At 64.8% G+C, this 55,925-nt stretch carries 57 protein-coding genes and 1 tRNA gene (1 of these 58 running past the window's edge); 26 read left to right on the top strand and 32 right to left on the bottom strand.

Features of this window, described 5'->3' with window-relative positions:
• The 23 genes from B0E49_RS06555 to B0E49_RS06445 all read right to left on the bottom strand — a co-directional run.
• Positions 1 to 458: the 5' portion of an NUDIX domain-containing protein gene (locus tag B0E49_RS06555; RefSeq protein WP_077561387.1), read on the bottom strand. The gene continues 148 nt to the left of window position 1, outside the view; only the first 458 of its 606 coding nucleotides appear in the window; its start codon is at positions 456 to 458; its stop codon lies off the left edge, out of view.
• 20 nt (positions 459 to 478) lie between these two features.
• Positions 479 to 781, bottom strand: coding sequence for a DUF2818 family protein (locus tag B0E49_RS06550; RefSeq protein WP_077561386.1), 303 nt, complete (start codon positions 779 to 781; stop codon positions 479 to 481).
• Between the two features lie 26 nt (positions 782 to 807).
• Complete coding sequence (gene nuoN, locus B0E49_RS06545) at positions 808 to 2,295, bottom strand: NADH-quinone oxidoreductase subunit NuoN (protein WP_077561385.1); 1,488 nt, start codon at positions 2,293 to 2,295, stop codon at positions 808 to 810.
• Positions 2,296 to 2,319: 24 nt separating this feature from the next.
• Positions 2,320 to 3,795, bottom strand: a complete 1,476-nt coding sequence (locus B0E49_RS06540) for an NADH-quinone oxidoreductase subunit M (protein WP_077561384.1) — start codon at positions 3,793 to 3,795, stop codon at positions 2,320 to 2,322.
• A 13-nt stretch (positions 3,796 to 3,808) separates the two neighbouring features.
• Complete coding sequence (nuoL, locus tag B0E49_RS06535; RefSeq protein WP_077561383.1) at positions 3,809 to 5,824, bottom strand: NADH-quinone oxidoreductase subunit L; 2,016 nt, start codon at positions 5,822 to 5,824, stop codon at positions 3,809 to 3,811.
• Between the two features lie 28 nt (positions 5,825 to 5,852).
• Entirely contained in the window at positions 5,853 to 6,161 is a 309-nt protein-coding gene (gene nuoK / locus B0E49_RS06530) for an NADH-quinone oxidoreductase subunit NuoK (RefSeq protein ID WP_077561382.1), read from the bottom strand.
• Entirely contained in the window at positions 6,158 to 6,829 is a 672-nt protein-coding gene (locus tag B0E49_RS06525) for an NADH-quinone oxidoreductase subunit J (RefSeq protein WP_077561381.1), read from the bottom strand. The genes nuoK and B0E49_RS06525 overlap by 4 nt, the downstream gene beginning before the upstream one ends.
• A 25-nt stretch (positions 6,830 to 6,854) precedes the next feature.
• Positions 6,855 to 7,376, bottom strand: coding sequence for an NADH-quinone oxidoreductase subunit NuoI (gene nuoI / locus B0E49_RS06520; RefSeq protein ID WP_077561380.1), 522 nt, complete (start codon positions 7,374 to 7,376; stop codon positions 6,855 to 6,857).
• Between the two features lie 12 nt (positions 7,377 to 7,388).
• Positions 7,389 to 8,471 carry an NADH-quinone oxidoreductase subunit NuoH gene (nuoH, locus tag B0E49_RS06515; RefSeq protein WP_077561379.1) on the bottom strand — a complete coding sequence of 361 codons (1,083 nt, stop codon included), beginning with the start codon at positions 8,469 to 8,471 and terminating at the stop codon, positions 7,389 to 7,391.
• Positions 8,468 to 10,633, bottom strand: coding sequence for an NADH-quinone oxidoreductase subunit NuoG (nuoG, locus tag B0E49_RS06510; protein WP_077561378.1), 2,166 nt, complete (start codon positions 10,631 to 10,633; stop codon positions 8,468 to 8,470). Before nuoG ends, nuoH begins: the two co-directional genes overlap by 4 nt.
• A gap of 13 nt (positions 10,634 to 10,646) precedes the next feature.
• A complete protein-coding gene (gene nuoF / locus B0E49_RS06505; protein WP_077561377.1) occupies positions 10,647 to 12,011 on the bottom strand; it encodes an NADH-quinone oxidoreductase subunit NuoF in 1,365 nt (454 codons plus the stop codon).
• Positions 12,011 to 12,523 (bottom strand): NADH-quinone oxidoreductase subunit NuoE family protein, encoded by a 513-nt coding sequence (locus B0E49_RS06500; RefSeq protein WP_077561376.1) that lies wholly within the window; start codon positions 12,521 to 12,523, stop codon positions 12,011 to 12,013. The genes nuoF and B0E49_RS06500 overlap by 1 nt, the downstream gene beginning before the upstream one ends.
• A complete protein-coding gene (locus B0E49_RS06495; RefSeq protein WP_077561375.1) occupies positions 12,520 to 13,773 on the bottom strand; it encodes an NADH-quinone oxidoreductase subunit D in 1,254 nt (417 codons plus the stop codon). Before B0E49_RS06495 ends, B0E49_RS06500 begins: the two co-directional genes overlap by 4 nt.
• A complete protein-coding gene (locus tag B0E49_RS06490; protein WP_077561374.1) occupies positions 13,760 to 14,377 on the bottom strand; it encodes an NADH-quinone oxidoreductase subunit C in 618 nt (205 codons plus the stop codon). The genes B0E49_RS06495 and B0E49_RS06490 overlap by 14 nt, the downstream gene beginning before the upstream one ends.
• Before the next feature lie 10 nt (positions 14,378 to 14,387).
• On the bottom strand, positions 14,388 to 14,867 hold the full coding sequence (locus B0E49_RS06485; protein ID WP_077561373.1) for a NuoB/complex I 20 kDa subunit family protein: 480 nt from the start codon (positions 14,865 to 14,867) through the stop codon (positions 14,388 to 14,390).
• A 21-nt stretch (positions 14,868 to 14,888) separates the two neighbouring features.
• Positions 14,889 to 15,248 carry an NADH-quinone oxidoreductase subunit A gene (locus B0E49_RS06480; RefSeq protein ID WP_077561372.1) on the bottom strand — a complete coding sequence of 120 codons (360 nt, stop codon included), beginning with the start codon at positions 15,246 to 15,248 and terminating at the stop codon, positions 14,889 to 14,891.
• 57 nt (positions 15,249 to 15,305) lie between these two features.
• Positions 15,306 to 15,390: transfer RNA gene (locus B0E49_RS06475), tRNA-Leu, on the bottom strand.
• A gap of 119 nt (positions 15,391 to 15,509) precedes the next feature.
• Positions 15,510 to 15,944, bottom strand: coding sequence for a preprotein translocase subunit SecG (secG, locus tag B0E49_RS06470; protein WP_077561371.1), 435 nt, complete (start codon positions 15,942 to 15,944; stop codon positions 15,510 to 15,512).
• A 32-nt stretch (positions 15,945 to 15,976) separates the two neighbouring features.
• On the bottom strand, positions 15,977 to 16,726 hold the full coding sequence (gene tpiA, locus B0E49_RS06465; protein ID WP_077561370.1) for a triose-phosphate isomerase: 750 nt from the start codon (positions 16,724 to 16,726) through the stop codon (positions 15,977 to 15,979).
• Positions 16,727 to 16,730: 4 nt separating this feature from the next.
• Positions 16,731 to 17,717, bottom strand: coding sequence for an NAD(P)H-quinone oxidoreductase (locus B0E49_RS06460; protein WP_077561369.1), 987 nt, complete (start codon positions 17,715 to 17,717; stop codon positions 16,731 to 16,733).
• A 61-nt stretch (positions 17,718 to 17,778) separates the two neighbouring features.
• A complete protein-coding gene (gene pnp, locus B0E49_RS06455) occupies positions 17,779 to 19,923 on the bottom strand; it encodes a polyribonucleotide nucleotidyltransferase (RefSeq protein ID WP_077561368.1) in 2,145 nt (714 codons plus the stop codon).
• A 207-nt stretch (positions 19,924 to 20,130) separates the two neighbouring features.
• On the bottom strand, positions 20,131 to 20,397 hold the full coding sequence (gene rpsO / locus B0E49_RS06450) for a 30S ribosomal protein S15 (RefSeq protein ID WP_077561367.1): 267 nt from the start codon (positions 20,395 to 20,397) through the stop codon (positions 20,131 to 20,133).
• An 84-nt stretch (positions 20,398 to 20,481) separates the two neighbouring features.
• On the bottom strand, positions 20,482 to 21,654 hold the full coding sequence (locus B0E49_RS06445; protein WP_077561366.1) for a pyridoxal phosphate-dependent aminotransferase: 1,173 nt from the start codon (positions 21,652 to 21,654) through the stop codon (positions 20,482 to 20,484).
• Between the two features lie 128 nt (positions 21,655 to 21,782).
• Here B0E49_RS06445 and B0E49_RS06440 point away from each other — a divergent pair, with 128 nt between their 5' ends.
• Entirely contained in the window at positions 21,783 to 22,052 is a 270-nt protein-coding gene (locus tag B0E49_RS06440) for a hypothetical protein (protein ID WP_077561365.1), read from the top strand.
• Here the strand turns inward: B0E49_RS06440 and B0E49_RS06435 are convergent, their stop codons facing one another.
• Positions 22,053 to 23,336, bottom strand: a complete 1,284-nt coding sequence (locus B0E49_RS06435) for a branched-chain amino acid ABC transporter substrate-binding protein (protein WP_077561364.1) — start codon at positions 23,334 to 23,336, stop codon at positions 22,053 to 22,055. It lies immediately after the preceding gene.
• 95 nt (positions 23,337 to 23,431) lie between these two features.
• On the opposite strand from B0E49_RS06435, the gene B0E49_RS06430 reads away from it, so the two are divergent.
• Complete coding sequence (locus tag B0E49_RS06430) at positions 23,432 to 23,803, top strand: Hsp20/alpha crystallin family protein (protein ID WP_077561362.1); 372 nt, start codon at positions 23,432 to 23,434, stop codon at positions 23,801 to 23,803.
• 124 nt (positions 23,804 to 23,927) lie between these two features.
• Here B0E49_RS06430 and tsaD read toward each other — a convergent pair whose 3' ends face one another.
• Positions 23,928 to 24,980: a tRNA (adenosine(37)-N6)-threonylcarbamoyltransferase complex transferase subunit TsaD gene (tsaD, locus tag B0E49_RS06425; RefSeq protein WP_077561360.1), complete on the bottom strand. Its 1,053-nt coding sequence runs from the start codon at positions 24,978 to 24,980 to the stop codon at positions 23,928 to 23,930.
• A 158-nt stretch (positions 24,981 to 25,138) separates the two neighbouring features.
• Between tsaD and B0E49_RS06420 the strand changes: the two genes are divergently transcribed.
• On the top strand, positions 25,139 to 25,684 hold the full coding sequence (locus B0E49_RS06420; protein ID WP_077561358.1) for a Dps family protein: 546 nt from the start codon (positions 25,139 to 25,141) through the stop codon (positions 25,682 to 25,684).
• A gap of 35 nt (positions 25,685 to 25,719) precedes the next feature.
• On the opposite strand, the gene B0E49_RS06415 is transcribed toward B0E49_RS06420, so the two are convergent.
• The gene (locus B0E49_RS06415) at positions 25,720 to 27,111 is read right to left on the bottom strand and encodes an MFS transporter (RefSeq protein ID WP_077561356.1); all 1,392 of its coding nucleotides are present in this window, start codon (positions 27,109 to 27,111) and stop codon (positions 25,720 to 25,722) included.
• A 390-nt stretch (positions 27,112 to 27,501) separates the two neighbouring features.
• On the opposite strand from B0E49_RS06415, the gene nirB reads away from it, so the two are divergent.
• The 9 genes from nirB (at position 27,502) to B0E49_RS06370 (ending at position 37,825) form a co-directional block, all read left to right on the top strand.
• A complete protein-coding gene (nirB, locus tag B0E49_RS06410; RefSeq protein ID WP_077561355.1) occupies positions 27,502 to 29,958 on the top strand; it encodes a nitrite reductase large subunit NirB in 2,457 nt (818 codons plus the stop codon).
• Positions 29,959 to 30,031: 73 nt separating this feature from the next.
• Positions 30,032 to 30,418, top strand: coding sequence for a nitrite reductase small subunit NirD (nirD, locus tag B0E49_RS06405; protein WP_077561353.1), 387 nt, complete (start codon positions 30,032 to 30,034; stop codon positions 30,416 to 30,418).
• Positions 30,415 to 33,219 (top strand): nitrate reductase, encoded by a 2,805-nt coding sequence (locus B0E49_RS06400; RefSeq protein WP_077561351.1) that lies wholly within the window; start codon positions 30,415 to 30,417, stop codon positions 33,217 to 33,219. Before nirD ends, B0E49_RS06400 begins: the two co-directional genes overlap by 4 nt.
• 73 nt (positions 33,220 to 33,292) lie before the next feature.
• Entirely contained in the window at positions 33,293 to 34,198 is a 906-nt protein-coding gene (gene ybiB, locus B0E49_RS06395) for a DNA-binding protein YbiB (protein ID WP_077561349.1), read from the top strand.
• Positions 34,195 to 35,019, top strand: coding sequence for a uroporphyrinogen-III C-methyltransferase (gene cobA, locus B0E49_RS06390; RefSeq protein ID WP_077561348.1), 825 nt, complete (start codon positions 34,195 to 34,197; stop codon positions 35,017 to 35,019). Before ybiB ends, cobA begins: the two co-directional genes overlap by 4 nt.
• Before the next feature lie 278 nt (positions 35,020 to 35,297).
• The gene (locus tag B0E49_RS06385; RefSeq protein WP_144264468.1) at positions 35,298 to 35,630 is read left to right on the top strand and encodes a hypothetical protein; all 333 of its coding nucleotides are present in this window, start codon (positions 35,298 to 35,300) and stop codon (positions 35,628 to 35,630) included.
• A gap of 84 nt (positions 35,631 to 35,714) precedes the next feature.
• Positions 35,715 to 36,914 (top strand): BaiN/RdsA family NAD(P)/FAD-dependent oxidoreductase, encoded by a 1,200-nt coding sequence (locus B0E49_RS06380; RefSeq protein WP_077561344.1) that lies wholly within the window; start codon positions 35,715 to 35,717, stop codon positions 36,912 to 36,914.
• A 130-nt stretch (positions 36,915 to 37,044) separates the two neighbouring features.
• On the top strand, positions 37,045 to 37,257 hold the full coding sequence (rpsU, locus tag B0E49_RS06375; RefSeq protein ID WP_077561342.1) for a 30S ribosomal protein S21: 213 nt from the start codon (positions 37,045 to 37,047) through the stop codon (positions 37,255 to 37,257).
• A 121-nt stretch (positions 37,258 to 37,378) separates the two neighbouring features.
• The gene (locus B0E49_RS06370; protein ID WP_077561341.1) at positions 37,379 to 37,825 is read left to right on the top strand and encodes a GatB/YqeY domain-containing protein; all 447 of its coding nucleotides are present in this window, start codon (positions 37,379 to 37,381) and stop codon (positions 37,823 to 37,825) included.
• Positions 37,826 to 37,831: 6 nt separating this feature from the next.
• On the opposite strand, the gene pmbA is transcribed toward B0E49_RS06370, so the two are convergent.
• Positions 37,832 to 39,232, bottom strand: a complete 1,401-nt coding sequence (gene pmbA, locus B0E49_RS06365; RefSeq protein WP_077561340.1) for a metalloprotease PmbA — start codon at positions 39,230 to 39,232, stop codon at positions 37,832 to 37,834.
• Between the two features lie 64 nt (positions 39,233 to 39,296).
• Between pmbA and yjgA the strand changes: the two genes are divergently transcribed.
• A complete protein-coding gene (yjgA, locus tag B0E49_RS06360; RefSeq protein ID WP_077561338.1) occupies positions 39,297 to 39,932 on the top strand; it encodes a ribosome biogenesis factor YjgA in 636 nt (211 codons plus the stop codon).
• Entirely contained in the window at positions 39,929 to 40,537 is a 609-nt protein-coding gene (mog, locus tag B0E49_RS06355; protein ID WP_077561336.1) for a molybdopterin adenylyltransferase, read from the top strand. Before yjgA ends, mog begins: the two co-directional genes overlap by 4 nt.
• Before the next feature lie 38 nt (positions 40,538 to 40,575).
• On the opposite strand, the gene cysE is transcribed toward mog, so the two are convergent.
• Together cysE and B0E49_RS06345 are read right to left on the bottom strand one after the other, a co-directional pair.
• Positions 40,576 to 41,349, bottom strand: coding sequence for a serine O-acetyltransferase (gene cysE / locus B0E49_RS06350; RefSeq protein ID WP_077561334.1), 774 nt, complete (start codon positions 41,347 to 41,349; stop codon positions 40,576 to 40,578).
• Positions 41,350 to 41,358: 9 nt separating this feature from the next.
• Positions 41,359 to 42,192 carry an RNA methyltransferase gene (locus B0E49_RS06345; protein WP_077561332.1) on the bottom strand — a complete coding sequence of 278 codons (834 nt, stop codon included), beginning with the start codon at positions 42,190 to 42,192 and terminating at the stop codon, positions 41,359 to 41,361.
• A gap of 139 nt (positions 42,193 to 42,331) precedes the next feature.
• Between B0E49_RS06345 and B0E49_RS06340 the strand changes: the two genes are divergently transcribed.
• The 3 genes from B0E49_RS06340 (at position 42,332) to B0E49_RS06330 (ending at position 46,216) form a co-directional block, all read left to right on the top strand.
• Complete coding sequence (locus B0E49_RS06340; RefSeq protein ID WP_144264467.1) at positions 42,332 to 42,895, top strand: acyloxyacyl hydrolase; 564 nt, start codon at positions 42,332 to 42,334, stop codon at positions 42,893 to 42,895.
• A 123-nt stretch (positions 42,896 to 43,018) separates the two neighbouring features.
• Entirely contained in the window at positions 43,019 to 43,942 is a 924-nt protein-coding gene (locus tag B0E49_RS06335; RefSeq protein WP_077561330.1) for an inositol monophosphatase family protein, read from the top strand.
• 30 nt (positions 43,943 to 43,972) lie between these two features.
• Positions 43,973 to 46,216, top strand: a complete 2,244-nt coding sequence (locus tag B0E49_RS06330) for an FUSC family protein (protein WP_353647345.1) — start codon at positions 43,973 to 43,975, stop codon at positions 46,214 to 46,216.
• A 7-nt stretch (positions 46,217 to 46,223) separates the two neighbouring features.
• On the opposite strand, the gene B0E49_RS06325 is transcribed toward B0E49_RS06330, so the two are convergent.
• Both B0E49_RS06325 and B0E49_RS06320 read right to left on the bottom strand, forming a co-directional pair.
• Positions 46,224 to 47,387, bottom strand: a complete 1,164-nt coding sequence (locus B0E49_RS06325; RefSeq protein ID WP_144264466.1) for a YncE family protein — start codon at positions 47,385 to 47,387, stop codon at positions 46,224 to 46,226.
• A 58-nt stretch (positions 47,388 to 47,445) separates the two neighbouring features.
• Positions 47,446 to 48,261 (bottom strand): creatininase family protein, encoded by an 816-nt coding sequence (locus B0E49_RS06320; protein WP_077561326.1) that lies wholly within the window; start codon positions 48,259 to 48,261, stop codon positions 47,446 to 47,448.
• Between the two features lie 150 nt (positions 48,262 to 48,411).
• On the opposite strand from B0E49_RS06320, the gene B0E49_RS06315 reads away from it, so the two are divergent.
• Positions 48,412 to 48,765 (top strand): hypothetical protein, encoded by a 354-nt coding sequence (locus B0E49_RS06315; RefSeq protein WP_077561324.1) that lies wholly within the window; start codon positions 48,412 to 48,414, stop codon positions 48,763 to 48,765.
• A gap of 5 nt (positions 48,766 to 48,770) precedes the next feature.
• Positions 48,771 to 49,178 carry a hypothetical protein gene (locus tag B0E49_RS06310; RefSeq protein ID WP_077561322.1) on the top strand — a complete coding sequence of 136 codons (408 nt, stop codon included), beginning with the start codon at positions 48,771 to 48,773 and terminating at the stop codon, positions 49,176 to 49,178.
• Between the two features lie 29 nt (positions 49,179 to 49,207).
• Here the strand turns inward: B0E49_RS06310 and B0E49_RS06305 are convergent, their stop codons facing one another.
• Positions 49,208 to 49,774, bottom strand: a complete 567-nt coding sequence (locus B0E49_RS06305; protein ID WP_077561320.1) for an aspartate carbamoyltransferase — start codon at positions 49,772 to 49,774, stop codon at positions 49,208 to 49,210.
• Between the two features lie 144 nt (positions 49,775 to 49,918).
• On the opposite strand from B0E49_RS06305, the gene B0E49_RS06300 reads away from it, so the two are divergent.
• The 7 genes from B0E49_RS06300 to B0E49_RS06270 form a co-directional block, all read left to right on the top strand.
• Positions 49,919 to 50,248 (top strand): ArsR/SmtB family transcription factor, encoded by a 330-nt coding sequence (locus tag B0E49_RS06300; protein ID WP_077561532.1) that lies wholly within the window; start codon positions 49,919 to 49,921, stop codon positions 50,246 to 50,248.
• 14 nt (positions 50,249 to 50,262) lie between these two features.
• Positions 50,263 to 50,748, top strand: a complete 486-nt coding sequence (locus B0E49_RS06295; RefSeq protein WP_174571073.1) for an arsenate reductase ArsC — start codon at positions 50,263 to 50,265, stop codon at positions 50,746 to 50,748.
• Position 50,749: 1 nt separating this feature from the next.
• On the top strand, positions 50,750 to 51,832 hold the full coding sequence (gene arsB, locus B0E49_RS06290) for an ACR3 family arsenite efflux transporter (protein ID WP_174571078.1): 1,083 nt from the start codon (positions 50,750 to 50,752) through the stop codon (positions 51,830 to 51,832).
• A 178-nt stretch (positions 51,833 to 52,010) separates the two neighbouring features.
• Positions 52,011 to 54,656: a DNA mismatch repair protein MutS gene (gene mutS, locus B0E49_RS06285; RefSeq protein ID WP_286137845.1), complete on the top strand. Its 2,646-nt coding sequence runs from the start codon at positions 52,011 to 52,013 to the stop codon at positions 54,654 to 54,656.
• Positions 54,657 to 54,729: 73 nt separating this feature from the next.
• Positions 54,730 to 55,029, top strand: coding sequence for a hypothetical protein (locus B0E49_RS06280; RefSeq protein WP_077561317.1), 300 nt, complete (start codon positions 54,730 to 54,732; stop codon positions 55,027 to 55,029).
• A gap of 3 nt (positions 55,030 to 55,032) precedes the next feature.
• Positions 55,033 to 55,347 (top strand): CcdB family protein, encoded by a 315-nt coding sequence (locus tag B0E49_RS06275; protein WP_077561315.1) that lies wholly within the window; start codon positions 55,033 to 55,035, stop codon positions 55,345 to 55,347.
• Between the two features lie 13 nt (positions 55,348 to 55,360).
• Positions 55,361 to 55,925 (top strand): type IIL restriction-modification enzyme MmeI (locus B0E49_RS06270; RefSeq protein WP_353647344.1); only part of this gene is annotated, 565 nt, incomplete at its 3' end.

Here is a 55,925-nt window from a genome sequence, read left to right as displayed (position 1 = left end):
GCCGTGAAAACGTCCAGAAACTCCCCCGCATCGAGCCGGCGCTGGCCCAGGCTCAGATCCCTGGCAAACCAGATGTCGATGAACTCGGTCGAGTATGAAATGACCGGGTGCAGCACGCCGGCGCGCGCCCATTGCCGGGCCGAATAGCCGGTTTCCTCCAGCAGTTCGCGCTTCGCGCACGCCAGCACGTCTTCTCCCGGGTCGAGTTTGCCCGCGGGGAATTCAATCATGACCCGCTGCACCGGGTAACGGTACTGGCGCTCCAGTACCACCCTCAAAGAGCCGGTCTCGTCTTCCAGCAGCGGAATAATCATGACGGCGCCGGGATGCACCACATACTCGCGCGACGTCGTGCTGCCGTCTGGCAGGTGTACCGTGTCGCGAAAGGCATGGAGAAACCGGCCCTTGAACAACTCCATGCTGGCCATCTTTTCTTCGACCAGATGGCGGTCATCCATGGTGGCGACACCTCATCGGATCAGGCCCGATGCTTGAGCAGGTAGCGGTAGATGAAACCCGGAAACGCAAAGGTCACGAACAGCGCACCGGTAATCGCATAAAACTCCCAGCCCTGGGGCGCAATCTGGCCGGCGCGATTTTCCAGGGCCAGCCCGATGCCGCCCGCAATGAAGTAAAAAACCACCAGTTCGGCCAGCCGCACGGCAAGAATCTTCGGGCTGGACAGCGGAATGACCGCCAGCAGGCGCTGGTTGACAAAAGGCAGGTTGGCGGCGCAAAACGCCACCAGAATCACGAGCCAGACGGAAAGGGATTGGGACACTTGGAAGAATCTCTCCTGGCGGGTGATCAGGTTCCCAGGGTCGCCACGATGGCCTGCGCGCACAGCGTCATCAAGCCACCCGGAAATACCCCGAGAATCAGCACCAGCGCACCGTTGAGTGACAGCACAATGCGCACATCGACCGGCGCCGAGATCGTGGCGGCCGTGATGGGGGGATCAAAATACATGACCTTGATCACGCGCAGGTAAAAGAACGCGCCAATCAGCGACATGATCACGGCAAACACCGCCAGCGCGATATACGACGGCAGCCCTGACGAGATCAGCGCCTGCAAGACCGACAGTTTGGCGTAAAACCCCATGAGCGGCGGGATGCCGGCGAACGAGAACATCGACACCGCCATAACCCCTGCATACAGCGGGCTCACCTGGTTCAGGCCGGCCAGGTCGGAGATCTCTTCGCTCTCGAACCCCTCACGCGCGAGCAGCAGGATGATGCCGAAAGCCGACAGCGTGGTCAGCACATAGGTCAGTGCGTAAAACATCGCCGAGCTGTACGCATTGGCGGCGGACAGCGTGTTGCCGTTGACCACTCCCGACATCAGGCCGAGCAGCACAAAACCCATTTGCGAGATGGTGGAGTAGCCGAGCATGCGCTTGAAATTGGTTTGCGAGATCGCCACCACATTGCCGATCAGCAACGAGCCGATCGCCAGGATCGCCAGCATCTGCTGCCAGTCGATCGCCAGCGGCAGCAGGCCTTCCACCAGCAGGCGGATGCAGATGGCAAACGCCGACAGCTTGGGCGCGCCGGCAATGATCAGGCTCACCACGGTGGGTGCGCCTTCGTAGATGTCCGGCACCCACATGTGGAACGGCACGGCGCCGAGCTTGAAGCCGAGGCCGGTCACGATGAAAACCACGCCAAACACCAGGACCTGGTGCTTGAGATGGCCCGAATTGACCGCCTTGAACACTTCGCTGATGTCCAGCGAGCCAGTGGCGCCATAAATCATCGACAGGCCGTACAGCAAAAAGCCGCTGGCCAGCGCGCCGAGGACGAAATACTTGATCGCCGCTTCGGTGGCCACCACGTGGTCGCGCCGCAACGCCACCAGCGCATAGCTGGTCAGCGTGAGCAGCTCCAGGCCCAGATAGATCACCAGGAAGTTGTTGCCCGAGATCATGATCGACATGCCGAGCACCGAGAACATGCTCAGCGTGAACAACTCGCCGCCGCGCATCATGCCGCGATCGGCGCCATAGGGGCGGCCGTACACCAGCGTGGCCATCATCGCGACACTGACGAAACAGGCGAGCCAGTTCCCCATCGGGTCGCTGACCACCATGTTGCCAAAGCCATAAAGGGTGTTACCGCCGCTGGCATACAGGCCCTCCAGCAAGGCCACCACGCCCAGCGCCAGCAGGGTCAGCACGTAGGTGGCGGTGCGGCGCGCGCTGGTCACGGCCAGATCCACCAGCGCAATCACGCAGGCCATGATCAGGAGCACGATTTCGGGGTAAACCGAGATCCAACTGAGTTTGTCAATCATCTTCTAGTTCTCAATTCAACGGGATCAATTCAGCTTGGACGTCGCCAGGTGCTTGAGCAAGTCCACCACGGAGGCATTCATGACATCGGTCATGGGTTTCGGATAAATACCCACGTAGAGCACGGCGATGGCCAGCAGCGCCAGCATCAAGAACTCGCGGTTGTTGATGTCCAGCATGGCCTTGACGTGGTCATTGGCGACAGGCCCCAGGTAGACCCGCTTGTACATCCACAAGGTGTAGGCCGCGCCCCAGATCAGCGCCGACGCCGCCGCCAGGCCGACCCAGAAGTTGAATTTGACGCCGCCCAGAATCACCATCCATTCACCCACAAAACCCGAGGTGCCCGGCAGACCGCAGTTGGCCATGGCAAAGAACAGGGCAAAGGCGGCAAATTTGGGCATTACATTGACGACCCCGCCATAGCTGGCGATCTGGCGCGAATGCACCCGGTCGTACAGCACGCCAATGCACAGGAACATGGCCGCCGACACAAGGCCGTGGGAAAGCATCTGCACGATGCCGCCCGCGGCACCGAGCTCGTTGAAGATGAAGAAGCCCAGTGTGACGAACCCCATGTGGGCCACGGACGAATAGGCCACCAGCCTTTTCATGTCGGGCTGTACCAGCGCCACGACACCCACATAGATGACGGCAACCAGCGACAGCGTGATCATCAGCCAGGCCCACTCATGCGCGGCATCGGGCGCAATCGGCATGGCGAAGCGCACGAAACCGTAAGCCCCGAGCTTGAGCATGATGGCCGCCAGGATGGCGGAGCCTCCCGTCGGCGCTTCGACGTGCACATCGGGCAGCCAGGTGTGCACCGGCCACATCGGAATCTTGACGGCGAAGGCCGCGAAGAAGGCGAAAAACAGGAACGTCTGCGCGGTACTGCCCAGCGGCATGGTGTACCAGACTGCCAGGTCGAAGCTGCCCCCCGACTTGGTGTACAGGTAGATCATGGCGATCAGCATCAACAGCGAGCCGAGCAGCGTGTAGAGAAAGAACTTGAAGGCCGCGTAGATCTTGTTGGGCCCGCCCCAGACACCGATGATCAGGTACATCGGGATCAGCGTGGCCTCGAAGAACACGTAGAACAGCATGCCGTCGAGTGCGCAGAACACACCGATCATCAAGCCGCTGAGAACCAGGAAGGCGGCCATGTACTGGTTCACCCGCTCGGTGATGGACTCCCAGCTGGCGATGATCACCACCAGCGTGATGAAGGCGGTAAGCAGGACGAACCACAGCGAGATGCCGTCCACCCCCAGGTGGTAATTGATATTGAAGCGCGGCATCCAGTTGCTCTTCTCGACAAACTGCATGGCCGAGGTGCCCAGCTTGAAGCCGCTGTACAACGGCAACGTGACCAGGAAACTGATGGTGGCGCCGATCAGCGCCACCCAGCGCACCACCCGGGCGTGCTCATCCCGCCCAAACGCCAGCAAAACGACGCCGAAAAAAATCGGTATCCAGATGGCAAGGCTCAACAATCCCATTTTTATTATTTCCTTATTTGAGCCAGACGAAATAGGTCATCAGCACGAACACGCCCACGATCATGGCCAGCGCGTAGTGGTAGAGGTAGCCGGACTGCATCCAGCGCACCACGCCCGAAACCCTGCGCACCATTTTCCAGGAGCCGTTGACCACCAGGCCATCGATCAGGCCAAGGTCGCCCCCCTTCCACAAACCGGTGCCGATAACGCGGACACCGCGCGTGAGCACGTTTTCGTTGAACCAGTCGAGGTAGTACTTGTTGTCGAGCAAGGTGTACAGAGGCTGGAATTTGCGCTGGATGGCGGCCGGCAGCGCCGGGTTGACCAGGTACATGTACCAGGACAAGACGACCCCTGCCAGCGCCAGCCAGAATGGCGCCGACACAAAGGCATGCAGACCCATTTGCAGCGGGCCGTGGAATTCCTGGGCCAGCTCCTTCATGGCAGGGTGTCTGACAAGGTCCACGAAGATGGAATCCTTGAAAAACGGTCCATACAGCATGGGCTCGATGGTCATGAAACCAATCACCACCGACGGAATCGCCAGCAGGATTAGCGGGACGGTGATCACCCAGGGAGACTCATGGGGTGCCTGATGACCAGAGTGACCGTCGTGGTGGGCGTCATGGTGCGCATCGGGATTCTGGTCAAACCGCTCCTTGCCGTGGAACACCAGGAAGTACAGGCGAAATGAGTAGAAGGCCGTGATGAACACGCCCGCCATCAGCGCAAACGAAGCGAAGCCGGCGCCCGCCAGGTGGCTCGCGTGCACGACTTCAATGATGCTGTCCTTCGAATAGAACCCCGAGAAGAATGGCGTGGCGATCAGCGCCAGCGAACCCACCAGAAAAGTGATGCAGGTGATGGGCATGTACTTGCGCAAGCCGCCCATCCAGCGGATGTCCTGGTTGTGATGCACCGCGAGAATGACCGAGCCGGCGCCGAGGAACAGCAGCGCCTTGAAGAACGCGTGTGTCATCAAGTGAAATACGCCTACCGAATAGGCAGAGGCGCCGAGCGCCACCGTCATGTAGCCAAGCTGCGACAGCGTGGAATAGGCAACGACTCGCTTGATGTCGTTCTGGATCATGCCCAAAATACCCATGAACAAGGCGGTGATGGCGCCGATGACCATGACGAAGCTCAGGGCCGCATCGCTGAGCTCGAACAGCGGCGACATGCGCGCCACCATGAAGATGCCGGCCGTCACCATGGTTGCCGCGTGAATCAATGCAGAAATGGGGGTCGGACCCTCCATCGAATCAGGCAGCCAGACATGCAGCGGAAACTGCGCGCTTTTGCCCATGGCACCAATGAACAGGCAAATGCAGATCACCGTGATCAACATCCATCCGGTGCCCGGAAAGGAAAGCTGAGCCAGCGCATTAGCCTTGGCAAACACCTCGGCATAGTCCAGCGTGCCGGCGTAGGCCGCAACCAGGCCGATCCCGAGAATGAAACCGAAGTCGCCGACCCGGTTCACCATGAACGCCTTCAGGTTGGCATGAATGGCGGTCGGCCGGGTGTACCAGAAGCCGATCAGCAGATAGGACACCAGGCCCACCGCCTCCCAGCCAAAAAACAGCTGCAGCATGTTGTTGCTCATTGCCAGCATCAACATCGAGAAGGTGAACAGCGCGATGTAGGAGAAGAAGCGGTCGTAGCCTTCGTCATCGTCCATGTAGCCGATGGTGTAGATGTGCACCATCAGCGACACGAAGGTCACCACGCACATCATCATCGCGCTCAAGCCATCGACCAGGAAGCCGATTTCCATCTTGAGACCGCCGACCACCATCCATGTGTAAATGGTTTCGTTGAAACGAGCACCATCGGCAACCACGCTGTACAGCGTCATCGCCGAAATGATGAAGGCCACCAGTACACCCAGAATGGCGAAGCTGTGGCTGAGCCGGCGGCCGATCAGATTGCCGCCAAACTTGGTGCCGAAAATGCCGGCCAGCAAGGCACCGGCCAGAGGTGCCAGCGGTACCGCCAGCAGAGTTGAAGCCGAGAGGGTTTGACTCATATTCTTTGAATTTGATGAACCTTGGGGTTCAGCCCTTGAGCAGGTTGAGTTCGTCCACCCGGATGCTGGACTTGTTGCGGAAAACCAGCACCAGAATCGCCAGGCCGATGGCCGATTCGGCGGCGGCCACCGTGAGAATGAAGAACACGAAAACCTGCCCCGCCATATCGCCCAGGTAATACGAGAAGGCCACGAAATTCATGTTGACCGCGAGCAGCATCAACTCGATCGCCATCAGCAGAATGATCAGGTTCTTGCGGTTCAAAAAGATCCCGATGACGGAGAGCGCAAACAGCATCGCGCCCAGCGAAAGAAAATGCCCAAGGGTCAAGGTCATGCTTTTTTCTCCGTATCGGCAGGGGCGGCGGCATCCGCGCCTTGTGCGGTCGCAATGGCCGGTTGGGTCGCCGTCATCTTGAGCACCTGCACCCGGTCGCGCGCCTGCACGCGTATCTGCTCGGATGAACTGATGGCCTTGCTGTCCTTGCGCTCGCGCAGCGTCAGCGCAATCGCCGCGATGATGGCCACGAGCAAAAGGACGGAGGCAATCTCCAGCGGGTACAGGTACTGCGTATACAGCAGCGTGCCCAGTTCCCGTGTATTGGAAAACTGGCCGGGGGCCTGCCCCAGCACCACGGTGACCCGGGGCGGCTCGCCGCCGCCGAATCCGCCCATCAGGACGGCCGCCATCTCCAGCGCAATCAGCGCGCCGACCGTCGCCGCCAGCGGAAAGTGGCGCCAGAATCCCTGGCGAATGCTGTCCAGGTTGATGTCCAGCATCATCACGACAAACAGGAACAGCACCATCACCGCGCCGACATACACCAGCACCAGCACGATGGCGAGGAATTCTGCCTTGAGCAGCATCCAGACCATGGCGGCCTGGAAAAAGGCCAGCACCAGGAACAGCGCCGCATGGACCGGATTGCGGGCCGTGATCACCCGGAACGCGGCGAACAGCAACACCGCCGAAAAAATATAAAACAGGCCGGCTTTCACATCCATATCGAAGCTTCTTTCAGGCAATCGGTCAGCGGTACTTGGCGTCTGCCGCGCGGTTGGCCGCAATTTCGGCTTCATAGCGGTCGCCCACAGCCAGCAGCATGTCCTTGGTGAAGTACAGGTCTCCGCGCTTCTCGCCGTGGTATTCAAAAATATGGGTTTCGACGATCGAGTCCACAGGACAGCTTTCCTCGCAAAACCCGCAAAAAATGCACTTGGTCAGATCGATGTCATAACGGGTCGTGCGCCGCGAACCATCGTCGCGCAGCTCCGACTCGATGGTGATGGCCACGGCGGGGCACACGGCTTCGCACAGCTTGCAGGCAATGCAGCGCTCTTCCCCGTTTTCATAGCGGCGCAGCGCGTGCAGCCCCCGAAAGCGCGGACTGGCCGGGGTCTTCTCCTCGGGGAACTGCACCGTGATCTTGCGCTTGAACATGTATTTGCCGGTCACCGCCAGGCCCTTGAACAGTTCAATCAGCATGAAGCTCGACAGGAAGTCGCGCAGCGAAAAAGTCGATTCAGAAGGGGGGGACGTCAATGTAGTCATATCGGCTCCGGCTTATTTCCAGATATTCCAGGAGGTCTGCATCCAGGCCCCGACAACCACCAGCCACACCAGGGTGACCGGGATGAAGATCTTCCAGCCCAGCCGCATGATCTGGTCATAGCGAAAGCGCGGGAAAGTGGCACGCACCCACAGGAACATGGTGGTGACGATGAAGGTCTTGAGCCCCAGCCAGATCCAGCCCGGAATCCAGTTGAACACCGCGCTGTCGATCGGCGACATCCAGCCACCCAGGAACATGACCGTGCACAGGATGCCAATCAGGATCATGTTGGCGTATTCGGCCAGGAAGAACATGGCAAATGCCATGCCCGAGTACTCGACCATGTGGCCGGCCACAATTTCGGACTCGCCCTCCACCACGTCGAACGGGTGCCGGTTGGTTTCGGCCAGGCCGGCGACAAAATAGACCACGAACACCGGCAGCAATGGCAGCCAGTTCCACGACAGGAAATTCAGCCCCATATTGGCGAAGTGGCCTTTGCCCTGTCCCATGACGATGTCGGTCATGTTCATCGACCCGGAGACCATCAGCACCACCACAAAGCAAAAGCCCATGGCGATCTCGTAGCTGACCATTTGGGCCGAGGCGCGCATGGCGCCGATGAACGCATATTTGGAATTCGACGCCCAGCCCGCGATGATCACGCCGTACACCTCCAGCGAGGTGATCGCCATCAGGAACAGCAGGCCGGCGTTCACGTTGGCGAGCGCCACTTCCGGACCGAACGGAATGACCACCCAGGCCGCCAGCGCCGGCATGATGGTCATGATGGGGCCAAGCACGAACAGGCCCTTGCTGGCCGCGGCCGGCATGATGATTTCCTTGGTCAGCAGCTTGAGGGCGTCGGCAATCGGCGTGAGCAAACCCGAGGGGCCGACCCGGTTCGGGCCGAGCCGTATCTGGGTGAAGCCAATCGCCTTGCGCTCCCAGAGCGTGAGGTAGGCCACGCACCCCATCAGGGGCACCAGCACGACCACGATCTTGATCAGGGCCCAGATCACGGGCCAGACCACCGCGGTCCACCAGGTGGCGCCGGCAAGGCCGAGTCCCGCACTGTAGAACGCTTCAATCATGCTGCCGCCCCTTTCAGGTTTGCTGCATTCCTAGCATCCGCCGTCATTTGCAGCGAAGACGCGCGCCGCACCAGGCCATCGAGCTGGTAGATGCTGGCCACGGCGGGCGGCGTCGGGCCGGTCGCGGCCAGATCAATACTTGCGCTCGTGGCGTTGCTTAATTTGTCGGCGGGAACGTGGGTCATTTCGGCGTGCTGCGCGCCGCGCATGTGATTCAGCACATCCTGCGATGACTCAAACTCGAATCCCGGCAGGTCGAGCAGATTGGCCAGCACGCGCAGCACCTTCCAGGCGGGCCGGGTTTCACCCAGGGGTTTGACCACCGCGTGGAAACTCTGCACGCGACCTTCGGCATTGACGAAGGTGCCGGGCGTCTCGGTAAACGGCGCGATCGGCAGCAGCACGTCGCTGAAATCCAGATTGGCCTTGAACGGGCTCAGCGTGACGACCATGTCGGCCTGCCCCAGGGCCGCCTTGGCCGAGGCGCCGGCCGCCGAATCGAATTCGGGCTCGTTGTTCAGCAGCAGAACCGCCTTCAGGCCGCCCGCGAGCATCTGGCCCGCGTTCAGACCGCCCGGCGCCGCATCGCCGCGCGGAAATGCGCCCGCCAGTTGTGCCCCCACAGTGTTCGCCGCTTCGGTCAGATAGCCCACCGTGGCGCCGGTCTGCGCGCCAATCCAGTTGGCCAGCGCCAGCAGGCTGGACGCCCTGGCGTGATGCGCCGCCGCATTGCCCAGCAGGATGGCCTTGCGCTCGCCACCCAGCAGCGATTGGGCGATGGCCTTGGCCACATCGGTGGCGTTGCCCGCAGCAGGTGCTGCAACGCCCTTTTCTGCCGCCACCGCGGCTGCCACGTCGGCCAGTGCCTGCGCCCAGCCACCCGGCGCGGTCAGCAGCGTGTTGGCGACCGGCATGGCCCAAGCGTCGGGGGAGGCCAGCTCCACTACAGAACTAATAGCATTCACCGCACATCCGGCGCGGGCTGACTGCCGAATTCGTTGTGCAAACAGCGGATGGTCCTTGCGCAGGTTCGAGCCCACCACCAGCACGCGCTGCAGTTGCGAGAGAGAAGCGATCGACGTGCCCAGATGCCGCACACCCTCAAACGCCGGGAATTCGGCATGGCGCAAACGGGTATCGATGTTGTCGCTGCCCAGCGCGCGCATCAGCGCCGCCGCCAGATACAGCTCCTCGAGCGTGCTGTGCGGGCTGGCCAGCGTGCCTATGCTTTGCGGCCCGTGCCCGGTCTTGATCTGCTTGAGGCCATTGGCGACGTATTCCAGCGCCGTCTGCCAATCCACGGCCTTCCACTCACCGCCCTGCTTGAGCATGGGGCTGGTGAGCCGCTCATCGCTGTTCAAGGCCTCGTACGAGAAACGGTCGCGGTCGGCAATCCAGCACTCGTTGACCTCTTCGTTCTCCAGCGGAACGACGCGCAGCACCTTGTTGTTCTTGACCTGCACGACCAGATTCGCACCGGTGGCGTCGTGCGGACTGATCGATTTGCGGCGCGACAACTCCCAGGTGCGGGCACTGTAGCGGAACGGCTTGCTGGTGAGCGCACCGACCGGGCAGATGTCGATCATGTTGCCCGACAGCTCGGAGTCGATGGTGCCACCGGCCACCGTGGTGATCTCGGCATGTTCGCCGCGGTGAACCATGCCCAGCTCCATCACGCCGGCCACTTCCTGGCCAAAGCGGATGCAGCGGGTGCAGTGGATGCAGCGCGTCATCTCTTCCATGGAGATCAGCGGGCCCACCTCCTTGCGGAACACCACGCGCTTTTCTTCTTCGTAGCGCGAGGTCGAGGCACCGTAGCCGACCGCCAGGTCCTGCAGCAGGCATTCGCCGCCCTGGTCGCAGATCGGACAGTCCAGCGGATGGTTGATGAGCAGGAACTCCATCACCGACTTCTGCGCCTTGATGGCCTTGTCGCTCTTGGTGCGCACGATCATGCCCTGCGACACAGGCGTGGCGCAGGCCGGCATGGGCTTGGGCATCTTCTCGACGTCGACCAGGCACATGCGGCAATTGGCGGCAATGCTGAGCTTCTTGTGGTAGCAGAAATGCGGAATATAGGTGCCGGCCTTGTCGGCGGCATGCATCACCATGCTGCCCTCGGCAACCTCTACTTTTTTTCCGTCGAGTTCAATTTCAATCATGGGGGCGGCTCGCTCAGACGTACTCGGGGACCGGGCAGGTCTTGTGCTCGATGTGGTATTCGAATTCGGGACGGAAATGCTTGATCATGGCGCGCACCGGCATGGCCGCGGCATCGCCCAGCGCACAAATCGTTCGCCCCATGATGCCATCGGCCACCGAGTCCAGCACATCCAGGTCGGCCTGGCGCCCCTGGCCGTTCTCGATGCGGTTCACCATGCGCCAGAGCCAGCCCGTACCTTCGCGGCAGGGTGTGCACTGGCCGCAGGACTCGTGCATGTAGAAGTAGCTCAGCCGACGCAGCGAACGCACCATGCAGCGCGAGTCGTCCAGCACGATCACGGCGCCCGAGCCGAGCATGGAGCCGGCCTTGGCGATCGAGTCGTAGTCCATGGTGCAGTTCATCATGATGGAGGCCGGCAGCACCGGGGCCGACGAGCCGCCCGGAATCACGGCCTTGAGCTGGCGCCCTGCGCGCACCCCGCCCGCCAGTTCGAGCAGTTTGGCGAACGGCGTTCCCATCGGGATTTCGTAGTTGCCGGGCCGCTGCACGTCGCCGCTGACCGAATAGATCTTGGTGCCGCCGTTGTTCGGCTTGCCGCACGCCAGGTATGCCTGCGCGCCATTGCGGATGATCCACGGCACGGCCGCGAAGGTTTCGGTGTTGTTGATGGTGGTAGGCTTGCCGTACACGCCGAAGCTGGCCGGGAACGGCGGCTTGAAGCGGGGCTGACCCTTTTTGCCTTCCAGCGATTCCAGCAGGGCCGTTTCTTCGCCGCAGATGTAGGCGCCAAAGCCGTGAAACGCGTGCAGCTGGAAGCTGAAGCTGCTGCCCAGGATGTGATCCCCCAGCAGACCGGCGGCGCGCGCCTCTTCCAGCGCCTCTTCAAACCGCTCGTAGCTCGCAAAGATCTCGCCGTGGATGTAGTTGTAGCCGACCGTGATGCCCATGGCGTAGGCGGCAATGGCCATACCCTCGATCACGATGTGCGGGTTGTAGTGCAGGATGTCGCGGTCCTTGCAGGTCCCCGGCTCGCCCTCGTCCGAATTGCAGACCAGGTACTTCTGGCCCGGAAACTGGCGCGGCATGAAGCTCCACTTGAGCCCCGTCGGGAAACCCGCGCCGCCACGACCGCGCAGCGCGGACTCCTTGACCGTGGCAATCACCTGGTCCTGCGTCAGCCCGGCTTCATTACCGGCGACGCCGTCCTTGCCCAGAACCTTGCGCAGCGCCTGGTAGCCGCCGCGCGCCACATAGTCCTTGAGGCGCCAGTTGGAACCGTCCAGCCCTGCATAAATTTGCGGCTCGATATGCCGGCCGTGGAAACAGGTCTCGGTGCCGGTGGCGGCAAATTGCGACAGGATATTTTCTGGAGACATTACTTCACCTCGGCGGCCGGCTGGGCCACAGCGTCGGCGGCCCGCAAACCATCAATCATCTGGTCGAGTTTGTCGTTGCTCATGAAGCTGCACATGGTGCGGTCGTTCACCAGCAGCACGGGCGAATCGGCGCAGGCCCCCAGGCACTCGCTTTGCTGCAGCGTGAACATTCCGTCCGCCGTGGTCTCGCCCATCTTGATGCCCAGCCGCTGCTCCAGATGCTGGAGCGCGCGATCCCCGTCGCGCAGCTGGCACGGCAGGTTGGTGCACACGTTGAGCTTGTACCTGCCCACGGGCTGCTGGTTGAACATGTTGTAGAAGGTCGTCACCTCGTGCACGGCGATTGGCGGCATGCCGAGGTAGGCGGCGACTTCTTTTTCGCTGTCCTGGCTGATGTAGCCCTGCTCCAGCTGGACCATGCCCAGGCAGGCCATCACGGCCGACTGTTTTTGCTCGGGCGGGTACTTTGCGACTTCCTTGGCGAAGCGCGCCTTCATGACTTCAGAGATCATCGATCAATCTCTCCAAACACAATGTCCAGGGTGCCGATGATGGCGACGACGTCGGCAATCATGTGGCCACGCGCCATCTCGTCCATCCCCGCGAGGTGGGCGAATCCGGGCGGACGGATTTTGAGCCGGTAGGGCTTGTTCGCCCCGTCGCTCACGATGTAGATGCCAAACTCGCCCTTGGGGTGCTCGACCGCCGCATAGGCTTCGCCCTCGGGCACATGGAAGCCTTCCGTGAACAGCTTGAAGTGGTGGATCAGGTCTTCCATGTTCGACTTCATCGCTTCGCGCGCGGGCGGCGCCACCTTGTGGTTGTCGGTGATCACCGGACCCGGATTCACGCGCAGCCAGTCCACGCACTGCTTGATGATGCGATTGGCCTGGCGCATTTCTTCCACGCGCACCAGGTAGCGGTCGTAGCAGTCACCGGTCTTGCCCACGGGGATGTCGAAGTCCATGCGGTCATAGACCTCGTAGGGCTGCTTCTTGCGCAGGTCCCAGGCGACGCCGGAGCCGCGCAGCATGGCACCGGTAAAGCCGAGATTGAGCGCGCGCTCGGGCGTGACCACGCCGACACCCACGGTGCGCTGCTTCCAGATGCGGTTGTCGGTGAGCAGGGTTTCGTACTCGTCGACAAGGGCTGGAAAGCGCGTGCAGAAGTCATCGATGAAATCGAGCAGCGAGCCCTGGCGGTTTTCGTTGAGCTGCCCGATCACCTTGGCGTTCTTGATCTTGCTGACCTTGTACTGCGCCATGGTATCGGGCAGGTCGCGGTACACACCGCCCGGGCGGAAATACGCCGCATGCATGCGCGCACCCGAGACTGCCTCGTACATGTCGAACAGATCCTCGCGCTCGCGAAAGCAGTAGATCAGCACATTCATGGCGCCGCAATCGAGCCCGTGCGCGCCCAGCCACATCAGGTGATTCAGCAGCCGCGTGATTTCGGCAAACATGACGCGGATGTACTGCGCACGCTCGGGCACCTCGACGCCCAGCAGCCGCTCGATCGCCAGGCAATACGCATGCTCGTTGGACATCATCGACACGTAGTCGAGGCGGTCCATGTAGGGCAGCGACTGGATGTAGGTCTTGCTCTCGGCCAGCTTTTCGGTGGCGCGGTGCAGCAGGCCCACGTGCGGGTCGGCACGCTGCACGACCTCGCCATCGAGCTCGAGCACCAGGCGCAAAACGCCGTGCGCCGCCGGATGCTGCGGCCCGAAGTTGAGGGTGTAGTTCTTAATCTCTGCCATGAAGTCCCCCGTAATCCTCTTCGCGGATGATGCGCGGCGTGATCTCGCGCGGCTCGATCGTGACGGGCTGGTAGATGACCCGTTTTTGCTCTGCGTCGTAACGCATTTCGACGTGGCCGGAGGTCGGGAAGTCCTTGCGGAACGGATGGCCGATGAAACCGTAGTCGGTCAGGATGCGGCGCAGGTCGCTGTGCCCCTCGAACACGATACCGAACAGGTCGAACGCCTCGCGCTCGAACCAGTTGGCGCCATTCCAGACACCCGTCACCGACGCCACCACGGGCAGGTCGTCGTCGGGTGCAAAGACCTTGAGGCGCACGCGCTGGTTCAGGCTCACCGACAGCAGGTGCAGCACCACACAGTAGCGGGCGCCATCCCAGACACCATCCTTGTACTGCGAGTAATCCACGCCGCACAGATCCATGAGTTGCTCGAACTGGCAACCCGGTGCATCGCGCAGGATCAATGCAACCTGCAGATAGTTGGCGGCGGATACCACCACCGTCACCTCGCCCAGCTTGAGACTGATATGTTTGGCCCTCTCGCCCAGCACCGCGGCGATGGTGTCTTTGAGGGTTTCGGGATTTACGGCAAACGCGGTCATCGAAGTCCCTTCAGGCGCGCGCAATGGTGTTGGTGCGGCGGATCTTCTGCTGCAGCTGGATGATGCCGTACAGCAGCGCTTCGGCCGTCGGCGGACAGCCCGGCACATACACGTCCACCGGCACGATGCGGTCGCAGCCGCGCACCACCGAATAGCTGTAGTGGTAGTAGCCACCGCCGTTGGCGCACGAGCCCATCGAGAGCACCCAGCGCGGCTCGCTCATCTGGTCGTAGACCTTGCGCAGCGCCGGCGCCATCTTGTTGCATAGCGTGCCGGCCACGATCATCAGGTCGGACTGGCGCGGACTGGGGCGAAACAGCATGCCGAAGCGGTCGATGTCGTAGCGCGCGGCGCCTGCGTGCATCATCTCCACGGCACAGCAGGCCAGGCCGAACGTCATCGGCCACAGCGAGCCGGTTTTGGCCCAGTTCATCACCGAGTCGTAGCTGGTGGTGACGAAGCCTTCCTTGAAAACACCTTCAATGGCCATAATGCTCTCCCGCCTTTTGCTTCATTCCCAATCGAGGGCGCCTTTTTTCCACTCGTAGACAAAGCCGACGACGAGGATGCCCAGAAAAACCATCATGGCCCAGAAGCCGAGCGCGCCAATTTCCTTGAGCGAGACGGCCCACGGAAACAGGAACGCGATCTCCAGGTCGAACAGGATGAACAGGATGGCCACGAGGTAGTACCGTACATCGAACTTCATGCGCGCGTCTTCAAACGCCTCGAAGCCACATTCGTAAGGGGAGTTCTTGGCAGCGTCGGGGCGATTTGGGCCGAGGATGTAGCCGAGCACCTGGGGCACGATACCAACGCCAATGCCAACCAGAATGAACAAGAGAACGGGGAGGTATTGATCGAGGTTCATCTGGAGTTCTGATCACCGCTTATGCCCGCCAGCACCCTGCCCGGCGAGTTTTTTGTTTGGTGCCGTCGGCGAGACTCGAACTCGCACAGCTTTCGCCACTACCCCCTCAAGATAGCGTGTCTACCAATTTCACCACGACGGCGGTTTTTTTCGTTGTCCGGATGGCATGAGGCGCCTTGCGGCTTTGGCTCTCCGGACAGTCTGCTAGTTTACCCTGAAATTTCCTGCATTCGATGCAGACGGGGCGATTTACAGAGGCGTTCAGCGGGTCGGAATCTGCCCCGCACCGGACGCCGCGGGCGCCGCGGGCACGGCGGTGGCCGGCACCGGACTGGATTGCGGAGCTGGTGCAGTCGTGGCAGGAATCTGCGTGGCGATGCCGGACGCTGCGGGTGCGGGCGCCGGAGCGGTCACGGCCGCGCGCTCCAGCACACTGCCACTGTCGGTGTTGACCGGGCGCAAATTGCCAAAATACGCCAGCGCCAGCGTGCACGCGAAAAACACCGTGGCCAGAACGGCCGTGGAACGCGACAGGAAGTTGGCACTGCCACTGGCCCCAAACAGGCTGCCCGAACCACCGCTGCCAAAAGCCGCCCCCATGTCGGCACCCTTGCCGTGCTGAACCAGGATCAGGCCGATCAGGCCGATGGCCGCCAGTATCTGGACCGCCAGCAGGATGTTTAGTACGACATGCATCTCAATACTCCTAAATCTATAGCATCAACCGCTTACCCTTTGCGGGCTGCAGTAATAATTTTCAAAAAATCCGGGGCACTCAAAGAGGCGCCGCCAATCAGGCCGCCGTCAATGTCGGGCTGGGCCAGCAGTTCGGCCGCGTTGGCGGCATTCATGCTGCCGCCGTACAAAATCGCTATTCCGGCGGCCTGCTCGCAGGCGTCGGCCAGCTGCGCGCGCAGCACGGCGTGCACCTGCTGCGCCTGCTGTGGCGTGGCGGTCTTGCCGGTACCAATGGCCCACACCGGCTCGTAGGCCAGCACGATGTCGCCGATGCGCGGGCCGGTGGCGGCGATCACCGCAGCCAGCTGGCGCGTGACGGTGGCCTCGGTCTGGCCTGCGTCGCGCTCGGCCAGGGTCTCGCCGACACACACGATCGGCGTGATGCCGGCTTCCAGCGCGCGCTGTGCCTTGGCGGCCACCACGGCATCGGTCTCGCCGTGGTACTGGCGCCGCTCGGAGTGGCCCACGATCGCATAACGCACGCCGAAATCCTTCAGCATCGCGGCGGACACTTCGCCGGTGTAGGCACCGGCCTCATGCGCAGATATATCCTGCGCTCCCAAATTGATAGCGCCACTCGCAAGCAAGGCATTGGCTTGCGCCAGATAAGGCGCCGGAACGCAGACCGCCACCGCGCAGGCGGGCGAGCCCAGGCCGGCCAACACGGCCTGCAATAGCGCCTGATTGGCAGCCAGGCTGCCATTCATCTTCCAGTTTCCGGCGATGAGCTGCTTCGTCACGCGATCACCATGTCAAAACGATCTTGCCCACATGCTGATTCGACTCCATCAGCGCATGCGCCTGGGCAGCCTGCGCGGCCGCGAAGGTGCTGTGAATCACCGGCTTGATGCGGCCGTCCTCGATCAGCGGCCAGACGTTCTTGCGCAAGGCCTGCGCAATTGCCGTCTTGAACGCCACGGGGCGGGCACGCAGCGTGGAGCCGGTCACCGTGAGCCGGCGGCGCAGCACCAGCCCGGCGTTGATCTCGCTCTTGACGCCGCCCTGCACCGCGATGATGACGAGACGGCCGTCCTCGGCCAGGCAGTCGATTTCGCGCGCCACGTAGCTGCCGGCCACCATGTCGAGAATCACATTCACGCCCAGGCCGCCCGTGAGCTTCTTGGCCTCTTCGGCGAAGTCGGACGTTTTGTAGTTGATCGCATGGTCGGCGCCCAGCGCCAGGCACGCCGCGCACTTGTCGTCGCTGCCAGCCGTGACGATCACCGTCGCGCCCAGCGCCTTGGCCATCTGGATGGCCGTGACGCCGATGCCGCTCGAGCCGCCCTGGATCAGCAGCGTCTCGCCGGGTTGCAGGCGACCGCGGTCGAACACGTTGCTCCACACGGTAAAGAACGTTTCAGGCAGCGAAGCGGCCTGCACATCGCTCAGCCCCTGGGGCACGGGCAGGCACTGGCCGACAGGCGCCACGCACAGCTCGGCATAACCACCCCCGGCCACCAGCGCACACACGCGGTCACCGACCTTGAAACCAGCCTGTGCCATCGCGCTCGCGTCGCCGCTCTCGATCACGCCGGCCACTTCCAGCCCCGGAATATCCGAGGCGCCGGGCGGCACCGGGTAGTTGCCGGTGCGTTGCAGCACATCGGGCCGGTTCACGCCGCAGGCCGCCACGCGGATCAGCAACTCGCCCGCGCCGGCCACCGGTGCATCGCGCTCGCCCGCACGCAGGACCTCAGGCGCGCCAAAGGCTGTGATTTCAATCGCTTTCATGATCTTTTAACCTCGTAGCCCTTGGTGCAAGGGCGTTATTAGCTATATTTTCAATAGCAAATCACGACGGGTTGACGGCACCCGGATGATCGGCGCCATAGCCAGGCTGCGCCGGACGGTCCAGCAGCGCCTTCATCGACAGCTTGATGCGGCCCTTCTCGTCGGTCTCCAGCACCTTGACCTTGACGATCTGGCCCTCGGTCAGGTAGTCGGAGACCTTCTCGACGCGCTCGTTGGCGATCTGGCTGATGTGCAGCAGGCCGTCCTTGCCCGGCAGCAGGTTGACCAGCGCGCCGAAGTCCAGGATCTTGGTGACCGGGCCTTCGTAGACCTTGCCGATCTCGACCTCGGCCGTGATCTGCTCGATGCGCTTCTTCGCCGCTTCGGCCTTTTCCGGGTCGGTCGAGGCGATTGTGATGGTGCCGTCTTCGTCGATGTTGATCTGGCAGCCGGTCTCTTCGGTCAGCGCACGGATCACGGAGCCGCCCTTTCCGATCACGTCGCGGATCTTCTCGGGGTTGATCTTCATCGTGAACAGGCGCGGCGCGAAGCTGGAGACTTCGGCCTTGGCCTCGCCCATGGCTTCCTGCATCTTGCCCAGGATGTGCATGCGCGCTTCCTTGGCCTGCGCCAGCGCGACCTGCATGATTTCCTTGGTGATGCCCTGGATCTTGATGTCCATCTGCAGCGCCGTGATGCCGTTGGTGGTACCGGCCACCTTGAAGTCCATGTCGCCCAGGTGATCCTCGTCACCCAGGATGTCGGTCAGCACGGCAAAGCGGCTGCCGTCCTTGATCAGGCCCATGGCGATGCCGGCCACGTGCGCCTTCATCGGCACGCCGGCGTCCATCAGCGACAGGCAGCCGCCGCAGACGGAGGCCATCGACGAGGAGCCGTTGGACTCGGTCACTTCGCTCACCACGCGCATGGTGTAGGGAAATTCGTCCTTGCTCGGCAGCACCGCCACGAGGGCGCGCTTGGCGAGTCGGCCATGGCCGATTTCGCGACGCTTGGGGCTGCCGACGCGGCCGGTCTCGCCGGTGGCGAACGGAGGCATGTTGTAGTGCAGCATGAAGCGGTCTTCGTAGTCGCCGGACAGCGCGTCGATGCGCTGCGCATCGCGCTCGGTGCCCAGGGTCGTGACCACCAGCGCCTGCGTTTCGCCGCGCGTGAACAGCGCCGAGCCGTGGGTGCGCGGCAGCACGCTGTTGCGGATTTCGATTGGCCGCACGGTGCGCGTGTCACGCCCGTCGATGCGCGGCTCGCCGGCCAGAATCTGGTTGCGCACGATGCGCGCTTCGATGTCGAACAGCAGGCCTTCGACGGCCACGGTGTCGAATTCAACACCCTCGGCCTTCAGACCCTTCATCACCCAGGTGTAGGTTTCGCGCGTGGCATGGGTGCGCGCCTGCTTGTTGCGGATCTGGTAGGCCGCAGCCAGCTTTTCTTCGGCCAACGCAGCCACTTTGGCGATCAGCACTTCGTCCTTGGCCGGAGCCCTCCAGTCCCACACCGGCTTGCCGGCGTCGCGCACCAGCTCATGGATCGCATTGATGGCGATGCGGCTCTGCTCGTGGCCGAACACCACGGCACCAAGCATGATTTCTTCGGACAATTGCTTGGCTTCCGATTCGACCATCAGCACGGCGGCTTCGGTACCGGCCACCACCAGGTCCATGCTCGAGTCCTTGCGCGCGGTCTGGCCGGGGTTGAGCACGTATTCGCCGTTGATGTAACCCACGCGGGCCGCACCGATCGGGCCGCTGAACGGAATGCCGCTGACGCACAAAGCCGCGCTGGTCGCGATCATGGCTGCAATGTCGGCGTCCACTTCGGGGTTCAGCGACAGGGTGTGGATCACCACGTGCACTTCGTTGAAATAGCCTTCGGGAAACAGCGGACGGATAGGGCGGTCGATCAGGCGGCTGGTGAGGGTTTCAAACTCGCTGGGGCGGCCCTCGCGCTTGAAGAAGCTGCCGGGAATCTTGCCCGCGGCATAGGTTTTTTCAAGGTAATCGACGGTCAGCGGGAAAAAGTCCTGGCCGGCCTTGCCCTCGGTCTTGCCAACCACGGTGGCCAGCACCACGGTGCCGTCGATGTCGAGCAGCACGGCGCCGCTGGCCTGGCGCGCGATTTCGCCGGTTTCCATGGTGACGGTGTTGGCACCCCACTGGAAGGTCTTGGTGACTTTGTTAAAGATGGTCATGAGGATGGCTCCTGAAGAATCCGGCGCATGAGGCTGCACCAATGGCCCGGAGTCTGGCGGTCAGAACACGATGCCATTCCAGAAAAAATCACGCAAAACTCCTGATTTCTTCTGGAATGACACAGCGCGCATTCGTATTGCCCGGCTCCGAAGTAAAAAACGCCTGAGCTAGTGAACTAACTCAGGCGCTTGCATTCAATGGACCGCTTATTTGCGCAGACCGAGTTTGGCGATCAGCGCGACGTAACGGTCGTGGTCCCTGGAATTCAGATAGTCGAGCAGCTTGCGCCGGCGGCTCACCATGCGCAGCAGGCCACGGCGGCCATGGTGGTCCTTGGCGTGGGTCTTGAAGTGGGGGGTGAGCTCGTTGATGCGGGCGGTCAGCAGGGCCACTTGCACTTCGGGACTGCCCGTGTCGGTGGCGCTGCGCGCGTTGGCCTTGACAACTTCGGCCTTGATACTGGATGCGATCATTTCAATTTTCCTGTGAATGTTTGACTTGCGTCGGTAGCTGGAACTGCAGCCGACGTGCGCCTTGCACTGTGCAAAACCTGTCAATTATAACCTGAGCCAGGTTTTAAGCCGGTCCACACCCTGCTCCAGCCGCTGCAGGTCCTTCGAGGCGAAGCACCAGCGCAGCCAGCCCTGGGCCTCGGGCGCAAAGGCATTGCCCGGCGCCAGCCCCAGCCCGGCCTCGGTCACCAGCCGTTTGGCAGTAAGCAGGGAGTCACCATGGCCTTCCAGGCCGAAGAAGGCATACATCCCGCCCCGGGCCGGCGCCACCTGCACGCCGGGCACGGCCTGCAGCAGCGGCACCAGCGTATCGCGGCAGGTCTTGAGGTGCGCCACCACGCGCGGCGTGACCTCGGCCGTGCGCTCCAGCGCCACCACGCCCGCGCGCTGGGTGAAGACGCTGGCGCACGAGGTGTTGAACTCGATCAGCTTGCCCATGTGGTGCGTCATGGTGGGCGGCATCACCAGCCAGCCCAGACGCCAGCCGGTCATGAGGAAACTCTTGGAAAAGCTGTGCACCACCACCAGCCGGTCCTCGGGCGTGGTCACATCCAGAAAGCTCGGGGCGCTGCCGTTCGCGGTGTCGCCCGCGTAGTACAGGCGCTCGTACACCTCGTCGGCCAGAATCCAGGTGCCGGTGCGGCGGCAGTGTTCGACGATGGCCTGCTGCTCGGCACGCGTCAGCGTCCAGCCGGTCGGGTTGTTCGGTGCGTTGAGGATCAGCAGCTTCGTCGTCGGCGTGATGGCGGCGAGCAGCGCGTCCAGGTCCAGCGACCAGGCGCCACGGTCCGGGCCGCGGGGCACCGGCCGCAGCGGCACACAGCGCAGCTTCGCGCCCAGGATCAGGGGCTGCGCCGTGAGGTTGGGCCAGACCGGCGTGAGCGCCACCACCTCGTCGCCCGCGTCGATCAGCGCCTGCATGGCAAGCATCAGCGCATTCACGCCGCCCGAGGTGATCGCGATACGCTCTGCCGCGACCTTGCCGTGCAGCGTGCTCATGTAGCCGGCGACCGCCTCGCGCAACTCGGGCAGGCCCAGGTTGTGCGCATAGAAGGTTTCGCCGCGCTGCAGCGAGTCGATGGCCGCCTGCCGGATGAAATCGGGCGTGACCTCGTCACTCTCGCCAAACCAGAAGGCCAGCACGTCGCTGCGGCCCATGCCGGCATTGGCAACTTCACGGATTTTGGATTCTTCGAGGTTCTGGATGGCTTGACGCATGATCGGGCAGACAGAGGTGCAGGGGCAACGGGGTGTCTATTGTCGCCGACACGCCCGCAGCAGCTCGGGCGATGGTGCTGCCGCTATGATGGTTTTACCGGCAGCATCCATGCCGGCAGGGAGATTGCATGTATTCCAGGATTCCACAGGTTTATCGTCCCGGCAACGCCATTGCCGTACTGTGCGCTGCCGCACTGCTGTGTCTGGGCGCCAACGCCGCCGAGACCAAGGGCAAAAAAGGCGGCGCGCAGACCACGCACGCGTCCAAGGACAAAAAGGCCGGGCGCATCAGGTTTGAAAAAGGCTCTGGCGAAACCCGCGCCGAGCGCGACCGGCGCCTGCAGCGCGAGTGCAAGGGCATGCCCAACGCGGGCGCCTGCCTGGGCTACGGCTCGTAGTCAGGACGGACGCGCCATGCGACATGTCGTGGGCTGCTCGGCCTGCGCTGCGCTGATTTGCCGGATCACACGAAAGCCGTAGCCCGAGCCTTCGACGTCGAACTTCACGCCGGGCGTGCCCTGGCGCTCCATCAGGCCCACCACCAGCGGCTGCTGGAACTGGTGGTCGAGCGCGCGCATCGCGCCGGTTTGCCCCCCCAAACTGACGCGAGCCCGCTCCAGCTGGTTCGCCACCGCGATTGAATGGGTAGTGCCCGCCTTTTCGATCGCCTGCGCCAGCGCCAGCATCATGAGCTGCATGCGCATTTGCACATAGTCGTCCGCCGGTTTCGGGAAGCGCTGGCGGAACGCCTGGTAAAACGCCTCGCTGGCGCTACCCTGCACGTTGGGCAGCCAGTCCGCCACGGCGATGACCTTGCCCACGCCCGCCTCGCCAATGGCGGCCGGTGCGCCCAGCGCATTGCCGTAAAAAGTGTAGAACTTGCCGTCGAAACCCACCTCTTTGGCGGCCTTGACCAGCAAGGTCAGGTCGTTGCCCCAGTTGCCGGTGATGACGGCCTGCGCGCCGCTGGCCTTGATCTTGGTGACGTACGGCATGAAGTCCTTGATGCGGCCCATCGGGTGCAGCTCGTCACCCACGATCTGCACATCGGGGCGCTGCACACCCAACTGGCGCCGGGCCTCGCGCAACACGGCCTGGCCAAAGCTGTAGTCCTGGCCGATCAGGTACACGCGCTTGAGGGACTTGTCGTCCTTGATCACCTGCATCAACGCGGCCATGCGCATGTCGGCGTGGGCATCGAAGCGAAAGTGCCAGAAGCTGCACTTCTCGTTGGTCAGGATCGGGTCGACCGCCGAGTAGTTGAGAAAAATGACCTGCTTGTCGGGCTCGCGCTCGTTGTTCTTGTTGATCGCGTCGATCAGCGCCGCGGCAACGGCCGACGAGTTGCCCTGCATCACAATCTGCGCGCCGTCGTCGATGGCCGAGCGCAGGGCCGACAGCGCCTCTTCGTTCTGGCCCTTGTTGTCGTAGCGATCGAGCTGCAGCGGCCGGTGGCCACCCGCGGCTTCGGGCAGCTTCACACCCCCGCGTGCGTTGACGCGTTCCACCGCCCACAGCAGGTTGCGGTACACAGCCTCGCCGGCATTCGCAAACGGGCCGCTCAGGCCCTCGATCAACGCGATCTTGATGGGGCCGCCTTGCGGCGCTTGCGCAAAGGCCGCAGCCGGCGCACATAGCGCCACGGTGAGGGAATTCAAGAGTCGGCGACGCGAAATATTCATGGGGGAATTTGCCTTGAAAACAAACGCATCGCACCTAGATTCGATGCATGCGGCAATCGATGTTGAAAGCCGCGCAGTTTACTAGGAGTTCCACCATGTTCTTTACCCCTGTCGCCCCCGCAGTTTTGCGCCGCACCGCCTATGCCCCGTCGCTGGAGCGCTTTCTCGACGACACGCTGCTCGCCGCCCGTCAAAAGGGTTATTCGATCGAGCAGGACGACAAGACCGTCACCATGAGCTTCGACATGCCCGGCGTTGCGAAGGAGCAGTTGTCCATCGGCATCGAAGGCAACGTCGTGCGCATCGAGAGCCTGGAAGGCGCCCCGCGCCGCTACAAGGCCGCGTATGAGCTGCCGCAGGACATCGACGTCGCCGCCAGCGATGCCAAACTGGAAAATGGCGTGCTCACGCTGAAGCTGACGAAGAAGGTGCCGGTGAGCAACGTCACGCAGCTCGCCATCAACTGAGTTGCTACTCCGGCATTTCGTCATTCACGCGAAGGCGGGAATCTACGGTTCGCATGCACTGGATTCCCGCCTTCGCGGGAATGACGACACAACGCCTTGTGCATCGGGGCTGTCGGCTGTTTATTTATAAACTCCGGCTCAGGGAGTTCAGCGGCCAGCGCGGTTTTACGTCGAATGCGTAAGCCTCGCTGGCCGCTTGCTGACCGGCTTGCAGGCGCATCGCGGCCGCCAGCGCAATCATGGCGCCGTTGTCGGTGCACAAATGGAGTTCGGGGTAGTGCACGCGCACGCCCACAGCAAGGCACGCCGCATCGAGCTGCAGCCGCAAACTGCGGTTGGCGCCGACGCCGCCCGCCACCACCAGCCGCTTCAAGCCCGTCTGGCGCAGCGCCGCCAGCGACTTCTTCACCAGCACCTCGACGATCGCGGCTTGCGTCGATGCGGCCAGATCGGCCTTGCGCGCTTCGAGTTGATCGCCCAGCTTTTTGGCCTGCACCAGCACCGCCGTCTTGAGTCCGGCAAACGAAAAATCCAGATTGCCGCTGTGCAATAACGGGCGCGGCAATTTGAAGGCGGCCGCGTCGCCGTGCTCGGCCAGTTTTGACAGCGCAGGGCCACCGGGATAGCCCAGGCCCATCAGCTTGGCCGACTTGTCGAAGGCCTCGCCCGCCGCGTCGTCGATCGACTCGCCCAGCAGCTCATAGTGCCCGACGCCATCGACCCGCATCAGCTGCGTATGGCCGCCCGACACCAGCAGCGCCACGAACGGAAACTGCGGCGGATCAAGACTCAGGAACGGCGACAGCAAGTGCCCCTCCAGGTGATGCACGCCGAGCACCGGTTTGCCCAGCGCCGCGCCGAGCGCGCAGGCCACGCCCGCACCGACCAGCAGCGCGCCGGCCAGCCCGGGACCGCGCGTGTAGGCCACCACATCGACCTCGGTGAGCGCGCGGCCAGCTTCACCCAGCACTTTTTGCGTGAGCGGCAGCACGCGGCGAATATGGTCGCGGCTCGCGAGCTCGGGCACCACGCCGCCGTAGGCCTGGTGCATCTCGATCTGGCTGTGCAGCGCATGCGCGCACAGCACGGGCACGCCGGGGCCGCGCGTCTCGACCAGGGCCACGCCGGTTTCATCGCACGAGGATTCGATACCCAGCACCAACAGATTTGCCGTCATGGCACCGAGTTTAGGGGCAAGCGCCCTGCCCCTCGGGTGTGCGCCGGGTTTCTGCGCAAGTGCAATCCCTGCGACACTGCACAGCGACACAAAATGGGAGTATGTTGATGCTCCGCGCCGCAGGTCGGGGCGGCTCATTGATTGAAAAGGAAATCTCCATGAAGAAGAATTCAGCAAGCAAGACCGAGTCTCTCAAGGCCCGGCAGAAGGCGCCGCTGGCCACGCCCAGCGACCTCAGGGCTGCCGCGACCCGGGACATCACCGGCGCCATGAATGCCATCCTGGCGGACGTGTACGCGATCTACCTCAAGACCAAGAATTTTCACTGGCACATGAGCGGGCCGCACTTCCGCGACTACCACCTGTTGCTGGACGAACAGGGTGACCAGCTTTTCGCCATGGCCGACCCGATCGCCGAGCGCGTGCGCAAGGTGGGCGGCACCACGCTGCGCTCCATCGGCCAGATCGCGCGCACCCAGCGCGTGCTGGACAACGATGCCGACTACGTGGAGCCGCAGGACATGCTGGCCGAGCTGCGCGAGGACAACAAGACGCTGGCCGCGAGCCTGCGCGAGGCCCATGGCGTGTGCGAGGAGCACAGCGACATCGCCACCGCCAGCCTGATCGAAGTCTGGATCGACGAGACCGAGCGGCGCACCTGGTTCCTGTTCGAGGCCAGCCGCCAGGGCTCCGGCCCGGCCTGAGCTGGCGCCACCACACCCCACGCGGTCTGCCGGATTTACTTCATTGCGGTCGCCATCCCCAAGGCGGGCGGCCGCGCGCCCTGTGCATGCCCGGGTATCGCCCACGCCATCCACTTCTGGCGCAGGACGGCGACCAGCACGAAGGCGAGCGCCGCGATGGCGCCGAAGGTGACAAACCCCATCTGGTAGCTGCCGGTGCTCTGCTTGGCGATGCCCATCACGACGGGCAGGTAGAAGCCCCCAATGCCACCGGCCGCGCCAATGATCCCCGTCATCACGCCGGTCTTTCCTTGCCAGCGATGCGGCACCAGCTGGAAGGTCGCGCCGTTGCCCAGTCCGAAGCAGGTGTAGAGACCGAGCAGCAATACCACGCCCCCGGCCAGCGGGGGCATGGTGGCCGCGAAGGTGAAGTCGAGCACCGAGATGCCCGCCAGCAGGAAGAGCAACGCCCGCACGCCCGTCACCCGGTCGGCGATCAGGCCGCCGAAGGGGCGCAAGATGGCGCCGGTAAAGGCCATCAGCGCCATCAGCAGGCCCGCATTGATCTTGGACATTTGGTACAGGCTGGTGAGCAGCAGTGAGACATAGGACGACATGCCGACAAAGCCACCGAAGGTGATGCTGTAGACCAGCATGATCACCCAGGTGTCGCGCTCGGCCAGTACGGCGCGGTAACGTTGGGGCAGCACCGCGACGGCCATGAGGGCGCCCAAGAAAGGCAGCAACAGCAGCCCGGCCTTGCCACCACCGAGAGCCCCCGCATGCACGAGCAGCACCATGCCGATCAACCCGAACAGGGTCACCGCGAAGCCGCCAAACGCCGGCAGGGGACTGCCCGTCTTGGGGCTGCGATCCTTCGCCCAGAAGAAAATCGCGAGGGAAGTCAACGCCAGCAAGGGCAAGGCCGCAGCGGTCGCCTTCTGCCACCCGAACGCACCGGCCAGTGTCGGGAACATGAAGCCGTCCAGCACGGCGCCGATGTTGCCCGCCGCCGCGAGCCCCAGCACCAGGCCCTGCACCCGGGGCGGGTAGTTGCTGCCGGCCATCGGCAAAGCAACGGCGAAGCTGGCGCCGCCCATGCCCAGAAACACTCCGAGCACCAGCAGCATCAGGTACGAGGGTGCGCCCGGCGTCAAGAGCAGAACAAAGGCAGGGATGGCGGACAGCAGAACGCCCATCTGCGCGATGTTTCGGCCATCCACCGACTGAAACAGGTTCCCCAAAGTGACGCGAAGAATCGCGGCTGCGAGCACGGGCACCGCCACCAGAAATCCCTGCTCCGCCGGGGACATCGCGATGTCCTTGCTGATAAAGGGGGCCAGCGGACCCAGCATGACCCAGACCGTGAAGCCCGAGTCGAAATAGAGAAAACAGGCCAGCAACGCCCGCCAGTCTCCGCTCTTGAGTGAAGCAATGACATTCTTCATGGATAGTCCTCTATGAATAAAAACTGCGCATCACGCCCCGCCCCGGGCGCAGCATCAAGACGGGATTGAGTGCTTGCACAGGCTCTGAGCAAGATGTACGCCAGGCGCCTTCGAAATCGCGCGAGGCCCTGATGGACAAGGGCGTGCGGCCCATAGCAAATCACCCTGCGTCAGTTCGTGACCGACGATCCCGGAGCACCACGACGAAGCCGGTCGGCGAGTCGATACCGCGTTGCAAGCGCATGCACCACGGGCAGGCATGTTTCCCGTCCAGATTGGTGCAATGCAACAAACAGGAGCGCAGCCAGCATGGCGGGCCCGCACTGACCATGGCGCGGCGAACTGGCACGGGACTTGCGGATGTAGTCCAACTCGTTACGGAGACACAGTATGAAAAAGTCCAGGCTGGTGATGGTGGGCAACGGCATGGCCGGGGTTCGCACCATCGAGGAATTGCTCAAGATCGCGCCCGAGCTCTACGACATCACGGTGTTCGGCGCCGAGCCACACCCCAACTACAACCGCATCCTGCTGTCACCGGTGCTCGCGGGCGAGCAGACGCTCGACGAGATCGTGCTCAACTCCTGGGACTGGTACCAGGAGAATCACATCACGCTGCATGCCGGCAAGAAGGTGGTGGAGGTCGACCGCGTGCACCGCATCGTGCGCGCCGAGGACGGCACCGAGGAGCCGTACGACCGCCTGCTGATGTGCACCGGCTCGAATCCGTTCATCCTGCCGGTGCCGGGCAAGGATCTGGAGGGCATGATCGCCTACCGCGACATCGCCGATACCAACGCGATGATCGAGGCCTCGCAGAAATACAGGCGCGCGGTCGTCATCGGCGGCGGCCTGCTGGGACTGGAAGCGGCCAACGGCCTGATGCTGCGCGGCATGGACGTGACCGTGGTGCATGTGATGCCCTGGCTGATGGAGCGCCAGCTCGACGATGTGGCGGGCAGGCTGCTGCAGAAATCGCTGGAAGACCGCGGGCTGAAATTCATGATCGGCGCGCAGACCGAAGCGCTGATCCCCGACCGGGATGGGAGGGTCATGGCCATCCGCTTCAAGCCTGCCCCGGGCCGCGACCCGGGGGACGGCACCGAGCTGCCGACCGACCTGGTCGTGATGGCGGTCGGCATCCGCCCCAACACCGAACTGGCCGAAACGATGCGACTGCACTGCAATCGCGGCATCGTGGTGGGCGACACCTTGCAGACCGTGACCGACGCGCGCATTTACGCCGTGGGCGAATGCGCGGCGCACCGCGGCATCGCCTACGGCCTGGTGGCGCCGCTGTTCGAGCAGGCCAAGGTGGCGGCGAATCACCTGGCGCAGTTCGGCATCGGCCGCTACACCGGCTCGCTGACCTCGACCAAGCTCAAGGTCACGGGTATCGACCTCTTCTCGGCCGGTGAATTCATGGGCGGCGAAGGGACCGAAGAGCTGGTGATGAGCGATCCGTTCGGCGGGGTCTACAAGAAGCTGGTGATCAAGGACGACAAGCTGGTCGGCGCCTGCCTGTACGGCGACACGGTGGACGGCAGCTGGTACTTCAAGCTCTTGCGCGACGGCCGCAGCGTGCATGACATCCGCGACAAGCTGATGTTCGGCGAATCCAACATCGGCGACAGCGGCCATGAAGGCCACAGCAAGGCCGCTTCCATGCCGATGGAGGCCGAGGTCTGCGGCTGCAACGGCGTCACCAAGGGCACCATTTGCAAGGCGATCAAGGACAAGGGCCTGTTCACGCTCGACGAGGTACGCAAGCACACCAAGGCCAGCGCGAGTTGCGGCTCGTGCACCGGGCTGGTCGAGCAGATTTTGATGGCCACGGCCGGCGGCGACTACTCGGCCACGCCGAAGAAGAAAGCCCTGTGCGGCTGCACCGAGCACAGCCACCAGGAGGTGCGCGAGGCCATCCGGGCGCACAAGCTGCTGGCGATTGCCGACGTGTTCCACTTCATGGAGTGGCGCACGCCGAACGGCTGCTCAATGTGCCGCCCGGCCGTCAACTACTACCTGCTCTCGACCTGGCCCAAGGAGGCCAGGGACGACCCGCAAAGCCGCTACATCAACGAGCGCAGCCACGCCAACATCCAGAAGGACGGTACCTACAGCGTGATCCCGCGCATGTGGGGCGGCGAGACCACGGCCAGCGAGTTGCGCCGCATCGCCGACGCGGTCGACAAATACAAGATCCCGACCGTCAAGGTCACGGGCGGCCAGCGCATCGATCTGTTGGGCGTGAAGAAGGAAGACCTGCAGAACGTCTGGAAGGACATCGGCATGCCCTCCGGCCACGCCTACGCCAAGGCGCTGCGCACGGTGAAGACCTGCGTCGGATCGGAGTGGTGCCGCTTTGGCACGCAGGACAGCACGCAGATGGGCAAGGACCTGGAGCGCGCGCTGTGGCGCATGTACGCGCCGCACAAGGTCAAGCTGGCGGTGAGCGGCTGCCCGCGCAACTGCGCCGAATCGGGCATCAAGGACGTGGGCGTGATCGGCGTCGATTCGGGCTGGGAAATCCATGTGGGCGGCAACGGCGGCATCAAGACCGAGGTCGCGCAGTTCCTGGTGAAGGTCAAGACCGCGCAGGAGGTGCTGGAGTATGCCGGCGGCTTCCTGCAGCTGTACCGCGAGGAAGGCTGGTACCTGGAGCGCACCGTGCACTACATCCAGCGCGTCGGCCTCGACTACGTGAAGCGGCGGATCCTGGACGACGCCGAGGGCCGCAAGGCGCTGTGGGAGCGCCTGCAGTTCAGCGTGGATGGCGAACCCGATCCGTGGTTCGAGACCGACAAGGCGGGCGTGGACACGCGGCAGTTCGCGCCGCTCACGGTCTGACCACCGGATATTGAATGAAAATCGCTGCCAGCCCTTGTCCACAGGGCACATTCGGCTACAAAATGAATAGCACATGAACGACTGGAAAGCCATTTGCCGCGTTGAAGACATCCCCGTGCTGGGCGCGCGCCGGGTGGCGCGCCCCAAGGGCGTCGCCGTCGCCGTGTTCCGCAACGACCAGGACCAGGTGTTCGCGCTGCTCGACCGCTGTCCGCACCGGGGCGGCCCGCTGTCGCAGGGCATCGTGTTCGGCACCAGCGTGGCCTGCCCCCTGCACAACCGCGTCATCGGCCTGGACGACGGCTGCGCCAAGGCCCCCGACGAGGGCTGCACGCCGCGCTTTGCCGTCAGGGTCGAGGCCGGCACCGTGTACCTGGATGCCGCTGAACTTGCCAGCCATGCCACCGACCTGCCCAAACCCGTTGCCGGACCGGCTTTGAAGGCAGCCGCCACCGCATGACGCATGAAACGCGTTCGACCTGCCCCTACTGCGGTGTAGGCTGCGGCGTGATCATCGAGTCGCAGGGCGACCAGGTCACGGGCGTGCGCGGCGACCCGGAGCATCCGGCCAACTTCGGCCGGCTGTGCAGCAAGGGCGCCACGCTGCACCTGACGGCCAGCGCGGCCGTGACCCGGCAAACCCGGTTGCTTACCCCGATGCAGCGCCTGCGCCGGCATGAAGCGCCCGTGCCGCTGGCGTGGAACGCCGCCCTTGACCTGGCCAGCCAGACCTTCGCGCGCGTCATCCGCGAGCACGGCCCCGATGCCGTGGGCTTCTACCTCTCGGGCCAGTTGCTGACCGAGGACTACTACGTCTTCAACAAGCTGGCCAAGGGCCTGATCGGCACCAACAACGTGGACACCAACTCGCGCCTGTGCATGAGCAGCGCGGTGGCGGGCTACAAGCAGACGCTCGGGATGGATGCGCCGCCCGCCTGCTACGACGACGTAAACCACGCGCAGTGCCTCTTCATCGTCGGCAGCAACGCGGCCTGGGCGCACCCGATCCTGTTCCGCCGCATCGAGGACGCGAAGGCCGCCAACCCGGCCTTGAAAATCATCGTGGCCGACCCGCGCCGCACCGACACCGCAGCGATCGCCGACCTGCATCTGCCGCTGCAGCCCGGCACCGACGTGATGCTGTTCAACGGCATGCTGCACATCATGCTGTGGGAAGGCTGGTTGGACACCGCCTGGATCGCGGCCCACACCAGCGGCTTCGACGCGCTCAAGGCCACGCTGCGCGACTGCACGCCGGCCCTCGTGGCGCAGGTCTGCGGCATCACCAGGGAAGACCTGTATGCCGCGGCGCAGCTGTTCGCCGGCGCCCCGGCGGGCGATGCGGGGCGTCGCGCACCCACGCTCAGCCTGTACTGCCAGGGCCTGAACCAGTCGAGCAGCGGCACCGCCAAGAACACCGCGCTGATCAACCTGCACCTGGCCACCGGCCAGATCGGCCGACCCGGCGCGGGCCCGTTCTCGCTGACCGGCCAGCCCAACGCCATGGGCGGGCGCGAGGTCGGCGGCATGGCCAACCTGCTGTCGGCGCACCGCGACCTGGCGAATCCGCAGCACCGCGCCGAGGTGGCCGCGCTGTGGGGTGTGTCCTCGGTGCCTGACAAGCCCGGCAAGACCGCCGTGGAAATGTTCCAGGCCGCGGCCGACGGCGAAATCCGCGCGCTGTGGATTGCCTGCACCAACCCGGCGCAGTCCATGCCCGACCAGGCCACCGTGCGCCGCGCGCTGGAACGCTGCGAGTTCGTGGTGGTGCAGGAAGCCTTTGCCACCACCGCCACCTGCGATTACGCCGACCTGCTGCTGCCCGCCACGACCTGGGGCGAGAAGGAAGGCACGGTCACCAACAGCGAGCGGCGCATCAGCCGGGTGCGCGCCGCCGTGCCCGCGCCGGGCGAAATGCGCCACGACTGGGCCATTGCGATGCAGTTTGCAAAGCGCCTGGAGCAGTTGCTCCCCGTCCGCGCCGACAAGAGCCTGTTCCCCTACGACACGCCCGAAGCCATCTGGAACGAACACCGCGAATCCACGCGCGGCCGCGATCTCGACATCACGGGCCTGAGCTACGCCCGGCTCGACGACCAGGGTCCGCAACAGTGGCCGCTGCCGGAAGGCGAGACGGTCGGCCAGGCGCGCCTGTACGAAGACGGCGTCTTCCCCACGCCCGACGGCCGGGCCCGCTTCGCCGACACCGTTTACCGGCCCGTGGCCGAGCCGCGCGAGTCGCGCTACCCGTTCAGCCTGTCCACCGGGCGCCTGCGCGACCAGTGGCACGGCATGAGCCGCACCGGCACGCTGGGCCGGCTGTTCGGCCACGTGGCCGAGCCGGCCGTGCAGCTGCACCCGCAGGACATGGCGCGCCGCGGCCTCAAGGAAGGCGACCTGGTCCACGTCACCAGCAAGCGCGGCTCCATCGTGCTGCCGGTGCAGGGTGCCAGCGAACTGGGCCTGTCCCAGGCCTTCATCGCCATGCACTGGGGCGACGAGTTTCTCAGCGGCGTCAGCAGCATGGGGGTGCGGCTGGCCGGCGTGAATGCGCTGACCACCTCGGCCTTTTGCCCGAGCTCGAAGCAGCCCGAACTCAAGCACGCGGCGGTGAAAATCCTCAAGGCCGAGTTGCCATGGTCGCTGCTCGGCGTGGCCTGGCTGCCGGATGAGCGGGCGCTGGCGGCGCGCGAGGAGCTCAAGCGCCTGATGGCGCTGTTTCCGTTTGCCAGCTGCGTGCCCTTTGGCCGCGAGCGCACCGGCCTGCTGTTTCGCGCGGCCAGTTACGAAGCGGCGCCCATTGAGGTCATTGCGGCCATCGAGCGCCTGCTGGGCCTGGGCGGCACCGACGTGCTGCGCTACGCCGACAAGAAAAAGGGCCAGCGCCGCGCGGCCCGGCTCGCGCGCATGGGCGATCAGGCCCGGCTCACGGGCTTTGTGCTGGCCGGCGACATCAGCGCCGAGAGCTGGATCAGGACCCTGCTGCAGGACGAGCTGCCGGCGCAGGCGTACGGCCGCCTGCTGCTGGTGCCCGGCGCCAAGGCGCCGGTCGCGGTGCAATCGCGCGGCCAACAGGTGTGCACCTGCCTGAACGTGACGGACACGGCCATCCGCGCCCATCTGGCGGACGTGCAGGGCCCGGAGGACAGCCGCCTGGCCTCGCTGCAGGCCAGGCTGCAATGTGGCACGCAGTGCGGTTCCTGCGTGCCGGAACTGCGCAAAATCATCCGGGCGACCGCACCTTTGAAACAGGCCGCCTGAGACCGGCGCGCCAGGCGCGCGGCAAATATCAGCTCATAACCCAAAGTCATCAGGCATCAAAGACAATCGGGGTATGGCAATCAGTCAGTACCTCAAGGAAATCGGCCGCGGCCGGAGCAGCGCGCGCGCGCTGGGGCGCGAGCAGGCCGCCGATTTGTTTGGCCAGGTGCTCGACGGCGCGGTGACCGACCTGGAAGTGGGCGGCTTCTGCCTGGCCATGCGCATCAAGGGCGAGACGCCCACCGAGATGGCGGGTTTTCTCGACGCGGCCCATGCACGCCTGCACAAACTGCCGGCGACGGACAAGCCCATGGTGGTGCTGCCCAGCTACAACGGCGCGCGCAAACTGCCGCTGCTGACGCCGCTGCTGGCGCTGCTGCTGGCGCGCGAAGGGCTGCCGGTGCTGGTGCATGGCACGGCCACCGAAAACACCCGGGTCTATACGTCAGAAGTGCTGGAAGCCCTTGACATACGGGCACAGACCGCTATCAAACCCGTAGCACCCGGCGAAGTGGCCTTTGTCCCCACCCAGCTACTGAGCGCCGGCTTGCAGCGCCTGCTCGACGTGCGCCGCGCGGTCGGCCTGCGCAACCCGGCGCACAGCCTGGTCAAACTGATGAACCCCTGCGCCGGCCCCAGCCTGGTCGTGGGCAGCTATACCCATCCCGAATACGCCGTCTCGATGGCGGCGGTGTTCGAGCTGGTGCAGGCCAATGCCCTGCTGCTGCGCGGCACCGAGGGCGAGGGCGTCGCCGACCCGCGCCGCATGCCGCAGATGACGGGCTTCGTGGCCGGCCGGCGCGTGGCGCTGGAGGAGGCCCAGAGCGGCCCCTTGACCGCGCTGCCCAATCTGCCCAAGGCGATCGATGCCGCCAGCACCGCTGCCTATATCCGGGCCGTCATGACGGGCAAGCAGGCGGTGCCCGCGCCGATCGCCCGGCAGGTGGAACATATCTTGCGTCTGGTCTCCCCACCATGAATTCACTCAAAAATAGCGCCGGCGGCACGGGACAAGTCACGCTGGTGGGCGCCGGCCCCGGCGACCCGGAACTGCTCACGCTCAAGGCCGTGAAAGCCATCGCGGCCGCCACTGTGCTGCTGGTGGACGACCTGGTCGGCGACGGCATCGTGGCCTATGCGTCGCCCCAGGCGCGCATCGTGTTTGTCGGCAAGCGCGGCGGCTGCAAGTCCACACCGCAGGCCTTCATTGAAAAGCTCATGATCATGGCCGCGCGCGAGGGCGAAACCGTGGTCCGGCTCAAGGGCGGCGACCCGTTCATCTTCGGGCGCGGCGGCGAGGAGGTGGAGCACCTGCAGGTCGCCGGCATCCAGGTGGAGGTGGTCAACGGCATCACCGCTGGCCTCGCCGCCGTCACCTCGCTGGGCGTGCCGCTGACGCACCGCGAACATGCGCACGGCGTGGTGTTCATCACCGGTCACGCCCCCGTGGGGGGCGCGGGCGACGGCGCCGACTGGCGCGCCCTGGCCGCCACCGCACACAGCGCGAAGCTGACGCTGGTGATCTACATGGGCGTGCGCGGCGCGCAGCGCATCCAGCAGGACCTGCTGAGCGGGCTGCCCGCCGCTACGCCGGTGGCCGTGATCCAGAACGCCAGCCTGCCAACCCAGCGCCACATCAGCACCACGCTGGGCGAGCTGTCGGCCGCGATCGAGCGCGAACACATGGCCAGTCCCTCGGTGATCGTGGTGGGCGACGTGACGCGCGCCATTGCCGCGATGCCGCAGGCGCACGCCGGCGACGTTGTACCGCGGCCCTCGCGACGGCCCCGGGCCGCCTGACCGGCGCACGTTGTCGGGTGCTTTTTCGGGCGTTGCTCGTCGTTACTTGTATTGATGTGAACTATTGCCAAAGGCGCCCGGACGGGCCGGCGTTGCCTTGAATTTGGGAAAACGGCGAGCTAGAAATCGCCATGGCACGCCGCGCAACCAGCCCATGCGCAGTGCGTAACGCCACCCACAGGAGTTACTACGTTGTCGGCCACGCCGCGCGGCCGTGGTCGCGAAAAGGCGGTCCACCGAACCAGATTTTGCTGACTTTTGCCTGAAGGAGAAACTTCATGCACACCCGGAAAAAAGCAAGACGTGGCGGGCACACCGTGTCCGGCCACAAACGCACCCTCTCCGTTGAATGGCCACTGATGCTGTGGCTGGGCGTCGTCGCGCTCGCGCTCGGCCTGTTCGCGCTGACACCGGCCATCGATAACGAAATCGACCGGCCTGCGCCCGCGGGATTGACCCACAGCCAAGGGTCCGGCGGCGGCAGCGGCATTCTCACCGCCTCGTACCCATCGGCGCAGGCGCAGCGGGACATCCCCGTAGCGAACTGCGGCGGCCTGCCAACCGGATCGGGGGCCCCTTCTGCAGCGTCTCGCACGAACATGGCCCACTGATCGCACCCGCGTGCGCTATATTTCGTCGCCCTTGCCAAAGTCCGGCAAGCGTTAAGGGGCTGTTTGACTCATTCATTTGACACCATGATCGTCGGCGCGGGTGCCGCCGGCCTGTTCTGCGCCGGCATAGCGGGGCAGCTCGGGCTCCGGGTGCTGCTGCTCGACCATAGCGAGAAGGTAGCCGAGAAGATCCGCATCTCGGGCGGCGGGCGCGCCAACTTCACGAACCGCGACGTGACGCCGGCCAACTTCTCAGGCGAGAACCCGCATTTTTGCCGCTCGGCCCTGGCGCGCTACACGCCGCGCGACTTCACCGCGCTGATGGAGCGCTACCGCATCCCGTTCCACGAGAAGCACAAGGGCCAGCTGTTTTGCGACCGCTCGGCCGAAGACCTGATCCAGATGCTGCTGGCCGAGTGCGCGGCCGGCGGCGTGCAGCGCTGGCAGCCTTGCGCCATCAAAAGCATCCGCAGCCCAGGTGTGGCGGGCGCCGCCAGCTATGAACTCGATAGCGACCGGGGCATCATTGCGGCCCGTTCCATCGTGGTGGCCACGGGTGGACTGTCCATCCCGAAAATCGGCGCGAGCGATTTTGCCTACCGCGTGGCGCGCCAGTTCGGCCTGCGCGTGGTGCAGCCGCGCCCTGCCCTGGTGCCTTTGACTTTTGATGGCGCCGGCTGGGCGCCCTATGCGCAACTCGCCGGGCTGTCGCTGCCGGTGCAGATTTCGACCGGCGGCAAGAAGGCCCAGACCACCTTCCTCGAAGACCTGCTGTTCACGCACCGTGGCCTGTCCGGTCCGGCAGTACTGCAAATTTCCAGCTACTGGGCGGCGGGTGCCCCGATCCGGCTCAACCTGGCGCCCGGGCACGACGTGGCGCACGCTCTGGCGCGCGCCAAGGCCAGCTCGCACAAGCTCATCGCCAACGAGCTGGCCGCCCTGGTGCCGTCGCGCCTGGCCGAGGCCTGGGTGCAGCAGGACAGCCGCTGGCAGCGCCCCGTCGTTGAGGCCCCGGACAAGGCATTGATGCTGCTGGCCGAACGTCTCGCGCGCTGGGAACTCACGCCCACCGGCACCGAAGGCTACAAGAAGGCCGAGGTCACGGCGGGCGGCGTGGACACCCGCGACCTGTCGTCGCAGACGATGGAGTCGAGGCAGCCGGGCCTGTATTTCATTGGCGAGGCGGTCGATGTGACGGGCTGGCTCGGCGGTTACAACTTTCAATGGGCCTGGGCCAGCGCTTTTGCCTGCGCGCAGGCACTTGCAAACGGAAAAACACTATAATCGCAGGCTTTGCTGGCAAACCCCCGTCGGCCTGATCCACATTGAGACGGGGAACACCGCTGGACACGCACCCCAGGGCCTGATCTTCCCTGAAGTAGCGTTTCGGCAAATTTTTGGAAACCATTACCTAATGACCGCCATCCGTCTGAAAGAAAACGAGCCGTTCGACGTGGCCCTGCGCCGCTTCAAGCGCACCATCGAAAAACTCGGCCTGCTGACCGAACTGCGCGCACGCGAGTTCTACGAGAAGCCCACCGCCGAGCGCAAGCGCAAGAAGGCCGCCGCGGTCAAGCGCAACTACAAGCGCATCCGCTCGATGCAGTTGCCCAAGAAGCTGTACTGATTCGACTTCCCGCCTGATTGCCCGCGCGGCAATCGACCAGAAGAAAGACAAGCTCGCCCGGGGACGCTCTGGCGGGCTTTTGCTTTTGGGCCGCACAAACACCTTTTTCCCGGAGAACACGATGTCACTCAAGGACCAGATCACCGAAGACATGAAGACTGCCATGCGCGCCAGGGACAGCGAGCGCCTGGGCACCATCCGCCTGCTGCTGGCCGCCATCAAGCAAAAAGAGGTGGACGAGCGCGTGGTGGTCGACGACGTGGCCGTGATCGCGATCGTGGACAAGCTCATCAAGCAGCGCAAGGATTCGATTGCCGCCTACACCCAGGCCGGCCGCATGGATCTGGCCGACAAGGAAGCGTCCGAGGCAACCGTGCTGCAGGCCTATCTGCCCGCGCGCCTGAGCCTGGATGAGGTGGCGGCTGAGGTGAAAGCGATCGTCGCCGGGCTCGGCGCCAAGGGTCCGGGCGATATGGGCAAGGTGATGGGCGCCGCCAAAGCGAAACTGGCCGGCAAGGCCGACATGGGCCAGGTCAGCGCCGCCGTGAAGGCCGCGCTGGCGGGCTGACCCGGCTCAGCTGCCCGCCACCTTCATCCGGTTCACCAATACCGAGCCCACGGTCTTGGCGCCGTGGTTGTAGGCATCGGCACCGACCGCCTCGATGCCCATCAGCATGTCCCTGAGGTTGCCGGCAATGGTGATCTCCTCCACCGGGTAGGCAATGCGCCCCTTTTCCACCCAGAAGCCGCTGGCGCCGCGCGAGTAGTCGCCCGTCACGTAGTTCACGCCCTGGCCCATGAGCTCGATCACGAACAGGCCGGTGCCGAGTTTTTGCAGCATGGCGTCCAGGTCGTCCTGCGGGCGCGTCAGGCGCGACGTCAGGGTCAGGTTGTGCGAGCCGCCGGCGTTGCCGGTGGTTTTCATGCCCAGCTTGCGCGCCGAATAGGTGCTCAGGAAATAGCCTTCGAGACGCCCCGCATCGACCACCTTGCGCGCCCGGACCCGCACGCCCTCGTCGTCGAACGGCGAACTGCCCTTGCCGCGCGGCACGAACGGATCTTCCAGAACGTCGATGTGCTTTGGCAACACCGGCTTGCCCAGCGAGTCCAGCAAAAACGTGCTCTTGCGGTACAGCGCGCCGCCGCTGACCGCCTGCACCAGGCCGCCCAGCAGTCCCGCTGCCAGCGGCGACTCGAACAGCACGGGGCACTCGGTGGTGGCGATCTTGCGCGACTTCAGGCGGCTCAGCGCCCGCTCGGCGGCATAGCGGCCGACTGCCTCGGGCGACGCCAGCTCGGCGGCAGCGCGCATCGAGCTGTACCAGGCGTCGCGCTGCATGTCCTGCTTTTTGCCGGGCGACGAGGCAATCGGCGCGACCGACAGGCTGTGGCGCGAGCTGGCATAGCCGCCGCGGAAACCGTGCGTGTGGGCGCTGAAAAAATGCGACTGCTGCGCCGACACGCTCGCGCCCTCGCTGTTGGTGATGCGCCGGTCCGTCTGCAGCGCGGCGGCTTCACATTGCATCGCCAGTGCGGCGGCCTGCTCGCTGGTGATGGCCCAGGGGTGGAACAGGTCCAGATCCGGCTGCACCGTGGCGATGTCCTCTACGTCCGGCAGCCCGGCCATCGGATCTTCGGCCGTGAAGCGCGCAATGTCATAGGCCGCCTGCACGGTCTGCTCGATCGCCGCTCTGGAGAAATCGGAAGTGCTGGCATTGCCGCGGCGATTGCCGACATAGACCGTTACGCCCAGCGACTTGTCTCGGTTGCGCTCCACGTTCTCCAGCTCGCCCTTGCGCACCGACACGCTCAGGCCGCAGCCCTCGGACGCCTCCGCGCCGGCATCGGTGGCGCCCAGCTTTTTGGCGTGCGCCAGGGCGCTGTCCACCAGGTCTTCGAAAAACGGGCGGCTGTAACTGAAGCCGCTGTCGATGCGCGCGGGGCTGGCGCTGGCAGCTTGGGATGGTTTTTTCATATCGACAGCTATGATACTTGCCGCAGTGGCCCCGGGGGCCGCCGCCCTTCCTGATCACCCTACCATGTCACGCAAACCCACCAAAGGCTACTTCGTCCACGGCAAATTCGTTGCCGAGGGCAGCGAGCTCGACCTCGAACTCAAGCGCGAGCTCAAGGGCACCGACGCGCAGAGCAAGACCGATCTCAAACGCGAGAGCACCGAGCTGCAAAAACTCGGCGAAGACCTGCTGACCTTGCGCGCGGAGCTGTTAGAGCGGCTGGACCTGTCGGAGAAACTGGCTGATGCGGTGCAGGAGGCCAAGCGCATCAGCAACTTCGAGGGCAAGCGGCGCCAGATGCAGTTCATCGGCAAGCTGATGCGGCAGTTAGCCCCCGAGACGCTGGTCGCGATCCGCGCCGCGCTCGAGGAGCAGCACAGCGGCTCGGCCCAGGAAACGCTCCATTTGCACCTGGCCGAACAATGGCGCGACGCGCTGATTGCCAATGAGGACGCGCTGGGCCGCTGGCTCGCCGACTTTGCGCAAACCGACACCCAGCAGTTGCGCGCGCTGATCCGCCAGGCGCGCAAGGACGCCAGGCCGGGCAAGCCCGGCGAGGCGCCGCGCCATGGCCGCGCCTATCGCGACATCTTCCAGCTGGTGCGGGAGCAGCTCGCCAACAAGGAGGCCGGCGCCGCGCCGGCAGCACAGACACCATGAACACGCCACAAGCCACTTCGCTCGACGCCGTCAAGATCGGCATCGTCTCGGTCAGCGACCGCGCCTCCAGCGGGGTCTACGAAGACAAGGGCCTGCCCGCACTCAAGGAGTGGCTGGCGCGCGCGCTGAAGAACTCCGTGCAATTCGAGGCCCGGCTGATCCCCGACGAACAGGCCGCCATCAGCGCCGCGCTGATCGAACTGGTGGATGCCGGCTGCGCGCTGGTGCTGACCACCGGCGGCACCGGTCCGGCCCCGCGCGACGTCACGCCCGAGGCCACGCTGGCGGTGGCGCACAAACTGATGCCCGGCTTTGGCGAGCAGATGCGCCAGATCAGCCTGCACTTCGTGCCCACCGCCATCCTGTCGCGCCAATGCGCCGTGGTACGCGACCGAAGCCTGATCATCAACCTGCCGGGCCAGCCCAAATCGATCCAGGAAACGCTGGAAGGACTGAAGAGCGCCACGGGCGAATCCATCGTGCCGGGGATTTTTGCGGCCGTGCCGTACTGCGTGGACCTGATTGGCGGCCCGTACCTGGAAACAAACAACGAAGTGTGCAAGGCCTTCCGGCCCAAGAGCGCGGTGCGCCCCGCGCGGCCATAACCGGGATTCGGCCCGCAGCCGCAACCGCGCCGGGCGGCCTACTTGCCGACCAGCTGGTTCAGCTTCTCGGCCTCGAAGGCTTCGCTGCGCGTCGCATCGACCGGCACGCAATCGCGGGTCGGCCGGGCGCTGGAGAGCGTCTCGACGGCCTGCCACAACAGCGCGATCTGGTGCTCGTGCGAGGAGGCGTTCTCGATCAGCCCCTTCATGGCCTGGCTCAGCGGGTCGTCTTCCTGCGTGATGCCGTAGGCCGAGAACTTGCGCTCCGGGGCCGCCACATCGGCGCTCTCGCCCGCCTTGGACAAAATGATGCGCGCCGGAATGCCCACGGCCGTGGCGCCCGCCGGCACCGGCTTGATCACCACCGCGTTGCTGCCGATCTTGGCGCCGTCGCCCACCACGAAGCCGCCCAGCACCTTGGCGCCCGCGCTCACCACCACGTCGCGCCCCAGCGTCGGATGGCGCTTCACGCCCTTGTAGAGCGAGGTGCCGCCGAGCGTGACGCCCTGGTAGATGGTGCAGCCATCGCCGATCTCGGCGGTCTCGCCGATCACCACGCCCATGGCGTGGTCGAAGAACACGCGCTCGCCGATTTTGGCGCCGGGGTGGATTTCAATGCCGGTCAGCCCACGCGCGATGTGCGACAGAAAACGCCCCAGCCATTTGAAACCATGCTCCCAGCACCAGTGCGCGCGGCGGTGAAACACCAGCGCGTGCAGCCCCGGATAGCAGGTCAGCACCTCCCAGGTGCTGCGCGCGGCCGGGTCGCGGTCAAGAATGCATTGAATGTCGGAACGTAGGCGCGAAAACATCCGTGGAGTCTAGCGTTTCGCCGGTATTTCTGCCGGCTGCGGCGCCTCAGCAGCCGCGTCAGTGCTGGCTTTGGCGCGCGCCGCCACCTGCGCCACCGCCTTGGCGATGCCGCGCAGGATATGGATTTCCTCCACGGTGATGTGCGCACGATTCACGAGCTGGTTGAGCCGCGGCACGAGTTTTTTGGGCGCTTCGGGGTCCAGGAAATCGATATCGACGAGCGTGCGCTCCCAATGCTCCAGCATGCCGCCGACCTGCCGGGCATCGGCATACACCGGCGCCGCGGCCCGGTCCTGCACCGCAAAGCCGCCCAGCGCAAGCCGCCATTCGTAGGCAATGACCTGGATCGCCGCGCCGAGGTTCAGTGAGCCGAACGACGGGTTGGTCGGAATGCTCAGGCAGGCGTGGCAGCGGTACACGTCCTCGTTGCGCATGCCAAAGCGCTCGGAGCCGAAGAGGAACGCCACGCCCTGCTCCGGATTCACGGTCTTATCAAGCTGTAGCCCTTGCACGGTCTTCACACTACGCTCTTCTTTTGATAGCATCTCGAAATGCTCGCGCGGCGCCACCGTGGGCGGCCCGAAGTCGCGCGGCGTCATCGCGGTGGCGCACAGATGCGTCATGCCGTCCAAAGCCTCGTCCAGCGTGGCCACGATGCGCGCGCTCTTCAGCACGTCGAGCGCCCCGCTGGCGCGCTGGATGGTCTCCTCGCGGCGCAGCACATTGGCCCAGCGCGGCGCGACCAGCACCAGGTCGTCGAAGCCCATCACCTTCATGGCGCGGGCCGCAGCCCCCACGTTGCCGGCGTGGCTGGTATTGATCAGAATGAAACGGGTCTTCATGGACGCCGAAGAAATAGCATCAGGACAAGTCGAATAACCACAGGATCTGCCATTGTCGCCGCACGGACCGCGAGCAGCGCGCCTTGAATGATTGCAGAATCATCGAGCGCCACCAGGAAAAAACATTGGGAAGGTCACCATGGGTCGTCTTGCCGTCTTCAGGTTTCTCATGCTCGGCGCCGCGCTGATGCTGGCGACGGGCGCGCGCGCGCAGGTCACGCCCGCACCGTCTGCCGTCCCACCAGATCGCGGCGGCATCATGGTGCAACTGGCCGGGAGTACCGATGCGCTGCGCACCACGCTGGGCTGGGAAACGCCGGTGCTATGGACCCATCGGTCGGCGGACGGCCCCGGCCGGGTCGAGCTGACCGGCGAGTTCGGCGTGTCGTACTGGGATGCCAGGCAGGGGCGCCAGCCTGCCAGCCTGTGGCAACTCAGCGCCATTCCGATGCTGCGCTGGTGGCCCGATGGCGGGCGCTTCTTCGTCGAAGGCGGGATCGGCCCCACGCTGGTCAGCCGCACTCAATTTGCCGACAAGGCCATCAGCACGGCGTTCCAGTTCGGCGACCACCTGGGTGTGGGCTACCAGTTCACGCCCGCCGTGCGTGCCAGCCTGCGCGTCTCGCATTTTTCCAACGCCGACATCAAGCAGCCCAACCCCGGATTCACCTTGCTGCAATTGAGCCTGACCTGCCTGTACTGAAGCGCGGCGCGCCGACAGGTAAAATCACCCCATTGCCGCTGCCCGCATCGCCGGGCAGATTTGTTTTGCTCTTCAACCCGTTGGGGACAGCGCCAAAGGCCTGTCCCGCAAGGTTCAAAATTTATGTCGCCCAATCTGCACCCCATGCTCAACGTGGCCATCAAGGCCGCCCGCGCCGCCGGCGCCATCATCAACCGCGCCGCGCTCGATGTGGAAGCCATCCGCATTTCGCAAAAACAGGTCAACGATTTCGTCACCGAAGTCGATCACGCGAGCGAGCAGGCCATCATCGAAACCCTGCTCACCGCCTATCCGGGCCACGGCATCCTGGCCGAGGAGTCGGGCAGCGAGCACGGCGCGAAGGATTCGGAATTCGTCTGGATCATCGACCCGCTGGACGGCACCACCAACTTCATCCACGGCTTTCCGGTGTATTGCGTGAGCATTGCATTGACCTCGCGCGGCAAGGTCGAGCAGGCCGTCGTGTACGACCCCAGCCGCAACGACCTGTTCACCGCCACGCGCGGTCGCGGCGCCTACATGAACGACCGGCGCCTGCGCGTGTCCAAGCGCACACGGCTGCAGGAATGCCTGATCTCCACCGGCTTCCCGTTCCGCCCGGGCGACAACTTCAAGAACTACCTGGCCATGATGGCCGATCTGATGCCGCGCACCGCCGGCCTGCGCCGCCCCGGCGCCGCCGCGCTGGACCTGGCCTATGTGGCGGCCGGCTTTACCGACGGTTTTTTCGAAACCGGCCTGCAGCCGTGGGACGTGGCGGCGGGCTCGCTCCTGGTGACCGAGGCCGGCGGCCTGGTCGGCAACCTCACGGGCGAGGCCGACTTCATGGAGCAGAAGGAATGCCTGGCGGCAAACCCGAAGATCTACGGCCAGCTGGTGCCGCTTTTGGCGAAGTACAGCAAGTTTGCCAGCGCCGGCGAAAAAGCCGCGCTGCGCCAGACGCTCACGGCGCCAGGGGCCACGTCGCCCTCAGCCCCGGCACCGGCGCCCGCCCGGCCCAAGGATGCCGATTCTGCGGCGCCCTGACGCGCCAGTCCGGTAAAGTGTGCTGCGCACATGATGAACCGGAACCCGCCTGACCTGACCCTCCCCTTCTCGCTGGCCGCCCGGCTGCGCGCTGCCACGCACCGGGTGCTGCGCGTCGTGCTCAGCCAGTACGTGACCAACGGCCTGGCGGTATCGGTGGGCCTGCTGGTGATTTTGCTGGCCGTGTTCGCGCTGGCCGGCGTGGTCGCGGTCTCCAGCGCCGCGGTCGGTGTCCTGATCACCAGCCTGCCCGATGTCGCGGCGCCGCGCCGTGGCAAGCTGACGCAGATACTGCCCGCGCCGCTGCTGGGTGCGCCGCTGTTCGTGCTGGTACAGCTGGTGCACCAGGACCCCGTGCAGCTCGGGCTGGTGCTGGTGGCCGGCACGTTTCTGTCCGTCATGCTGATGGCCTGGGGCAAGCGCGGCGGCCCCATCACGTTCTCGATGCTGTTCTCGATGCTGTTCGCCATGGCGGCGCCGCCGCCGTCGTCGCTCGAACAAATCGCCATGAACACCGGCTGGTACGGGGTCGGCGCAGTTCTGTATCTGATCTGGGCGGTGCTCACCACCCATGTGCTGAACCAGCTCTTTCGCACCCAGTTGCTGGCCGAATGCCTGGTCACGTTCGCACAGATCCTGCGCACCCAGGCCCGGCGCTTGGGGCCCGAGCCCGATCACGAAGCGCTGCTGGCCATCATGCTGGGGCAGCAGATCACGCTGGCAGACTACCTGCAAAACACCCGCGACGTGGTGCTGGAGTCGCCCACCACACCGAAGCGCCAGCGGCTGGCCGCCATGCTGCTCGCCCTGCTCGAGGCGCGCGACCACCAGCTCGCCTGCAACCTGGACCTGGACTTTTTGCTGACCCACCATGCCAGTGCCACGGCCCCCACGCTGCCGCTGCTGCAGACGGCCCTGAACACCACCGCCGCCGAGCTCGAGCAGCTGGCGCTGGACCTGCTGCTGGGGCGCGCGCGCAACGCGATCGTCCCGGTGCCCGACCTGCGCGAGCGGCTGCACGGCGCACTGCCGCCGCAAACCCGCGCGGGCCCGCAGCCGTTTCCCCTGAATACCGGCGAACCCGACTCCGCCGCCCTGTTGCACAGCATGGCGAACCGCATCGGCCACATCCACGACGAAACCGCCCGCATGGTCGCCCTGGCGCGCGGCGACGTGCGCCCCGAACTGGCCGACGTGCGCACGCAGTGGCAGCTGTTCGTGAGTGCCACCACCTGGTCGTGGCAGCCCCTGCTGGGGCAACTGAGCTGGCGCGCCCCGATGCTGCGCTACGCGCTGCGCGCCACGCTCGCGGTCGGCGCCGGCTATCTGGTCTCCCTGCACTTGCCGTGGGCGGGGCACGGGTACTGGGTTCTTTTCTCCATCGTGGTGGTGATGCGCGGCAACCTGGCGCAAACGGTGCAGCGGCGTAACGCGCGCGTGGCCGGCACCGTGCTCGGCTGCCTGCTGGTCATGGCGCTGCTGGCGACCCGCCCGGGCGGCTTCACCATCTTGCTGGTGGTGGCGCTGAGCCAGGGGCTGGCCCATGCCTTTGCACTGCGCCGCTATCTCTACACCACGGTCGCGGCAACGCTCGGCGCCCTGCTCATGGTGCACCTGCTGGTGACCGGCCTGCAGCCCGTCCTGGCGATGGGCGAACGCCTGGCCGACACCCTGCTCGGCGCCTCCATCGCCTGGCTGTTCAGCTACATATTGCCGGCCTGGGAGCGCAACCAGATTCCCGCCCTGGTGCAGCGCAGCGTGAAGGCCCAGCGCCAGCATGCCCTGCTGGCGCTGGCGCTGCTGGACAAGGAACGCAAGTCCGACCTGCCCTGGCGGCTGGCGCGCCGCGAAGCCTACGACAGCCTGTCGGCCGTGACGCTGGCGATCCAGCGCACCATGGCCGAGCCGCGCCAGGTGCGCCCGCCGCTGGAGCCGCTCGAGACGCTGCAGGCGCGCAGCTACCAGTTGCTGGCCCAGCTCACGGCCATCAAATCACTGCTGCTGCGTCACCCCCAGCTCGACCTCGGCGTAGCGACTCCGGCACTGCAACAGGCGTCTTTGCGGATTCAGCAAGAGCTGGCCGGCGGCGGCACCAGGGCCGACGCTGGCAGCGCCGGGCCAGAGCCCATGCCGGTCGTGGCGGGCCAGCCGTTCCAGCCGCGGCCCGACCCGCTGGTGGCCGCCGACCTCACGCCCTGGCTGTTGCGGCGCCTGGCGCTGGCCTGCGCCATGGCGCGCGAGTTGCGGCTGGCCGCGGACCGGGTCAAAGTGTAGGGGCCGATCAGCGCATATTGCCGGTATGGCCCAGCGAGTAGCGCCCGGGCTGCGGCCACACGGTCAGGCCATGCGGCTCCATGCCGACCTTGATCGACTTGACCGCGCCCGTCGTGGTGTCAATGGCATACACCACATCGTCGAAGCGGCCGGACAGCCACAGCATCTTGCCGTCCGCGCTGACGTTGCCCATGTCGGGGCTGCCGCCGCCCGGAATCGGCCAGGTCGTGAGCACCTTGCGCGTGGCGAAGTCGATCACCGAGACGCTGCCCTTGCCGCGGCGCGCCCCGTGAATGCGGTTGGTGCCGCGATTCGAGACGTACAGTTTCGTGCCGTCGCGGCTCGGGTACAGCCCGTGTGTGCCCACGCCGGTCTTGATGAAGCCCACCTTCGTGAAGCTGTCGCCGTCGACCAGATAGACGCCGTCGGCCATCATGTCGGCTACGTAGAACACCCGGCCGTCGGGTGAGCTGCGAATGTCCTGCGGCATGCCCTTCTTGTCGAGTTCAAGGTAGCCCACGACCTTGCGGTTCACCAGATCGATCTTGGCCAGCTTGCCGCCGAATTCACAGGTGAACAGCGCGAACTTGCCGTCGATCGAAAAATCGGCGTGGTTGATCCCCTTGCACTGCGGCACGCTCAGGCTCGAATTCAGCGCCATCGTGTGCGCATCGCGAAAATCCAGCCGCGCATAGGCTTCCGCCACCACGATGGCCTCCTTGCCGTCCGGCGTGAAATACATGTTGTAGGGGTCGTCCACACTGACCGCTTTGCCGGGCTTGCCGGTCTTCGGGTCGATCGGCGTCAGGCTGCCGTCGGGCCGGCCTTCGGCATTGTTGGCCACCCACAGGGTCTGCAGATCCCACGAGGGAACGACGTGCTGCGGGCTGAAACCCACACGGAACTTGTCGACCACCTTGAACGTTGCCGGATCGATCACATAGACGTCGTTGGAGCGCACATTGGGCACATACACCCGGGGCAGCGCCCCCGCCACCGCGGCGCTGAGGCGCCCGGCGCCCACTTCGCTGTACAGGTTGTCCGGGTTCACCACGGGCGGCATGCCGGGCACCGTGACGACCGGCGCGGCGGCGGCAGCGACGCCGGCGGCACACAGACCCGCCAGCGCAAGCGCAGCCAGGCGGGACAAGGGACGAGAAATCAAGGTCATGGTGGATTCCGTTTGAAAGTAAAGGAGTTGATGAAAGGAAAGCGGGGCCGGCGGCGCATCAGCGCGCCGCCGTGTCTTTTTTCAGGGCGGCCACGGTGCGCGAGACGATCGCATCCACGCCCAGCTGGCCGAGTTCGGCCGACGCGCGGCGCGGATCGCCGCCGTACACACCGTCGGCAGCGCCGGGCTTGGGCGCGCTGCGCAGTTGCTGCAGCCGCACCATCTGGGGCGCGACCGCGAGCTGCAGCGAGGTGTCGGCCAGCGCCGCGTGCGTGCCGATCTCGTCATCGCGCACCCCGTGCTGGCGCAGGATCTGCGCATAACCGTCGGAACTGGCGGCGTAATACTCCGCCGGCACGAAAGCCCGTGCCGGCGAGCCGGACCAGGCCTTGTTCAGGCGGACCACCACGCGCCGGATATCGTTTTGATAGCCGCCGTGGTCGCCCAGGAAAACGATGTTTCTGAAGCCGTGCACCTTCAGGCTGTTCGCCGCCGATTCCAGCGTCTTCTCGAACACGTCGTCAGATACCGTCAGGGTGCCGGGAAACTTCATGTGGGAGGTCGGCGGCGCATAGCCGCCCTCCGGCACATAGGCGATGACGGGCGCAACGAGCGCATTGCCCAGCGCCTGCGCAATGCGCTGCGACAGCAGCTTCACGCGCGCGTTGTGCTTGCCCAGTGCGACGTAGGGGCCGCTCTGTTCGGTCCCGCCGATCGGAATAATCGCCGTCGTTTTGCCCGCCGCCAACGCGTCGCGCAACTCGGTCCAGGTCACGTCTTCCAGGAACACGTTCGCGGATCCTTGCGCCAGGGCGGCCTGCGCGGCGATGAGCAAAATGGCGCACGAGAACGCGCGTCGCAGGCACAGGGCCATGAAATTTCCTCGGTTCCTTGGGTTGATCAGGCCGCCAGCATAAACCAAGCGGCATGGCCAACCTGACTGCCAAAGACGCTGAAAGACAAGCGGGGCTATGCTTCACACTGTCAGCCACCGTTCGGCTGCACCTATCGCACTGGAGACGCCATGATCCGCCTGCCCATCGTCGCCCTGTTTGCCGCCCTGCTGTCGGGGTCTTTTTTCCTGACACCCGTCGCCGGAGCTGTCGAAGGTTCGGTCACGATCACGTCGCCGAAGGATGGCGCAAAGCTCGACGTGATGAACCAGACCCAGCTCGTGTACGACGTGGTGCCCGGGCCCCGGGGCGACCATGTGCACGTTTACGTGGACGACAAGGAGGTGGGGATCCTGCGCCAGCTCAAGGGCAGCTACACCCTGGAGTCCCTGGCTGCCGGCCAGCACGCCATCTGCATCAAGGTCGTCAACAAGGCCCACACGCCCATTGGCCTGCAGCGCTGCGTCAACGTCAGCGTCGAGTAGCCGGCTTGGACCTGCAGAACCTCGCCTACGCGCTGACCCAGGTCGCCCACAACTTCGGCGCCGTAACCGTGGTCGCCGTGCCGCTCTACGTCGTCAGCGCCGGCCGGCCCGAGCGCGAGCGGCGTGTGCTCTGGCTGGTGTTGTCAGGCTGGGCCGTGCAGATCGCCAGCGGCGCGCTGTTCGGGCTGGTCAGCTTGCATTTCTACGGCCAGTTGCCTGACATCCACGACATCGCGGCGGCAGCACTGGCGGTCAAGGTGCTGTGCGCAGTAACGGCGGTTGGGCTGATCATCGTGTTGCTGCGCTCGCGCGCTGTGCGGATTGATCGCCGCGCCGCCCTGATCTGGCGCATGCTGGCGGCATTGGGCATGACCGCACTGGCGGCGGCTGCGTTTCTGCGCTGGTTCTCATAAGCGAAGGTGCAGAAAATGCCCGCTTTGCTTCAGTTCATGGGCCGGTGGAGGGCGTGCCCCTCCATGGCGTCTTTGCCGTGGTCGGAAAGCTGGGCAGCAAACCACTTGTGCAGCGCGGCCACCAGGGTTGCATCTGCCGTCTTATAGGTCAGTTGTCCTCCCCCTTTGACATCTTTGTAGTCAATGGCGATTTGTCCAGGCTTGGCGGCTTTGAGATCGGATAGCCCTGGCATGTCCTGGCCATGGATGTGCGTCGGCCCTGAGAAGTCGCTTTTCAGGAACTGCTCGCGAATCTCTTTCAGGTGCTGGCGCGCAAGCTTCACCTCGGCGGCGTCCGTGGACTTCCTGGCCACCACCTGCTGCGTTCCGCCTTCGGCTGTCCTGGTGAATATGTGGGTCGTGGCGGCCAGGTCGAACGGCATCACGTCCCTGCCGCGCTCGGAGACCTCTGCTTGCCGCTGCGCGTCGGCTGTCATTTTCATATGGGCCGCGTGGTCCATATTCGAATGGTCCATGGCCGGGCGATCCATGGTCTGGGCATTGATGCTTGCGGCAAACACCGATAGCACGCAGGAAGCGATGAGAATTTTGAGCACGATCTTTCTCCGATGTTGGTTCCCTTGAAATTGATGGAAGCCCTCTCGCGAGCAGGCCTTATTCCGATGGTTGTCGCAAAGCCTGGCCCGGACTGTTTGCCAAAGCACTTTACAATAATTCCATTATCGTTGTATAGTCTTTTTATGAAAGAAGTGGACGTTGTCCGCTCCCTCGCTGCCTTGGCCCAGGAAGTGCGCCTGCGAGTCTTCCGCGCGTTGGTCGTGGCAGGCAATGACGGCCTCACGCCGGGAATTCTGGCCGATCAACTGGAGGTCGCACCCAACACGCTGTCCTTCCACCTCAAGGAGCTCGTTCACTCCGGGCTCATTAGCCAGGAGCGGCAGGGGCGCAACCTGATCTATCGCGCGTCGTTCGCCACCATGAACGAGCTGCTGAGCTACCTCACCGAAAACTGCTGCCAGGGAGCTGCTTGCCTGAGCCCTGCGGCGACGGCTTGCGACTGCCAACCCTAGGCCAAGGAGAACCCTTGAACGTCCTGTTCCTTTGCACGCACAATTCCGCGCGCAGCATCGTGGCCGAAGCCCTGCTCAACGCCATGGGTCGTGGCCGCTTCCATGCCTACTCTGCTGGCAGCAGCCCGCGCGAGAACCAGAAGCCCCATCCACTGGGTTTGCAGGTCTTGCAAAAGGCCGGCATTTCCATCGAAGGGCTTCGCAGCAAGAGCTGGGATGAATTTGCGACGCCCGACGCGCCCAAGATGGACCTGATCATCACCGTCTGCGACAACGCCGCTGGCGAAGTCTGCCCCATCTGGCCGGGACACCCCGCCACGGCGCATTGGGGCTACGCCGACCCATCCGAAGGCAACGCGCCCGACGCGGAAAAGCTCGAAGCTTTCCGCAAGACTGTTCACATGATCAGGCGCCGGTTGGAGCTAATGATCAATCTGCCCGCCGACAAGCTCGAAAAGGCGGTCTTGCAGTCGACTGCCCGTGAACTCGCAAAGGACTGACATGAGCGTCCCATGCGAAACCATCGCCAGGCAGGCGGCAGGCGCGCCCATGAGCGTGTTCGAGCGCTATCTGACTGTCTGGGTTTTTCTCTGCATCTTCGCGGGCATCGCGCTGGGTCAATTCCTCCCAAGCGTATTTCAATCGATCGGACGCATGGAGATCGCGCAGGTCAACCTGCCCGTGGGCCTGCTGATCTGGGTGATGATCATCCCGATGCTGGTGAAGGTGGACTTCTCCGCCCTCGGCGACGTGCGCAGGCACGTCAAGGGCATCGGCGTGACGCTCTTTGTGAACTGGCTCGTCAAGCCCTTCTCGATGGCATTCCTCGGCTGGCTCTTCATCCGCCACTGGTTTGCGCCCCTTCTTCCCCCTGATCAGCTCGACAGCTATATCGCCGGCCTCATCCTGCTCGCCGCTGCGCCTTGCACCGCCATGGTATTCGTGTGGAGCCGCCTCACCGGGGGTGACCCGCTCTTCACGCTCTCGCAAGTCGCGCTCAACGACAGCATCATGGTGATTGCCTTCGCGCCGCTGGTCGCGTTTCTGCTGGGCCTGTCCGCCATTACGGTGCCTTGGGACACGCTGCTGACTTCGGTGGTCCTGTACATCGTGATTCCTGTGATCCTGGCGCAGTTGCTGCGCAAATCTCTGCTGTCCAAGGGGCAAGCGGCATTCGACGCCACGATGGCCAAGATCGGTCCCTGGTCGATCACGGCCCTGCTTGCAACGCTCGTTCTGCTGTTTGCCTTCCAGGGCGAAGCCATCTTGAAGCAGCCTCTCGTTATTGCGCTTCTGGCGGTGCCAATTCTGATTCAGGTCTTCTTCAACTCCGCGCTGGCCTACTGGCTCAACCGGGCAGTAGGCGAGAAGCACAACATCGCATGCCCGTCCGCCTTGATCGGAGCTTCCAACTTCTTCGAGCTGGCGGTGGCAGCAGCGATAAGCCTCTTCGGATTCAACTCCGGCGCGGCCCTTGCGACGGTGGTGGGCGTGCTGATCGAAGTGCCCGTCATGCTGCTGGTCGTGAGCATTGTCAACAACAGCAAGCGCTGGTATGAGCGTTCGCAGGGCGCACCTGCGTGAGCGCGGCACCCCGCGCGGCGACAATAGCGCCGGCAATGAGCTGACGGTCACCGGACGCCAACTTCGCAGAACTGTGCAAGCCGCGGCGGACAAGCTGTTTGCCCGACAATGACGGCACTTCGCAAGCGCTCGTCAACAAACGCTTTTTCTGGAATTGAGCTGATCGCGTAAATCATTGATGTCAAAAGAGAATTTTTCAAACGCGACGCCTGAATCGGCATTTTCAGGCCACACGCCGATGATGCAGCAGTACCTCGGCATCAAAGCGGACTTCCCCGACACCCTGGTTTTCTACCGCATGGGGGACTTCTACGAGGTGTTTTTCGGCGACGCCGAAAAGGCCGCGCGGCTGCTCGACATCACGCTGACCCGGCGCGGCCAGTCGGCCGGCGAGCCGGTGGTGATGGCGGGCGTGCCGTTCCACGCCATGGAGAGCTATCTCGCGCGGCTCATCCAGCGCGGCGAGTCGGTGGCGATTTGCGAGCAGGTCGGCGAGGTCACGGGCAAGGGCCCCGTCGAGCGCAAGGTAGTGCGCGTGGTGACACCCGGCACGCTGACCGATAGCGAACTGCTCAGCGACAAGACCGAATCGATCCTGCTGGCGCTGCACCAGGGCGCGCGCAACACCTGCGGCCTGGCCTGGCTCAGCGTGACGCAGGGCGAGTTGCACCTGGCGCAGTGCGCCCCCGATGAGGTCGATGCCTGGGTCGCGCGCATCGCCCCGAGCGAGCTGCTGTTCAGCGCCGACGTGACAACCGGCTTCGAGCAAAAACTCAAGGCCCTGCGCCAAAGCTCGGCGAATGGCTCCGCCCTGTCGCTGACCCGGCGCCCCGAGTGGCAGTTCGATGCGGCGCTGGGCCAGCGCAAGCTGCAGGAGCAGCTCCAGGTCGCCAGCCTGGTGGCTTGGGACGCAGACGCCTTGCCGCAGGCCCATGCGGCCGCCGGCGCGCTGCTGGGCTACTGCGAGCACACGCAGGGCCGGGCGCTCTCGCATGTGCAAAGCCTCAAGGTCGAACGCGACGATGACACCGTGGACCTGCCGCTGTCCACCCGGCGCAACCTGGAACTCACACAGACCCTGCGCGGCGAGACGGCCCCCACGCTGTTCTCGCTGCTCGACAGCTGCATGACCGGCATGGGCAGCCGCCTGCTGAAGAACTGGCTGCTGGAGCCGCGGCGCGACCGCGTCGAGGCGCGCCAGCGTCTCGACGCCATCACGGCCCTGCGCGGCAGCGACGGCGCCGGCCCCTGGCAGCGGCTGCGCGAGCAGCTCAAGGGCACCAGCGATGTGGAGCGCATCACGGCCCGCATCGCGCTGCGCCAGGTGCGCCCGCGCGAACTCGTGGCGCTGCAAATCGCGCTACAGAAATCAGAGCTGCTGACCCCCGCCTGCTCTGGGCTGGCGGCACTTTTGACTCAAATCTCGCAGCAGGCGCAGCCGCCCGAGGGCTGCGCCGCACTGCTCACGCGCGCCATTGCCGAGGAGCCGGCCGCACTGGTGCGCGACGGCGGCGTGATCGCCACGGGCTTCGATGCCGAGCTCGACGAGCTGCGCGCCATCCAGGACAACTGCGACGCGTTCCTGCTCGACCTGGAGTCGCGCGAGAAGGCCCGCACCGGCATCGCCAATCTGCGCGTGCAGTTCAACAAGGTGCACGGCTTCTACATCGAGGTCACGCAGGGCCAGGCGGCCAAGGTGCCCGACGACTACCGCCGGCGCCAGACGCTGAAGAACGCCGAGCGCTTCATCACGCCCGAGCTCAAGGCCTTCGAAGACAAGGCGCTCTCCGCGCAGGACCGCGCGCTGGCGCGCGAGAAGTGGCTGTACGAACAGGTGCTGGACCAGCTGCAGCCGCACATCGCCGCCTTGAGCCAGCTGGCGCGCGCGCTGGCCGCGCTGGACGCGCTGTGCGCGCTGGCCGAGCGCTCGCTCACGCTGGGCTGGTGCGCGCCGACTTTTGCGCGCGAACCCTGCATCGAAATTCAGGGCGGACGCCATCCGGTGGTGGAGGCGCGCCTGGCCGAAACCAGCGGCGGCAGCTTCATCGCCAACGACACGCACCTGGGCCTGAAGGCGCGCATGCAGGTCATCACCGGCCCCAACATGGGCGGCAAGTCCACCTACATGCGCCAGGTCGCGATCATCGTGCTGCTCGCCGCCATGGGCAGCTACGTGCCGGCGCAGGCCTGCCGGCTCGGGCCCATCGACGCCATCCACACCCGCATCGGCGCGGCCGACGACCTGGCCAATGCGCAATCGACCTTCATGCTGGAGATGCTGGAAGCCGCGCACATCCTGCATGCGGCCACACCGCATTCGCTGGTGCTGATGGACGAGATCGGCCGCGGCACCTCGACCTTCGACGGGCTCGCGCTGGCCTCGGGCATCGCCGCGCATCTGCACGACAAGACCCAGGCCTTCACGCTGTTTGCCACGCACTACTTCGAGCTCACTGAATTCCCGGCCAAACACCACGCGGCCGTCAACGTGCACGTGAGCGCCGCCGAGTCGGGCGCCGACATCGTGTTCCTGCACGAGATCCAGGCCGGCCCGGCCAGCAAGAGCTACGGCATCCAGGTTGCCAAGCTGGCGGGCATGCCCACCGCCGTGCTCAACCACGCGCGCGCCGCGCTCGCCGCGCTGGAGACGCAGCAGCTTGACGCCCGCGCCCAGGTGGATTTGTTCGCCGCGCCGATTGCTACCGAAACAGTAGCACCTAGCCCTTTGGAGACGGCCGTTACAGCGCTGAATCCTGATACATTGAGCCCGCGCGAGGCGCTTGATGCGCTGTACCGGCTGCAGAAAATCGCCGCCACGCGATAGCCGCAGCCAGCCCGTCGATTGACACTTGTCTCGTCATGCCGCATGATGGCATGGTAAATCCACGGAGGAAACCATGCTCAAGGAAGTCGGCGCCAGCGGCCAGATTTCGCTGGGAAAGAAATACGCGGGCCAGTTGTTCGACCTGAAGACGGCCGCGGATGGCAGCGTCACGCTCACGCCAGTCAAGGTCGTACCGATGGCGAAAGAGGAAGCCGTTCCGTATGCGGCAAACGGCCATGCCGCAGCGCAGGGCGGCGCGCAATCCACCCAGGCCTGGGCCGATGCGCATGCCACCGAGATCGAGCAGTACAACGCCTGGGCCAGCCAGCACGAGCCTTACTCGCAGCGCGTGCGGCGCTGGCGCGGCGCCTGACTCATGGCGCGGTTCGACATCCATCCCAATCCGATTGCCGAAGATCGCCCCGTCTTCCCCTACGTGCTCGAAATCCAGAGCGACCTGCTCTACCGCTTTGCGCAGCGCGTGTGCGTGCCCCTCGTGCGCCCCGGCGTCATCCCGGGCCTGACCGAGCGCTTCAACCCCGTCATCAGCGTGGCGGGCGAGGCGGTGCATCTGCATCCGCTGGGTGTGGCCGTGTTCCACGTCGGCGAATTGCGCGATGCGGTGGCGTCGGCCGGCGCGCAGGCGCTCGCCATCGAAACCGCGCTGGACATGCTGCTGCGCGGCTACTGAAAGTCATCCCCGCATGACCCCGCAAGACTTCATCGCCAAATGGGGCGCGCCGGGCGGCGTGCCGGGCCCGGCCCATGCACTCAACGAAGAGCAGGGCGCGCAAAGCCATTTCCTCGACCTGTGCGAGCTGCTGGATGTGCCCAAGCCCGGCAGCGTTGAGGGCTACCACTTCGAGGAAAAGAGCAATGTCGTGGGTGGCCGCACCGGTTATGCCGACGTGTTCATGCGCGGCGTGTTCGCGTGGGAGAACAAGGCGCCCGGCAAGAACCTGGACGCCGCACTCCGGCAGGTGCTGAGCTACAGCCTGGCGCTGTCGAATCCGCCGATTCTGGTGGTGTCGGACCGGCTCAGCATCCGCATCCACACGCAGTTCACCGGCCACCCGAGCCGCACGCACGAAGTCCGCATCGCGGAGATGGACCAGCCCGACAAGCTGGCCCTGCTGCGCCGCATCTGGCTTGATCCCGAGAGCTTCAAGCCACGCGAGACGAACCGCGACATCACCGAGGCCGCCGCGCGCAGCTTTTCCACGCTGGCCGAGGGCCTGCGCCGGCGCGTTGCGTCGCCAGGTGATAGTC

Source organism: Polaromonas sp. C04, from assembly GCF_002002705.1.
Lineage (GTDB): Bacteria > Pseudomonadota > Gammaproteobacteria > Burkholderiales > Burkholderiaceae_C > Rhodoferax_A.
The sequence above is the reverse complement of the archived record's forward strand: the minus strand, read 5'-3'. Positions and strand labels throughout refer to the sequence as shown.

Coding starts and splice junctions, on each gene's coding strand:
- nuoN (WP_077561385.1), bottom strand. CDS start 2,295: ATGATTGACAAACTCAGTTGGATCTCGGTTTACCCCGAAATCGTGCTC.
- B0E49_RS06540 (WP_077561384.1), bottom strand. CDS start 3,795: ATGGGATTGTTGAGCCTTGCCATCTGGATACCGATTTTTTTCGGCGTC.
- nuoL (WP_077561383.1), bottom strand. CDS start 5,824: ATGAGTCAAACCCTCTCGGCTTCAACTCTGCTGGCGGTACCGCTGGCA.
- nuoK (WP_077561382.1), bottom strand. CDS start 6,161: ATGACCTTGACCCTTGGGCATTTTCTTTCGCTGGGCGCGATGCTGTTT.
- B0E49_RS06525 (WP_077561381.1), bottom strand. CDS start 6,829: ATGGATGTGAAAGCCGGCCTGTTTTATATTTTTTCGGCGGTGTTGCTG.
- nuoI (WP_077561380.1), bottom strand. CDS start 7,376: ATGACTACATTGACGTCCCCCCCTTCTGAATCGACTTTTTCGCTGCGC.
- nuoH (WP_077561379.1), bottom strand. CDS start 8,471: ATGATTGAAGCGTTCTACAGTGCGGGACTCGGCCTTGCCGGCGCCACC.
- nuoG (WP_077561378.1), bottom strand. CDS start 10,633: ATGATTGAAATTGAACTCGACGGAAAAAAAGTAGAGGTTGCCGAGGGC.
- nuoF (WP_077561377.1), bottom strand. CDS start 12,011: ATGTCTCCAGAAAATATCCTGTCGCAATTTGCCGCCACCGGCACCGAG.
- B0E49_RS06500 (WP_077561376.1), bottom strand. CDS start 12,523: ATGATCTCTGAAGTCATGAAGGCGCGCTTCGCCAAGGAAGTCGCAAAG.
- B0E49_RS06495 (WP_077561375.1), bottom strand. CDS start 13,773: ATGGCAGAGATTAAGAACTACACCCTCAACTTCGGGCCGCAGCATCCG.
- B0E49_RS06490 (WP_077561374.1), bottom strand. CDS start 14,377: ATGACCGCGTTTGCCGTAAATCCCGAAACCCTCAAAGACACCATCGCC.
- B0E49_RS06485 (WP_077561373.1), bottom strand. CDS start 14,867: ATGGCCATTGAAGGTGTTTTCAAGGAAGGCTTCGTCACCACCAGCTAC.
- B0E49_RS06480 (WP_077561372.1), bottom strand. CDS start 15,248: ATGAACCTCGATCAATACCTCCCCGTTCTCTTGTTCATTCTGGTTGGC.
- secG (WP_077561371.1), bottom strand. CDS start 15,944: ATGCATGTCGTACTAAACATCCTGCTGGCGGTCCAGATACTGGCGGCC.
- B0E49_RS06460 (WP_077561369.1), bottom strand. CDS start 17,717: ATGAAAGCGATTGAAATCACAGCCTTTGGCGCGCCTGAGGTCCTGCGT.
- pnp (WP_077561368.1), bottom strand. CDS start 19,923: ATGACCATCTTTAACAAAGTCACCAAGACCTTCCAGTGGGGTGCCAAC.
- rpsO (WP_077561367.1), bottom strand. CDS start 20,397: ATGATCGCATCCAGTATCAAGGCCGAAGTTGTCAAGGCCAACGCGCGC.
- B0E49_RS06445 (WP_077561366.1), bottom strand. CDS start 21,654: ATGCGTCAAGCCATCCAGAACCTCGAAGAATCCAAAATCCGTGAAGTT.
- B0E49_RS06440 (WP_077561365.1), top strand. CDS start 21,783: ATGTATTCCAGGATTCCACAGGTTTATCGTCCCGGCAACGCCATTGCC.
- B0E49_RS06435 (WP_077561364.1), bottom strand. CDS start 23,336: ATGAATATTTCGCGTCGCCGACTCTTGAATTCCCTCACCGTGGCGCTA.
- B0E49_RS06430 (WP_077561362.1), top strand. CDS start 23,432: ATGTTCTTTACCCCTGTCGCCCCCGCAGTTTTGCGCCGCACCGCCTAT.
- tsaD (WP_077561360.1), bottom strand. CDS start 24,980: ATGACGGCAAATCTGTTGGTGCTGGGTATCGAATCCTCGTGCGATGAA.
- B0E49_RS06420 (WP_077561358.1), top strand. CDS start 25,139: ATGAAGAAGAATTCAGCAAGCAAGACCGAGTCTCTCAAGGCCCGGCAG.
- B0E49_RS06415 (WP_077561356.1), bottom strand. CDS start 27,111: ATGAAGAATGTCATTGCTTCACTCAAGAGCGGAGACTGGCGGGCGTTG.
- nirB (WP_077561355.1), top strand. CDS start 27,502: ATGAAAAAGTCCAGGCTGGTGATGGTGGGCAACGGCATGGCCGGGGTT.
- nirD (WP_077561353.1), top strand. CDS start 30,032: ATGAACGACTGGAAAGCCATTTGCCGCGTTGAAGACATCCCCGTGCTG.
- B0E49_RS06400 (WP_077561351.1), top strand. CDS start 30,415: ATGACGCATGAAACGCGTTCGACCTGCCCCTACTGCGGTGTAGGCTGC.
- ybiB (WP_077561349.1), top strand. CDS start 33,293: ATGGCAATCAGTCAGTACCTCAAGGAAATCGGCCGCGGCCGGAGCAGC.
- cobA (WP_077561348.1), top strand. CDS start 34,195: ATGAATTCACTCAAAAATAGCGCCGGCGGCACGGGACAAGTCACGCTG.
- B0E49_RS06385 (WP_144264468.1), top strand. CDS start 35,298: ATGCACACCCGGAAAAAAGCAAGACGTGGCGGGCACACCGTGTCCGGC.
- B0E49_RS06380 (WP_077561344.1), top strand. CDS start 35,715: ATGATCGTCGGCGCGGGTGCCGCCGGCCTGTTCTGCGCCGGCATAGCG.
- rpsU (WP_077561342.1), top strand. CDS start 37,045: ATGACCGCCATCCGTCTGAAAGAAAACGAGCCGTTCGACGTGGCCCTG.
- B0E49_RS06370 (WP_077561341.1), top strand. CDS start 37,379: ATGTCACTCAAGGACCAGATCACCGAAGACATGAAGACTGCCATGCGC.
- pmbA (WP_077561340.1), bottom strand. CDS start 39,232: ATGAAAAAACCATCCCAAGCTGCCAGCGCCAGCCCCGCGCGCATCGAC.
- yjgA (WP_077561338.1), top strand. CDS start 39,297: ATGTCACGCAAACCCACCAAAGGCTACTTCGTCCACGGCAAATTCGTT.
- mog (WP_077561336.1), top strand. CDS start 39,929: ATGAACACGCCACAAGCCACTTCGCTCGACGCCGTCAAGATCGGCATC.
- cysE (WP_077561334.1), bottom strand. CDS start 41,349: ATGTTTTCGCGCCTACGTTCCGACATTCAATGCATTCTTGACCGCGAC.
- B0E49_RS06345 (WP_077561332.1), bottom strand. CDS start 42,192: ATGAAGACCCGTTTCATTCTGATCAATACCAGCCACGCCGGCAACGTG.
- B0E49_RS06340 (WP_144264467.1), top strand. CDS start 42,332: ATGGGTCGTCTTGCCGTCTTCAGGTTTCTCATGCTCGGCGCCGCGCTG.
- B0E49_RS06335 (WP_077561330.1), top strand. CDS start 43,019: ATGTCGCCCAATCTGCACCCCATGCTCAACGTGGCCATCAAGGCCGCC.
- B0E49_RS06330 (WP_353647345.1), top strand. CDS start 43,973: ATGATGAACCGGAACCCGCCTGACCTGACCCTCCCCTTCTCGCTGGCC.
- B0E49_RS06325 (WP_144264466.1), bottom strand. CDS start 47,387: ATGACCTTGATTTCTCGTCCCTTGTCCCGCCTGGCTGCGCTTGCGCTG.
- B0E49_RS06320 (WP_077561326.1), bottom strand. CDS start 48,261: ATGGCCCTGTGCCTGCGACGCGCGTTCTCGTGCGCCATTTTGCTCATC.
- B0E49_RS06315 (WP_077561324.1), top strand. CDS start 48,412: ATGATCCGCCTGCCCATCGTCGCCCTGTTTGCCGCCCTGCTGTCGGGG.
- B0E49_RS06300 (WP_077561532.1), top strand. CDS start 49,919: ATGAAAGAAGTGGACGTTGTCCGCTCCCTCGCTGCCTTGGCCCAGGAA.
- arsB (WP_174571078.1), top strand. CDS start 50,750: ATGAGCGTCCCATGCGAAACCATCGCCAGGCAGGCGGCAGGCGCGCCC.
- mutS (WP_286137845.1), top strand. CDS start 52,011: ATGTCAAAAGAGAATTTTTCAAACGCGACGCCTGAATCGGCATTTTCA.
- B0E49_RS06280 (WP_077561317.1), top strand. CDS start 54,730: ATGCTCAAGGAAGTCGGCGCCAGCGGCCAGATTTCGCTGGGAAAGAAA.
- B0E49_RS06275 (WP_077561315.1), top strand. CDS start 55,033: ATGGCGCGGTTCGACATCCATCCCAATCCGATTGCCGAAGATCGCCCC.